This window comes from Nocardia araoensis NBRC 100135 (genome assembly GCF_000308435.1).
In the GTDB taxonomy this organism is placed as follows: domain Bacteria; phylum Actinomycetota; class Actinomycetes; order Mycobacteriales; family Mycobacteriaceae; genus Nocardia; species Nocardia araoensis.
The window spans coordinates 1-51,306 of the sequence record NZ_BAFR01000126.1; the positions used below are offsets into that span (position 1 = coordinate 1).

Sequence of the window (51,306 nt, forward strand, 5' to 3'; positions counted from 1 at the left end):
GCAGGAAGACCTCGGTGCCGTCGGTCGAACAGGTCACCAGTGGAAGGGCCGGGTCGTCGTTGCCCGCGAGCGGATCGGCCTTCCCGCAGTCCATGGCGGCCAGCGCGGCCTGCTGCACGGACGGATCGGTGCTCTGGCGCAGTGCCTTGGCCGCCTGGATCTCCTTGCTCGCCTCTTCGGTGGGCTCGCGGCCGGGTTCCGCGGGTGGCTGTGTCGGCTGCTGAGCGGGGAACACGCGCTGCTGGGGAGCGGGCTGGGTGGTCTCCGGCGCGGCGGGCTGCGTCGTCTCCGGCGTCGTCGGCTGCGCGGCCGGCGCGGGCTGGGCGCCCGGCGTCGTCGCACCGCGCCCCGCCGCGGGCACGGCCTGCAGCACGGGACGGATGTAGAGCTTGGCGGTGGTCGCCAGCGCGCGCGCCTGCTGCCCGTCGTCGCCCGGGACGGTGATCACGATGTTGTCGCCGTCGATGACGACCTCGGATCCGCCGACGCCGAGCCCGTTGACCCGGTTCTCGATGATGTCCTGCGCCTTCTTCAGGCTGTCCTGGCTGGGCTTGCTGCCGTCCGGCGTGCGCGCGGAGAGCGTGACGCGGGTGCCGCCCTGCAGGTCGATACCGAGCTTGGGTGTCGGGGACTTGTCACCGGTGAAGAACACCAGCGCATAGATCACGGCCAGCAGCGCGGCATAGACACCGAGCAGCCGCAGCGGGTGCGCCGATCCCTGGGAAGGTGGCACAGTACGTCATCTCCTAGGCGGGAAGTCGAGGATGGAACATGCGGACGTGCACCAGCGACGCCGGGTGCGCGGACGGACGGCCGCGGCGACATCCGGCGAGCCGGGGCACAACCGGAACGATCAGTCCTTGGTCAGGCGGGTCTCGGTCTGCTCGGCGGATTCCTCGACGGCCTCGGTGGTGTCCGAGCCGGTGGCCTCCGAGCCGGTCTCCTCGGTGCTCACCTGGTCGTCGGTGCGCACCTCACGGACGGCCTGGCGCAGCCACGTGGTGACCACGTCCTCGGCGATCTCGAGGTCGACCGTGGTGTCGTCGAGTTCGACCACGGTGCCGTACAGACCCGACGTGGTGACGACCTGATCGCCGATCTTCAGGCTGTCCTGCATCTGGGCGACCTTCTCGGCTTCCCGCTTCTGACGGCGGACACCGAGGAACATCGGCACGAGCAGGGCTACCAGTAGCAGCGGAAACAGCAGTTCCATCGTCGAAGTCAGTCCCTAGTGTCGTGGGTGGGATGGGCAAGTACCCACACAGTCTGCCAGTTCGCTGCGCGGGTGCCACACCCGCACGCCCGCTGGGCAGCTACAACGGCCCACATCGACACCGGCTCGCCCGCCGGGACACGCTCCGGCGGGCGAGCCGCGGCACCGGCGTCAGGCCGTCTTGCCGTAGACGTAATCCTCCAGCGGGAAGCTCACCGCTTCGCGATGCGCGTTGAGCGTGCTGGTCGGCCGCAGCAGGGCGGCCTCCCCGTGCTGGTTGAAGTAGTAGCTGCGCGCGGTGGCGCAGTCGCCGCCGTAGAACACCGAGGAGCCCAGCTTGTCGGTCACCCGGTCCAGGAACGCCGCGTTGGCCTGCTCGCTGACCTCGAAGGTGGTCTCGCCCCGGCGGCGCAATTCGCCGAACAACCTGCCCATGTGCTTCATCTGCGCCTCGATGGTGGTGAAGTAGGACAGGCCGCTGTAAGAGTAGGGACTGTTGAGGCTGAGGAAATTGGGGAACTTCGGCACCGTGATGCCCTCGTAGGCTTGGAAACGGTTGTCGCGCCAGAACTTTCCGAGGTTCACCCCGTCCCGGCCGATGATCTCGATGGCCGGGAAGTTCACGTCCCACAGATTGAAGCCGGTGGCCAGGATCAGGGTGTCGATCTCGGTCTTGTGCCCGTCGGCGGTGACGATGCCGTCCGGCTCGATGTGGTCGATGGAATTCGTCTCCAGGCGCACGTGCGGCTGGTTGAACGTGGTGAAGTAGTGGTTGGAGAAGGTCGGCCGCTTGCACCCGAAGTCGTAGTGCGGGGTCAGCTGCCTGCGCGTTCGCTTGTCGCGCACGGACGCTCGCAGGTGCGCCTTGGCCAGCGCTCCCGCTCCCTTGTTCACCAGCCCGGCCTGCTTGAAATGCAGCACCCCGACCACCATCAGCGCCTCGAGCAGGCTGGTGTTGACCAGTCGCGCGGCCTTCTGGGTGACGGGAACCCGTTCGAACAGCTTGCGCACCGGCGCGGGAATCGTGGTGTCGATCTTCGGGACCACCCAGATCGGGGTGCGCTGGAACACGGTGAGCGCCCGCGCCTTCTTGGCGACCTCGGGCACCAGCTGCACAGCGGTGGCGCCGGTGCCGATGATCGCGGCCCTGCGGCCGGTGAGGTCGAAGTCGTCCTCCCATGCGGTGGTGTGGATGATCTTGCCTGCGAACGAGTCGATCCCCGGGAACGGCGGGGTGTAGGGCTGGGACAGGAAGCCCGTCGCGGTGAGCAGGTACCGGCCGGTGACGGTTTCTCCGCCCGCGATCGAGACCACCCAGTGCTGCTGCTCTTCGTCCCAGCGCGCGCCGTCGACGACGGTGCCGAAGCGCATGCGACGACGCAGGCCGTACTTGTCGGCGACGTGGGCGGCGTACTTCTTCAGCTCCTCCCCCGGCGCGAACAGCCGCGACCAGTGCGGGTTCGGTTCGAACGAGTAGGAGTAGGTGACCGAGGCGATGTCGACCGCGAGACCCGGGTAATGGTTGACGTGCCAGGTGCCGCCGAGATCGTCCTCGCGTTCGAGGATGACGTAATTGCTCAGGCCGAGCCGATCGAGCTGAATGCCCGCTCCCATGCCCCCGAACCCCGCACCGACCACGACCGCGTCGTATTGAGGCGCCACACCGAACCTCCTGCTAGCTGAACCACATATCACGGAATGACACATCATTCCGTTTGTGATGACTGTATCATCGGGGAGGTGACGAAGCCATCCACGCGTGCCGAGCGACGCAAAGCCGAACTGCGCCAAGAGATCATCGACACCGCGTTCGCCTGTTTCGCGGAGAAGGGCTATCACGCCACCGGCATCGCCGACATCGCGGGACAGCTCGGCATCGGTCACGGCACCTTCTACCGCTACTTCAGCAACAAGCGCGACATCATCGACCACGTCATCGACGACTTGGCGGCGCGCATCATCGCCGCCCTGGGTACCGAGAACGCCCCGGACGCCGCCGCCACCCTCGACGAATACCGCGCCCAGATCGACCGTATCGGGGTGGCCCTCACCGAGATCCTGCTGACCGATCGCCGGGTCGCCCAGTTGCTGCTCTTCCACGCCACCGGCATCGATGACGAACTCACCCAGCGGCTCTACGGACTGCTCGACACCGCCGACGCGCTGACCGCCGGCTATCTCGAGCACGGCGTCGAGCAGGGCTACCTGCGCGCCGACCTGGACACGTCGAACACCGCGCGCGCGGTGACCGGCATGCTGATCGGCGGCATCGTCTACTCGCTGCGCGAACCCGACGAGGCCGCTATCGCCGGGCTGAACGAGGCGATCCGCCGCCTGCTCGTGGATGGCGTGCGCAAGGACTGAGCACCTCGGCAATCCCCCTGACACCGCCACCGGCGCTAGGGTGAGGCGCACTGATCCGACGCTTCCGCCAAGGGGACGGCCCTTGTTCGCAAAAGGCCAGGGAAACGCGAAGTTTCCCTTCCGATCGGCCCGGCACACCGAGCCTGACAGAATGTCGCCCGTGACTCCGGAGGACGTGCGCCGCACCCGTTTCGCGACCCCGACGCTCGGGCATCGCGGCTACCACGCGGACGAGGTGGATGCCTTCCTCGAACTCGTCGCGGCGACGCTGGCGGGGCAAGGCGTGCTCGCCGCCGACGATCTGCGACATGTCGGTTTCGGCGCGCCCCGGCTCGGTCAGCGTGGTTACCGCGCCGACCAGGTCGACGAGTATCTCGATCAGTTGCGCGCCGAGCTGGAGTTCCGGCAGCGCGGCGTCCGGCCGGTGCCCGCAGCGAACGGCAACGGCCACGCCATGCTCACGTTCGACGACGTGCAGCGCATGCGGTTCAGCCAGGCCCCGGTGGGCAGGCGCGGATACAACGAGGAAGAGGTCGGCGCGTTCCTCGATCTGGTCGCCGCGACTCTCGCGCACGGCGGACCGGGCAGCCTCACCCTCGCCGATGTCGAGGCCGTCCGCTTCACCGAGGCCCGCCTCGGCACTCGCGGGTATCAGCGCGACGAGGTCGACGCCTTCCGCGACTTGGTCGCCGCCGCCCTGCGCCGTCGCCGCTGACCTGCCGCCGCGGCTGCGTTCACCCGGTTCATTCGAAGAGGTCGAGCGTGGGGTGCGGCTCGCGACCGCGCACTTCGATGGAACCGAACACCAGGTCGGGCGGCGGGACGAGACCGAGGTGCTCCCAGGCGGCGGCGGTGGCGACCCGGCCGCGAGGTGTTCGCGCGACCATGCCCGCGCGAACCAGGAACGGTTCGCAGACCTCCTCCACCGTCGCGGCCTCCTCCCCGACCGCAACGGCCAAAGTGGACACCCCGACCGGGCCACCGCCGAAGCTGCGGACGAGCGCTCCGAGCACCGCGCGGTCGAGCCGGTCGAGGCCGAGCACGTCCACGTCGTAGACCTCGAGCGCGGCCTGGGCGATCGGGCGGGTGATCCGGCCGTCGGCGCGGACCTCCGCGTAGTCGCGGACGCGGCGCAGCAGGCGATTGGCGATACGGGGCGTGCCGCGCGAGCGGCCCGCGATCTCGGCCGCCGCCTCCTGCTCGATGACGACCCCGAGGATGTGCGCCGACCGTTGCAGGATGCGCAGCAGCTCGCCGGGCTCGTAGAAGTCCATGTGCCCGGTGAAACCGAAACGGTCGCGCAGCGGGCCGGTCAGCGCTCCGGATCTGGTGGTGGCTCCGACCAGCGTGAACGGTGCGATATCCAGAGGAATGGACGTGGCTCCCGGCCCCTTGCCGACGACCACGTCCACCCGGAAGTCCTCCATCGCCAGGTAGAGCATCTCCTCGGCGGGGCGCGCCATCCGGTGGATCTCGTCGATGAACAGCACGTCGCCCTCGACCAGGTTGCTGAGCATGGCGGCGAGATCCCCGGCCCGCTCCAGCGCGGGACCCGACGTGATCCGTAAGGCGGTGCCGAGTTCCGCCGCGATGATCATCGCCATGCTCGTCTTGCCGAGACCGGGCGGGCCCGACAGCAGGACATGATCCGGTGTGCCGCCGCGTTGTTTGGCACCGCGCAGCACCAGCGCGAGCTGCTCGCGGACCCGGGGCTGACCGATGAAGTCGTCCAGCGACTTCGGTCGCAGACTCGCCTCGATCTCGCCGTCGGACTTCAGATAGTTTGCGCTGACCTGCGATTCGGCGAATTCCTCTGGATGGTCCATGACGCCTTACCGATTCTTGCCGAGCATACCGAGCGCGGCCCGGAGGGCGGCGGAGGTGTCGGCGTCGGGCTGTTCGGCCAGCACCGCATCGATCGCCTGTTCGGCTTGTCTGGCGGCGAAACCGAGGCCGACGAGCGCCTCGGTGACCTGCTCGCGCACCGGCGTGACCACCGCGGCGGGCGCGGATCCGGGCGGACCGGCGGGCACGGGAACGAGATTCACCTTGTCGCGCAGTTCCACCACCATGCGCTCGGCGCCGCGCTTGCCGATGCCGGGGACCCGGGTGAGCGCCGCCACGTTGCTCTCGGCCAGCGCTTTGCGCAGCGCCTCGGGCTCGAGCACGGCCAGCACCGCCATGGCCAGGCGGGGTCCGACCCCCGAAACGGTCTGCAACAGGCCGAACAGGTCGCGGGCCTCGGTGTCGGCGAAACCGTAGAGGGTCATCGAGTCCTCGCGGACGATCATCGCGGTGTAGAGCCGGGTCTCCTCGCCTCGGGTCAGCCCGGCCAGAGTGGCGGGAGTCGCGTTGAGCCGGTAGCCGACGCCAGCGGCCTCGATCACCGCGTGATCGAGGGCGATTTCCAGCACTTCACCGCGTACCGACGCGATCACCCGTGCACCGCCTTCCGTTGTTCGGCCAGCCGTTCCCTGTATCGGCGCTGCGCCGCGGCCGCCTTGGCCTCCGCCGCCGCCATCCGCTCCAGCAGCGGCGCCCGCCAACAATGGCAGATCGCCAGCGCCAGCGCATCCGCCGCGTCCGCGGGCTTCGGCGCGGACGGCAGGCCGAGGATACGGGTGACCATCGCGGTCACCTGCTTCTTGTCGGCGGTGCCGTTGCCGGTGACCGCGGCCTTCACCTCGCTGGGTGTGTGGAACGCGACCGGAATCCCCCGGCGCGCTGCGGCCAGCGCGATCACGCCGCCCGCCTGCGCGGTGCCCATCGCGGTACGGACATTGTGCTGGGCGAAGACGCGTTCGATGGCGACGGCCCCCGGCTTGTGGGTGTCCATCCAGCGTTCGGCGGCGTCGGCGACCGCGAGCAGGCGCTGCGCGAGATCCATATCGCCGGGAGTGCGGACCACGTCGACGTCCACGGCGGTGACCTTCCGTCCCGATCCGCCCTCGACGATGCTGAGGCCGCATCGGGTGAGGCCGGGGTCGACGCCCATCACCCGCACGACAATCCCTCTCGCAGACACGAACAATTGTTCGAGAGTCTAGCGGAGGCTTCGGCTTTCACCGCCGAGCGACACAGCCCGGCTATTCGCCGACAACCGCCGCGCCCGGCAACCCCAGCAACGCCGGCCGGCTCGCGCGTGCCGCCCATTGCCGCGCGGGATCGGCGATCAGACGCCGCGCCGTCAGATCGAGCAGGCCACTGACATTGGTCACCGTCGCGGCGACCACGCCGTCGGCGCGGGTCAGGACGTGCTCGACCCGGTAGGTCTTGCCGTCTCCCCACTGCCACTCGCACGACACGTCCACGGTGTCGCCGCCACGGAGCTCACGCTGGAAGCGGAGCACGGTTTCCAAGTTGACCGGCCCGAGACCGGACGCGATCAACTCGTCCACCGACACGCCCGCCGCCTGAACACAGGCGAAACGCGCGTGATCGGCGAATTGGTGATAGGCGGCGCCGGTGACGTGCAACTGCGGATCCAGGTCGGACACCCGGACTTCGATGCGAGTACTGAACGACACGCGCCGACTATGCCAGTGCCGACCGACAAGTTCGGCGACTCCAACCGGTGCACAGGGGACGTGGTGGGAGTCCGGTGGATCAGATCCCGGAGACCTGCCGCGCGAAAGCACCGTGTGCCCGCTCGTCGAACAGGACGAATCGCGCCTCGGAGACCGCCGTCTCGGTCGCACGGACCGTGTCGACAGCGATCCGCGCCCCGTCGTCCATCGGCCAGCCGAAGATTCCGGTCGAGATCGCGGGGAAGGCGACCGATCGCGCGCCCAATTCGTCCGCCACGCGCAACGACTCGCGATAACACGAGGCCAGCAGAGCGGAGCGGTCCTCGACGTCCGACCACACCGGACCCACGGTGTGGATCACCCACCGCGCGGGAAGCCTGCCCGCCGTGGTGGCCACCGCCGCTCCGGTGGGAAGACCCCTGCCGTAGCGGGAGGCCCGCAATCGGCGGCATTCCGCCAGGATTTCCGGTCCGCCGCGCCGGTGGATCGCCCCGTCGACGCCCCCGCCGCCGAGCAGCGACGAGTTGGCCGCGTTGACCACCGCGTCGACCTGCTGTTCGGTGATGTCGCCGCGCACCAGCACCAGTTCGACCATGCTCGCATTCTGCCGCGCGCACCGCCCCAAGGAGAGCCGAAGCCGATTCACAGCGTGCCTCGAGGAACGGCCTGGACAATGCCGGACGTGCCGATACTCGCTGCTCCCCCGTCTCCGGCGCCACCGCAGGTTCCGCCGGCGAGCCCGGCATCGAACCAGCAGCACGCCTTCCACCACGGGGTCTCCTTGCTGCACGGCTGGTTACCGGTGACCGTCGCACTCCTCGCCGCGGTGGTCGTGCTGGTCGCCGTCGCTCGGCGCGACCGGTGGTGGTGGCTGATCCAGCTGCCGGTCTGCGTGGCGGTCGGCGTCGGGGGAGCGCTGGCGGCCGCGTGGTACGTGGCCGACGAAGGGTTGGCCTCCGACCCCGCGCCCATTCGGTTGTGGGCGTGGGTCGGCGCGGCCGCCGCGGCCGTGGCCATCGCCGTCGTCGGCTGGCCGGGCGCACGCTGGTGGCGGCGCGGGATCGCGGTACTCGCCATCCCGCTGACCCTGGTGAGCGCCGGCATCGTGCTGAACCAGTGGGTCGGCTACTACCCCACCGTGCAAGCCGCGTGGGGTGCGGTCACCGCGGACCCGCTCCCGCACCAGACCGACCTCTCGGCGCTGCCCGCCCTCCGGAACACCACCGTCACCGACGGCAAGCTGGTGCCGGTGCGAATTCCCGACGCGAGCAGCGGTTTCCCGCACCGCACCGAATACGTCTACCTGCCGCCCGCATGGTTCGCCGGGCCGACCCCGCCCGCCCTGCCGGTGGTGATGATGATCGGCGGCGAGTTCAACACGCCTGCGGACTGGATCCGCAGCGGCCAGATCATGCCCGCCCTGGACAGCTTCACCGCAGCCAACGGCGGCCGCGCGCCGATCCTCGTCTTCGTCGACGCCAGCGGCAGTTTCAACAACGACACCGAATGCGTCGACGGGCCCCGCGGCGACGCCGCCGGCCATCTGACCGAGGACGTGCCCGCCTACCTCGAATCGCGGTTCGGCACCTCGGCCGATCCGGCGAACTGGGCGGTGGTGGGCTGGTCCATGGGCGGAACCTGCGCGGTGGACCTGGCGGTCATGCATCCCGAACTGGTCCACACCTTCCTCGACATCGCAGGTGATCTCGGGCCGTCGTCGGGCACCAAGGAGCAGACCATCACCAGGCTCTTCGGCGGTGACGCCGCCGCCTGGGCCGCGTTCGACCCGCTGACCGTCATGGCCGCGCACGGTCCCTACAGCGGCGTCGCCGGCCTGTTCGACGACCTCGTCCCCGCACAGCGCTCCGGCGGTGGGATCACGCACGCGCCCGCTCCCGACGACGAGCGCGCCGGGCTCGGCGGCCGGGACGGGATGCCCGACGCCGGTGAGGTCGGCGCCGCCGACAAACTCTGCGCCGCAGGACGCGCGGTTGACATCGAGTGCACCGTCTACACCACCCGGGGCGGGCACACCTGGCAGTTCGCGTCGGCCGCGTTCACCTCGTCTCTGCCGTGGATCGCCGGACGCGTGGGTCTACCCGTTCCGGCCACCACCTGAACCGCCGGACCGACGCGCGCATTCAGGTCGCCGCGACAGCCGCTCGCGCTCGAAACGTGCGCCGATAGGCCTGCGGGGACACGCCGATCGCGTCGGTCAGGTGCTGACGCAACGAGGTCCCGGTGGCGAAACCGACCTCGCTCGCGATGCGGTCGACGGTCAAGTCGGTGGTTTCCAGCAGATGCCTGGCGCGGAAGACGCGCTGCTGGATCAGCCAGCGCCCCGGGCTCATGCCGACCTCGTCGCGGAAGCGCCTGGCGAAGGTGCGCTTGCTCATCCGAGCCCGGACGGCCAGTTCGTCGACGGTCAGCGAATGGCGCAGGTTCTCCAGGGCCCATTGCCGGGCGGCTGCGGTCCCCGCCGACGTCTCGGGCGGCACCGGTTGCTCGATGTACTGCGCTTGGCCGCCGTCGCGCCACGGCGGGACGACACAGCGGCGCGCGACCGCGTTCGCGACGGCACTGCCGTGATCGCGCCGCACCAGGTGCAGGCACACGTCCACCCCCGCCGCCGCGCCCGCCGAGGTGAGGACGTCCCCGTCGTCGACGTAGAGCACGTCGGGGTCCAGGCGGACCCGGGGGAAGGCGCGCCGGAACAGACCGGCCTGATTCCAATGCGTGGTGGCCGGTCGCCCGTCGAGCAGTCCCGCGGCAGCGGCGATGAAGGCGCCGGTGCAGATCGCGACGATTCTGGCCGCCGCCGGAATCCGCGCGAACGCGTCGAGCACCGGCTGCGGCAGCGTGCCGGTGACAGCCGCCGTGATGTCGCAGGCGGGCAGCACCACGGTGTCGGCATTGCGCAAAGCGCTGCTGTCGTGGGCCACCGCGATGTCGAAATCGGCGGCGGTCCGCACCGGGCGACCGTCGACCGAGCAGGTGATCACCTCGTATCTACCTGCGGCACTGCCGAACACCCGATTCGGGATACCGAGTTCGAAGGGGTAGACCCCCGCCAGCGCCAGCACCACCACGCGATGGGGTGCAGTCGAGTTCATGGCACGATCATATCGAAGAATGGCAATCGTGCCATTTTCTTCGCCGTCGGATCCCGGCAGGCTGACAGCCGTGACCGAAAACGACAGCACCGCGACCATGCGTGCGATCAGCCAGCAGACCCTCGGCGGACCCGAGGTGCTCACCGAAGTGAAGCTTCCGCAGCCGGTTCCCGGACCCGGCCAGATCCTGGTCCGGGTCCGCGCCGCCGGACTCAACCCGACCGATTGGCGCCACCGCGCGACCGCGGGACTGTTCCTCCCGGAACCGCCGTTCGTCCTCGGCTGGGACGTCTCCGGCGAGGTCGCGGCCACCGGCATCGGCGTCACCCTGTTCCGCCCCGGCGACGAGGTGTTCGGCATGCTCCCGTATCCGTACGGCCACGGCTCCTGCGCCGAATACGTCGTCGGCCCGGCCCGCGCCTTCGCCCCCAAGCCTGCCGCGCTCGATCACACGCAGGCGGCGGCGATCCCGCTGGCCGCTCTCACCGCCTGGCAGGCGCTGGTCGACACCGCCGGACTCGCCGCCGGACAACGCGTCCTGATCCACGCGGCAGCGGGCGGCGTCGGCCACTTCGCGGTCCAGATCGCCAAAGCGCGCGGGGCCTACGTCATCGGCACGGCCAGCGCACCGAACCACGCGTTCTTGCGCGGAATCGGCGCCGACGAGGTGATCGACTACCGCGACACCGATGTCGCCGAAGCGGTCCGCGACGTCGACGTGGTACTTGACTCCATCGATGACGACAACAGCATCCGGTCGCTGCGCACCCTGCGCCCCGGCGGTCTGCTGGTGACGCTACGGGCCTTCGGCGCGATCGACTTGGCCGGTGCGGCACAGGCGCTGGGCGTGCGCGCGATCCGGATGTTGGTGGAGCACGATCACGCGGGCATGCTCGCCCTCGCCGAACTCGTCGAATCCGGTGCGCTGCGCCCGACGATCGCCCGGTCGTTCCCGCTGTCCGCGGCGGCCGAGGCGCACGCGCTGGGCGACACCGGGCGAACCGTCGGCAAATTGGTACTCACCGTGCCATGAAATGTGCCACGATCAGCGCGTCCACGCTTCTACCATCCGAGGATGAGCAAAGGCGCAAAAGCAGTCCTCGAAGGCGGGCCGCAAGATCTGCCCGCGCGCATCGTCCCGATCACCCCGCCCGGCGTGGAATTGAAGGTGCCGTTCCGCGGCGGATACGAGCATTTCAAGGTCACCCAGCGGGAACAGGACACGCCCGAAGGTCGACTGCGCGTGTACGAGTGGTGTGACCGCACCAAGATCGCGGAGTGATTCCGGCCATCCCTTCCCGGCGGCACTGAAGCACCGACCGGCCGCACGATTCCGCCTGGATCTCGCCGTACCGTCGACAAAAGCGTAACCTATCGGTTACGCTTTTGTCGTGGACGAGGTGGCGGGCGCGATCGCCGATCCGGTACGCAGGCAGATCATGGAACTGCTCGTCGGAACCCGGCGCACCGCCGGGGAGATCGCCGGGCACTTCACGATCAGCCGCCCCGCCGTCAGCCGGCATCTACGGGTGCTACGGCAGAGCGGCCTGGTGCGCGACGAACTCGTCGGCAGGGAGCGTTACTACGTGCTCGACACCGGTCCATTGTCGGCGCTCACCGAATGGCTCGCCCGCTTCCGGCAACCGGCCGCCTGGGCCCAGCATCTCGACGCACTCGAAACCGAGGTCTATCGGACCAGGCGCGAGCGCCGTTCCGGTGACCACGACACCTCCCGGGAGCACACCGCATGAGCCGGGCAGGCTCCGAGGAGGCAGCACAGCGTGACCGCACTCCTGGAAAGGCACACCCCATGACCGAGCGACCCACGGGACGACTGCTCCCGGCCGATACGGGCAAAGATCTGGTGCTGACCCGCGCCTACCGCGCCCCGATCGAGGACGTCTGGGCGAGTATCACCGAATCCGACCGCACGGCCCGCTGGTTCGGACCATGGGAAGGCGAGGCGGGACCGGGACGAACGGTCAAGGTGTGCATGGTTTTCGAGGAGGGGCAGCCATGGATGGAGCTGCGCATCGACACCTGCGAACCGCCACGCCGCCTCGCCGTCTCGGCCATCGACGACCACGGGTCGTGGCGGCTGGAGCTGGCTCTGAGCGAGACGGCGGGGACCACCGAACTACGTTTCACCCACCGTCTGGGCACCGATACCGAGATCGCCCAGCTGCCGCAGGTCGGCCCCGGCTGGGAGTATTACCTGGACATGCTCGGGGCGGCCCGTGCGCAGACCGGCCGCCCCGATTTCGCGCACTACTATCCCGCCATGCGGGAGTACTACGCGGGATTGATCGACTAGTCCTCGAGCTCGGCGAGCACGTCGTCCGGGATGTCGACGTTGGTGTAGACGTTCTGCACGTCGTCGCTGTCCTCGAGGGCGTCGACGAGCTTGATCACCTTGCGGGCGCCGTCGACGTCCACCGCGACCGACACCGACGGCTGGAACCCGGACTCGGCGGAGTCGTAGTCGATGCCGGCGCTCTGCAGCGCGGAGCGGACCGCGATCAGATCGCCCGGCTCGCTGATGATCTCGAACGAGTCGCCGAGATCGTTGACCTCCTCGGCGCCCGCGTCGAGCACGGCCAGCAACACGTCGTCCTCGGACAGGCCGTTCTTCTCCAGCGTGACGATGCCCTTGCGATGGAACAGGTAGGCCACCGAGCCCGGATCGGCCATGTTCCCGCCGTTGCGCGTCATCGCGACCCGGACCTCACCCGCGGCCCGGTTGCGATTGTCGGTGAGGCACTCGATCAGCACGGCGACGCCGTTGGGACCGTAACCCTCGTACATGATCGTCTGCCAGTCGGCGCCGCCGGCTTCCTCGCCGCCGCCGCGCTTGCGGGCGCGCTCGATGTTGTCGTTGGGGACCGACGACTTCTTCGCCTTCTGGATGGCGTCGTACAACGTCGGGTTGCCATCCGGGTCACCGCCACCGGTCCGGGCCGCCACCTCGATGTTCTTGATCAACTTCGCGAACAGCTTGCCGCGCTTCGCGTCGATCGCAGCCTTCTTGTGCTTGGTGGTGGCCCATTTGGAGTGGCCGCTCATTCCCTACTTCCTTCAGGTCGGTGGCACGTCTGGTCGTGTGTACGGTACCGGCACGGCCGGGCGGACAACTTCTCCAGCCTACTCGGGCCCCTGCCACGGCCGTGCAGAGCGGCCCCGATCACACGGTGGCCGAGCGGACCATCTCCACGAACATGCGGTGCACCCGCAGATCGCCGGTGACCTCGGGATGGAACGACGTCGCCAGAACGTTGCCCTGCCGCACCGCGACGATCCGGCCCGCGGCGGGACCGGCCGGCACCGTGGCCAGGACGTCGACCCCCTCGCCCGCCCGCTCCACCCAGGGCGCCCGGATGAACACCGCTCGCACCGGGCCGTCGGTCAGGCCGGAGAACGCGAGGTCGGTTTCGAACGAGTCGACCTGACGGCCGAACGCGTTGCGCCGCACCGTCATATCGATGCCGGACAGATGCTCGGCGTCCGGGCGGGTGTCGAGCACCTCCGAGGCGAGCAGGATCATGCCCGCGCAGGAACCGAACGCGGGCATGCCGTCGCGCAGCCGCGCGCGCAGTGGCTCCAGCAGTTCGAAGACTTGCAGCAGCTTGCTGATCGCGGTCGATTCGCCGCCGGGCAGCACGAGCGCGTCCACGGCCGCGAGCTCCGCCTCGCGCCGGACCAGCACGGGCTCGGCGCCGCAGTGCGCGAGCGCGGCGACGTGCTCCCGGACGTCGCCTTGCAACGCGAGCACGCCGATCGTGGGACGGGACTGTGCCTGTCCGGCGTCGGCGGCGGGTGCGGTGACCGAGGTAGCGTTCACGCCGGAAAGCTTACGAGCCGTACCGATGTGGGCCCGCTCACGGTCGGCCGCCGCGGGCGCATCGCGATGGGGGCCGGTTCAGTCCTCCCGCAACGTGCGGATGAGGCCTTCCTGCACCACGGCCGCGACCAGCGTGCCCTCTCGGGTGAAGATCTTGCCGCCGGTCAGTCCACGACCGAAACCGGCGGACGGCGACGACTGGTCGTAGAGCAGCCATTCGTCGGCGCGGAAGGGGCGCAGGAACCACATCGCGTGGTCGAGCGAGGCGTTCTGGGTCGGCTCGTCGGGATGGATGACCTTGGAGGATCCCAGCAGCGTCATATCGCTCATGTAGGCGAGGGTGCACACGTGCACCAGTGGATCGTCGGGCAGCAGGTGCCGGTAGCGGAACCACACCTGCTGCTGGGAGACCACGCCGTCGCGGCGCGACACGTTCTCCTGTGGGACCATGCGGATGTCCCAGTGCTCCCACTCTCGCATCGCCCACAGCCGTTCGGGCGTCATCGTGGTGCTGGCGTCGGGCAGATCCTCCGGCATCGGGACAGCGGGCATGACGTCCTGATGTTCGGGCCCCTCGTCGCCGATGTGGAACGACGCCGACATGGTGAAGATCGCGGCGCCGTCCTGGATGCCGGTCACTCGCCGGGTACAGAACGACCGCCCGTCCCGGATGCGTTCGACCTGGTAGACCGTGGGCTCCTGCGGATTGCCCGGGCGCAGGAAGTAGCCGTGCAGCGAGTGCACCTGGAACCGCGGTTCCACCGTCCGGACCGCGGACACGAGCGCCTGGCCGGCAACCTGGCCGCCGAATGTGCGCGGAAGCTGGGTCTTGGTGGACGCCCCACGGAAGATGTCCCGCTCCAGCCGCTCTATCTCCAGCGCCTCTTCGATTGTCGCCATGCGCTGAGATTATCCCGGCCGCTCACGGCGTCGCCGCTCGGCCGCCGGTGAACGCGCGGCAACGCCCACGCCCCCACCGGCCGTCGCCCTTTTGCTGAGATGGACGGGTGCCGCGCTTCCTGCCCATCACGCCCGAGGCCCTCCTCGCGCAGGTGATCCAACCCGTGCTGACCGCGACCTCGCACACGGTGATCGCCGTCGACGGCGCGGACGCCGCCGAGCCGGTGGCATTCGCCGAGCGGATCGCCGAGTCGTTGCGCGATGCGGGCCGGTCGGCCGGGGTGGTCTCCTTGCACGACTACGTGCGCCCCGCCTCGCTGCGGATGGAGTTCGGCCGCACCGACGAGATGTCCTATCGCACCGCCTGGTTCGACTACGCCGCGCTGCGCCGCGAAGTGGTGAACGCGCTGCGCGAGCACGGCCGGTGGCTGCCCGCGTTGTGGGACGAAGCCGCCGACCGCTCCGCGCGCGCCGCGATCCGCACCGCGCCGTGCGCGACCAGCCTCGTCATCGCGGGCCCGATGCTCGCCGGCCGCGGGCTCGATGCCGACCTCAGCCTCCGGCTGGACCTGTCCGAGGCCGCGCTCCGCCGCCGCACCCCGCCCGACGCACAGTGGACCATTCCCGCCCTGCTCCGGCATGATGCCGAGAACCCATACATGCCAACGTTCTTCGTGCGCTGGGACCACCCTGATCGTCCGGCGCTTCGAGTCGGCGCGGACCGGGACGATTGAGTTCCCGGTCCTCCCGATTTCTCCTCGATGACTACCAGGCTCGGGCGTTCTCATGGTTGGATGCGCATATCCGAGTATCGAGATGGATACTCGCACGCCCACCGCTTTGCCCAGCTCAGACCAGACGATGTCCGCCGTCCACGTGCAGAACCGTGCCGGTGATGAAGGGATTACGCATCACGCCCAGCATCGCCTGCGCGATGTCGGAAGGGCGGCCGATGCGGCCGACGGGCAGTCGCGCGGCGAGCTGCTGGTGACGTTCGGTTTTCGCGGGCCCCGCGATGGTGTCCCAGATCGGCGTGTCGACCCACCCCGGCGAGACCACGTTGACGCGAATCGGGCCGAGTTCGAGGGCCAGCGCGTAGGCCAGCGAGGCGAGAGCGCCGTTGACCGCCGCCACCATGGCACCGCCCGGCGCGGGCCGATAAGCCGCGACGCCGGAGGTGAACGTCAGCGAGCCACCGGGGACCATCCGGGCGTGCTTGGCGAGCAGCATGGGGCCGATCAACTTGGCCGCGACCAGGTTTCGGGCCAGGTCGGCGTCGAACCGGTCCAGCTGTTGATAGGCGCCGGTGACGTCGGCGGCGGTGGTGACGACGTGATCGACCGGCTCCGATTCGGCGAACAGACGCTCGAGGTCGGCTTCCCGGGTGATGTCCGCGACGACCGAGCGCACCGTGCCCGGCCCCTCGGACAACGCGCGCTCCGCCTCCGCGAGCCGTTCGGCGGAACGACCCGCGATGGTGACCTGCGCGCCCGCACCGATCAGCGACGCCGCCAGCGCCAGTCCCATGCCGGAGCTGCCGCCGACGATGACGACACGTTCGGGTGTTGTGCTGCTTGTTGTCATGACTCCACCCGACCATCGCCATGGTCGAGTGTCCATGTCGCGCTGCCGAATACGCCTTGGGCGCAGGCTAACACCGCAGGTAGCGGGCCGATTCGACGCAGGGACCGCGGCGGGCGGAGCCGACGCCGGTCACGACGAGGCGAACTTCATCGCCCGCGCGCCCGGGCCGGCTCCGGCCGTCAGGCGGTGCAGGCCGGGGATTGCTGGTTCAGGTTGGCCAGCGCCTGGCAGGCCCAGGCCTTCTGCACCTTCCACTTGCCGTCTTCGAGGACGAACGGAACGTCGACCTGGTTCGCCTGCCCGTTGATGGTGAACGTGGCCTGGGCGGTGACAGTGTCACCGAAGGCGGTCACGCCCGTGACCACTGCCGTGGCGTTGGCCTGCTGAAACGCCTGGGCCAAGCGGTTGGGCAGGCCCGGATCGGCCTCGATGCCCTGCACGAGGTCGAGCTTCTCCTCGTTCGGCACCGCGGGGTCGAGCGCACGCTGCAGGTTGGCGTTCAGTTCCTCTTTGGTGGGCGGGGCGGGTACGTTCGCGGTCGCCGAGGCGGCTGCGGTGGTGGTGTGGGTGGTGTGCGAATCGCTCTTGTCGTCGCTGCCGCAGGCGGCCAGGCTCAGGGCGGCCACTAGGGCCACGCCTGCTGCTGCGATGCGTCCGGTCTTGAGAAGCTTCAACTGTTCGTCCTTTGCGCTCGGATCGATCCGACGGTGATAGGGCGCGATATGGCCGGGATGGCCATCGAATGGCGAAGCTACTGAGCGTGATTGTGAGAACCATGAGGCGACCTTCTGGCCGCCGTAAGAAGTGAACCTAGCATCGGAAGCGGTCCCGGCGGGCTCATTCCGGCGACAGTTCGGCCGCCAGTGCCGCCAGCAGCGCCGCGACGGCCGGATCACGCACCGCCGCGCGCCAGGCGAGCGCGTACGTCACCAGCAACGGCGTGCCGCGTAGCGGCCGCCAAACCAGACCAGGCAGTCCGTTCACGCGTGACGAGCTGAGCCCGATCATGTCGGGACGCGACGGCAGCACGGCCAGCATCTGCGCATGCCCCATCGCGCTGTCGCTCAGCCGCACGGCGGCGCCGTGGCCCGCGAGCGTGCGCAACAGCAAGTCGTGCAGGCCGGTAGCCGATTCGCGGGCGAACAAGATCAGCTCGTGTCCGCTGAGCTCGGCCGGGTCCAGCGGCGCCGCACCGGCGAGCGGATGCCGCTCGGACATCACGACACCCAGTTCCTCGCGGGCCACCGGACGTTGCGCGAAGCGTTCGGGCAGATCCACCGGGGCACGGACCAACGCGAGATCCACTTCGTCGTCATCGAGAAACCGCACCTGATCGGCGGTCGTCCCGCCGGTGAGCACCATCCTGGCACCGGGCAGCGCGGTGGTGAGCAGGCTGCCGATGCGGGCGGGCAGCCAGGGCGGGACACCGTTCAGCAGCCCGAGACGCAGCACCGGCGCACCGGCGGCGGCAGCGCGCCTGGTCTCGCGCATCGCCTCGTCCATCGCGCGCAGGACGGTCCTGCCGGAGCGCAGCAGCACCGCGCCCGCGGCCGTCAGCTCCACCCGGGGCTCCCGCACCAGCAGTGGACCGCCCAGCTCCCGTTCCAGCACCTTGATCTGCTGGCTGAGCGTCGGCGTCGAGATGAACAATCGCTCCGCGGCCCGGCGGAAGTGCAATTCCTCCGCCAGCACCACGAAGTACCGCAGCTGCCGCAACTCCACGCGGCAGACGCTACCGGCCGGGAATCACCAGCCGCGCTCGGCCAGGCGGTGCGGCTGGGCGATCTCTTCGACGTTGATGCCGACCATGGCCTCGCCGAGCCCACGCGACACCTTGGCCAGCACGTCCGGGTCGTCGTAGAAGGTGGTGGCCTTGACGATGGCGGCGGCGCGCTGTGCCGGGTTGCCGGACTTGAAGATGCCCGAACCCACGAACACGCCCTCGGCGCCGAGCTGCATCATCATCGCGGCGTCGGCGGGAGTCGCGATCCCGCCCGCGGTGAACAGCACGACCGGCAGCTTGCCCGTCTCGGCGATCTCACGGACCAGCTCGTAGGGCGCCTGCAGCTCCTTGGCCGCGACGAACAGCTCGTCCTCGGGCAGCGACGACAGCCTGCGGATCTCCTGGCGGATCTTGCGCATGTGGGTGGTCGCGTTGGACACGTCACCGGTGCCCGCCTCGCCCTTGGAGCGAATCATGGCCGCGCCCTCGGTGATTCGGCGCAGCGCCTCGCCGAGGTTGGTCGCGCCGCAGACGAACGGCACGGTGAAGTTCCACTTGTCGATGTGGTTGGCGTAATCGGCGGGGGTGAGCACCTCGGACTCATCGATGTAGTCCACGCCGAGGCTCTGCAGGATCTGCGCCTCGACGAAGTGGCCGATGCGGGCCTTCGCCATGACCGGAATGGAGACGGCGTTGATGATGCCGTCGATCATGTCCGGATCGCTCATCCGGGAGACCCCGCCCTGGGCGCGGATATCGGCGGGGACGCGCTCCAGCGCCATCACCGCGACCGCACCGGCGTCCTCGGCGATCTTGGCCTGCTCCGGCGTGACGACATCCATGATCACCCCGCCCTTGAGCATCTCGGCCATGCCGCGCTTCACGCGGGCGGTACCGACGGTCTGGGTGGACTCGGGGGTGGTCACGGCAAACTCCTCCAGGCATGTGCGCCAAATCGATCACTCGCAGTCGAACGCCACGATTCTAGGTGGCCACAAAAGGCCACTTGATAGCCAGTTGGAGGGCACTGGCCTGGTGTGATCTCGGTTATGGCGCCTTACGCCGAGAAGGCTCTGTCGTCCTGCCGTCCCGGCGCCGCACTGGCCTGCCCGGTCCGCGCCGGGCGCCCGGTCACAGCGGGCCGACCACCAGCAACTGCGCCCAGTACTCCGCGGCCGCGGGACCGAGCAGCGGCAACAGGAAATCGAACAGCAGGTACGACATGAATCAACTACCTCCACAACCGAACAGGAACAGCTCCGCCGTCAGCGGGCCCACGACACCGAAATCACATGCGTCCCCGACATCAGTACCCTCCGGCGCCCTGGATCATCGCGACGCTATCACGATCGTGAAACACATCACACTCGTTCCGCGGCCGGTCAGCGGATGGAGCGGACCTCCGGATCGCCGGTACCCGATGCCGCCTCGGCCGCTTCGGCCAGCAGTTCGTCCAGGTGATACGGGTAGACGGTTTCGCCGGAGCGGTCCAGCGCGACGATGTCGGCGGCGGTGCACCATCGGTGTCCGGTGATGGAGCGACGTTCGATCACGGTCAGGTTCGCCGGTTGCGGATCGAAACCACGCACTCGCAGAGCGAAGAACAGCTCCTCCGACCGGATCAACTCGCCGTTGAAGGGGAATACCGCTACCCGCCGCCAGATCGGACCGCGCAGCGCGGCAGGATCTCCGCGATATCCGGTCTCCTCGTACAGCTCCCGTACCGCCGCCTCGCGCAGGCTCTCCCCCGGCTCCACGCCGCCGCCGACGGTGAACCAGAACGACACCTCCGGCGTCTTCGGATCGTTGCCGCGCATCAGCAGGGTCCGATTGTTCTCATCGAACAGCACGATCCGCGCGGTGGTGCGGATGGTGTCCACCGCGAGGCCGGTGGACGCGGCGGGGGTGGCGCGCTCGGTGATCTCGAAGTAGGTCGGCAAGGGCGCCGTGCCCCCGAGGTGCAGGATGCGGACCGGGCGGCGGGTGCGCAGCGCCAGCGTGTCGCGCACGGCGTCGTTGTGGAAGCGGCGTGCGATCAGCACCCGGGCCTCCGCGTCGGCCAGCTCGGCGACCAGTTGCGGGCGCAGCGTGCCGATATCGACCGCCGACAGTGCGCTGGACAACCGGTTCTCCACGGTCTCCCGATCGGCGCGCCCGGCGCGCTCGGCCCGGTCCGCCAGCACGGTCAGTTGCCTGGCCTGCTCCGACAGGGCCGGATCGGACACCGGACCCGCGATCGCCATGGCGACCGACCTGGCCACCACCGCCCGCCGGGCCAGCGCCGCGTCGAGCGCCTGCCAGGACTGGTCGGAGCGCACGTGCAGCCGGTCGAGCCGGTTGGCGGTGGAGTACGCCCACAGGCCGATCGCGACGACGACCGCGGCGATCAGCGCGAGGACGAGGACGGTCGTCGCGGAGAAGGTGATCATCCGGCGGCCCGCACTCTCGTGTCGCCGACGGTCACCGTCTCGTAGACGCGCAGGATCTGTTCGGCCACCACCGGCCAGTCGTATTCACCGACGACCTGGGTCGCGGTGTGCACGAGCGCCTCTCTGCGCACCTCGTCGGTGAGCACGGTGTGCAGCGCGCCTGCCAGCGCCGCGGAGTCGCCGACCGGGACCAGCATGCCCGCCGAACCGTCCCGCAACACCCGGCGGAAGGCGTCCAGTTCACTGGCCACGACGGCGGTGCCCGCCGCCATCGCCTCGATCAGGATGATGCCGAAACTCTCGCCGCCCAGGTTCGGCGCGACATACACATCCGCGCTCCGCATCGCGGAGGCTTTCTCCTCGTCGGACACCTGACCGAGGAAGCGCAGATGACCGGACAGCCGGCCGGCTTCGCGGCGCAACCGGTCCTCGTCGCCGCGGCCGACGATCAGGATCTGGATGTCGGGATGCTTGCGCACCAGCTCGGGCAGCGCGCCGAGCAGCACTTCCATGCCCTTGCGCGGCTCGTCGTAGCGGCCGAGGAACAGCACCGTCCCGCCGGGCCGCGGATAGCCCGGCAGCATCGGCGCGCGGGCGAACGCCGGGACGTCGACGCCGTTGGGGATCTCCACCGCGTCCGAGCCGAGCGCCTCCACCTGCCAGCGGCGCGCGAGTTCGGAGACCGCGATACGACCGGAGATCTTCTCGTGATACGGCCGCAGCACACCCTGAAAAGTGCTGAGCACCAGCGATTTCGTCGTGGAGGTGTGGAAGGTCGCCACGATCGGGCCCTCGGCGATCTTCAGCGCGAGCATCGACAGGCTCGGCGCGTTCGGCTCGTGGATGTGCAGGACGTCGAAATCGTTGCCTTCGATCCAGCGTCGAATCCTGGTGTAGGCCATGGGCCCGAACGACAGCCGCGCCACCGACCCGTTGTACGGGATGGCCACGGCGCGTCCCGCCGACACTGCGAATTCCGGCAGCGGGGTGCCCTCGGACGCGGGCGCCAGGACGCTCACCTTGTGCCCGCGTTCGATGAACACCCGCGCCAGTTCGACCACATGCGCCTGCACCCCGCCGGGGACGTCGAACGAATAGGGGCAGACCATGCCGATCTTCATGGCGATACGTCTCCCTGTTCGGCCTCGATGCTCGCCTGCGCGGTGTCGATCCTGGCACGCCGCTGGGGCGAGAGATCGCTCTCCCACAATGGTTGCAGCATGTGCCAATCCGCCGGATACTCGGCGATGTTCGCTGCGAAGCGGTCCGCCAACGCCTGGGTCGCCGCGGCCACTCCCACGGAAACGTCAATGGGCTCTTCGACTTTCAGCCCCCAGTTCTCGCGGCCTTCGGCGTCGGCCTCGAACCACGCGTGCACCGGCAGCAACGCCGCCCCGGTGTCGACGGCCAGTTTCGCCGCGCCCGCGGGCATCCAGGTGCGCTCACCGAAGAACTGCACGGGTACACCTTTGCCGGTGAGGTCGCGTTCGCCCATCAGGCACACGATCTTGTTCTGCCGCAGGCGCGCCGCCAGCAGGCCGAAGGGCGGCTGCTCACCGCCGGTCAGCGGGAACACCTCGAAGCCCAGGCTCTCCCGGTACGCGACGAACCGCTCGAACAGCGATTCCGGCTTCAGCCGCTCGGCCACGGTGGTGAGGCCACCGTAGTGCTGTACCAGCCAGACGCCCGCCATGTCCCAGTTGCCGGAGTGCGGCAGCACGAAGATCACGCCCCGGCCCTCCGCCAGCGCGGCATCCAGATGCTCCAGCCCACCGACGTAGTAGTCGATCGCGGCGTGGTCCATCGTGGGCAGCCGGAACGCCTCCCGCCAATATCGCGCGTACGAGCGCATGCTGGCGCCGATCAGTTCGTCCGGCACGTCGGCGGGAAGCACGCCCAGCACGCGCGCCAGATTGCGCCGCAATTGGTTCGGCGCGCCGCCCGCGTGGAATTTCCGATTGGCGCGACGGGCGACCCGGTCGGCCCCCCACTCGAACACTCGCCGTGCCGTCGGCTCCGGCAGCGCGCGCACCAGTCGCCAGCCCGCCACGTATCCGGCGGCGCCGAGCTGTTCCCCGATAGTCATCCGCGCCTCCGCGCCATCGATCCGCGATCCGCCGTCAGCGATACCCGGACGCCACCGTCGATCGGTCCGCGCCCGGTATCAGGTGAGATCACGACGGAAGTCCAGAGGTGTCGGCGGTTCCCCCGCCGGGACGCTGTGACTGCCCGGCCGGGATCACGGTGCGCGCCCCCGGCGAGTTGCGCACGGCCAGCACCCGCTGCACGACGGTGACGATGCTGAGCACGGCGAGGATCCACATGGCCACGTGCACGGCGTAGGTGAGCCACTCGATCCCCCAGTAGCCGCCGATTCCGGTGAAGCCCGCGCCCACCAGCACGATGATCAGCCGGTCCGGCCGCTCGATGATGCCGCCGTCCGCGGACAGGCCACTGGCCTCGGCGCGGGCCTTGGCATAGGAGATCACCTGAGAGGTCACCAGGACGACGAGCGTCGCGGCGAACAACGGCTTGTGCTGCTCGTGGTAGACCGCCCACCAGGCCAGTCCGCCGAAGATCGCGCCGTCGGCCAGCCGGTCACAGGTGGCGTCCAGCACCGCGCCGTATTTCGTGCCGCCGCCGCGCGCCCGCGCCATCGCCCCGTCGAGCATGTCGAACATGACGAACAACCAGATCACCATGGTTCCCCAGAACAGGTGTCCGGTCGGGAAGAGCGTGACCGCGGCGACGATGGAGGCGGTGGTGCCGATCAGCGTCATGGCATCCGGCGTCAGGCCGGTGCCGACCAGCGCCCGGCCCAGCGGAGCCGTCGCCTTGGCGAACGTCTCGCGGCCGAAGAAACTCAGCACGGCAGATCCGCCCGGTCGCTCATCTACGCCTCCTTCCAGGCCGCCGACAGCAGCGCCCTGGTCTCCCGCAGCAGTTGCGGCATCACCTTCGCCCCGCCGATGACCGTGATGAAGTTCGCGTCGCCGCCCCAGCGCGGGACGATGTGCTGGTGCAGGTGGTCGGCCAGCGACCCGCCGGCCACTCCCCCGAGATTCAGCCCCACGTTGAAGCCGTGCGGCCGGGACACCTTCTTCATCACCCGGATGGCCTGCTGGGTGAAGGCCATCAACTCGGCGCTCTCCGCGTCGGTGAGATCCTCCAGGTTGGCCACCTTGCGGTACGGCACCACCATCATGTGTCCCGGGTTGTACGGGTACAGGTTGAGCACTGCGTACACCAGCTCGCCCCGGGCGACGACCAAGCCGTCCTCGTCGGACATCTTGGGGATATCGGTGAACGGGTGGCCGGTCGCATCCTTGGCGCTGGTTGCCGCCTCCGCGATGTAGGACATGCGATACGGCGTCCACAGGCGCTGCAGCCGGTCCTGTTCCCCGGCGCCGGTGTCCACGATGCGGCCCGGTTCGGCCGACACCGCGGTCCCGTCCAGATCCGCGAGCCCCTCCGGCACCGTCCGCTCGGTCATGCCCCACCCTTGTTCGCTGCTCGGATCTCGAAGCCCTCGGCCGTCGGCGACGCGTTCTCCCGCTGGGCGATCCACGCGACGATGGTGGCCACCGCGTCGTCGACCGGCACGCCGTTGACCTGGGTGCCGTCGCGGAAGCGGAAGCTCACGGCGTTCGCGTTCACGTCGCGCTCACCGGCGAGCAGCATGAACGGCACCTTCTGGGCGGTGTTGTTGAAGATCTTCTTCTGCATCCGGTCGTCGCTGCGATCCACCTGCGCGCGGATGCCCTCGTCCTGCAACCGTTCGATCACCCGATCCAGATGCGGGGCAAAGGCTTCCGCGACCGGGATGCCGACGACCTGCACCGGCGACAGCCAGGCGGGGAAGGCGCCCGCGTAGTGCTCGGTGAGCACACCGAAGAAGCGTTCGATCGAGCCGAACAGCGCGCGGTGGATCATGACCGGCCGCTGCTTGGTGCCGTCCGACGCGGTGTACTCGAGGTCGAAGCGCTCGGGGAGGTTGAAGTCCAGCTGGATGGTCGACATCTGCCAGGTGCGACCCAGCGCGTCCTTGGCCTGCACGGAGATCTTCGGGCCGTAGAAGGCGGCGCCGCCGGGATCGGGCACCAGCTCCAGCCCGGAGGCCGAGGCGACCTTGGACAAAGTCTCGGTGGCCTCCTCCCAGATCTCGTCGGAACCGACGAACTTCTTCGGGTCCTTGGTGGACAGCTCGAGGTAGAAGTCGTCGAGGCCGTAGTCCTTCAGCAGGTCCAGCACGAACCGCAAGGTGTCGGTCAGTTCGCCGTGCATCTGCTCTTTGGTGCAGTAGATGTGCGCATCGTCCTGCGTCATGCCGCGCACCCGGGTCAGGCCGTGCACCACGCCGGACTTCTCGTACCGGTAGACCGATCCGAACTCGAACAGCCGCAGCGGCAGCTCCCGGTACGACCGGCCGCGGGCACGGAAGATCAGGTTGTGCATCGGGCAGTTCATCGGCTTGACGTAGTAGTCCTGGCCGGGCTTGCGAACGGTGCCGTCCTCGTTGAGTTCGGCGTCCAGGTGCATCGCGGGGAACATGCCGTCGCGGTACCAGTCCAGGTGGCCGGAGACCTCGAACAGATGGCCCTTGGTGATGTGCGGGGTGTTGACGAACTCGTAGCCCGCCGCGACGTGCCTGCGGCGCGAGTACTCCTCCAGCTCTTTACGGATGATGCCGCCCTTGGGGTGGAACACCGGAAGACCGGATCCGAGTTCGTCGGGGAAGCTGAACAGGTCCAGTTCCAGGCCGAGCTTGCGGTGGTCGCGGCGCTCCGCCTCGGCGAGCAGGTGCAGGTGCTCGTCGAGCGCCTCCTGGGACTCCCACGCGGTGCCGTAGATGCGCTGCAGGTCCTCCCGGCTCTGGTCGCCGCGCCAGTAGGCGGCCGAGCTGCGGGTCAGTTTGAAGGCCGGGATGAACTTGGTGGTCGGAATGTGCGGACCGCGACACAGGTCGCCCCAGATCTTCTCGCCGGTGCGCGGGTCCAGGTTGTCGTAGATGGTCAGCTCTTTGCCGCCGACCTCCATGACCTCCGGGTCGTCGATGCCGGACTTGTCGCTGATCAGCTCCAGCTTGAACGGCTCACCGGCCAGCTCGACCCTGGCCTCGTCGACCTCGACCACCCTGCGGGAGAACCTCTGGGCGCCCTTGACGATCTTCTTCATCCGGGATTCCAGCTTGGCCAGGTCCTCCGGGGTGAACGGCCGCTCGACGCGGAAGTCGTAGTAGAACCCGTCCTTGATGAAGGGGCCGATGCCGAGCTTGGCCTCGGGGAATTCCTGCTGCACCGCCTGGGCGAGCACGTGGGCGGCGGAGTGCCGGATGACGTTGCGGCCGTCGGGGGTGTTCGCCGCGACCGGTTCCACGTCGACGTCCTCGTCCGGGGTCCACGACAGGTCCTTGAGCTCGCCGTCCGCCCGGACGACTACGACGGTGTCCGGCCCCTTGGTGGGCAGGCCCGCCTCGCGCACCGCGGCGCCCGCCGTCGTCCCGGCCGGCACCCGGACGAGGGCGACTGGGCTGATGGCGGCTGAGGTGGTCACGGCTGCGCTCTCCTTGACGTTTCTCGGGTGCGGGCTGGGTCCCGCGGGATGGTGGCCGATCGCATGTTCGCCCGGCGCGACCATGCTACTGTCCCGCCGCTTCGGCCCGCCCCTCCGGGTTTTGGGCGGTTGCGGTCGGATGGCGCGAGGTTTGCGTTCGAGTCATCCTTCGGGCGCCGCCCACGTTCCCGGCGTACCCGTCGAGTTGTCGCGCGCCGGATGGTCAGCCCTCGGCGGCCAGGTCCGCGAGCAGTGCGATGCGTTCGGCCGCGGGGCGTTTCGGACAGCTGGTGCACATGTCGCAGCCGGGCACCTCGAACACCAGGCAGCAGGAGATGCGCCGCACGAAGGTGCGTCCGCCGATCTCGACGAAACGCGGAACCGGGAGTTTGCCGCCGATCTCGGCGGCCAGTCGCGCGCCCGCGTCCGGCGACCCGGCGTCCAGCGCGCGGTTGCCGATCGCGTCGGCCACGATCGCCCACAACGCGGGTACGCCCGCGCTCGACACCCGGGCGACCGGCGGGATGACGCTCGCCAGCGTCTCGTGCAGCGCCGCCGCGCTACCGGAGGCCCGGCCGCCGTCGGCCGGGATTCGTACCCGTTCGATACCGCCGTCAGGTCGAACTTCGCACTCGAGCCGGTCCAGCGCGGCTTCGGGGCCGTCCTCGTCGTGCGCGTACGCCCGCGCGATCTGCTCCACCAGCGCGGACGCCACCATGCACCACCACAGCGTGCCCGCGATACGCAACGAGGTGGTCCCCCAGGAATGGCCCATCTCCGCGATGCGCGCCGCCAGCCATTCCGGGTGGGTGAGCATGCGCCCCGGAACGGTGGTGACCGTTACAGGGGGCTGCGCAGCCATTCCCATTCGACTCCGATCCAACTACCCACAAGCTCGAAGGTTCCCAATACCCACAGCGTCGCGACGACCAGCGCGGCGGTGCCGACCGCGCCGGCCACCTGCACGGCCAGGCCTTGCCGGGAGTACCAGTCCATCAACTGCCGGTACCGGTCCCGCAGCCAGGCCAAGACCTTACGCGCCCAAGCGAATTCGGTGGCGAGGATGCCGAGCCCGGCGAACACGATCGCCCAGCCGGGACCGGGATACGGAATCGCGAGCACACCGGCCGCGAGCACGGCGACACCGACCACCGCGACCGCGATCCGGTAGCCGAAGTACAGCGTAGGTCGTCGTTCGAGCCCGGCACGGAAGGCGCGCCAGCGGGTCGGCCGATCGGCCGAGCTGGTTTCGAGGTCTGTGGGCACGTTCCCCAGGGTACGAGGGTCCGCGCATCCGAAGCCCGCTCCCACGTGCCCGAAAACGGTGATCCCGCCCGGGCAGGCCGCCCGAGCGGGATCACCCATCCCCGTCGATCAGACGAGCTGCGGAGCGGACTGCTGGCCCGCGTCATCGATGTGCGCGATGCCGTTCTCGGTCACCTCGACCACCCGAGCGCTGGCGATGTCGAAGAACAGGCCCGACACCTTGACGCCGCGCTCGGCGACCGCCTTGCGCACCGCCGGGTGCTGATGCAGCAACTCGAGCTGCACCGCGACGTTCACCATGGCCAGCTGATCCACCTCGCCGAAACCGGCCTCCCGCGCCGCGCCCGCCACCGGATGGCCCGCGTGGAACCGCTCCACGCTCGGTCGCGCGTGCGCGAGCCAGGCGTCCACGCCGGGAACCCGGGCGCCCGCGTGCAACGCCTTCATGGCACCGCAGGAAGAATGCCCGCAGACCACGATCGAGCGGACGTTCAGCTGCTCCAGCGCGAAGACCAGCGCGGCCTCCACCGACGCGTCGCCTTCGGCGGGCGCGAGGTTGCCCACGTTGCGCACCGTGAACAGATCGCCCGGCCCGCTGTTGGTGATGATGTTCGGCACGATCCGCGAGTCCGAGCAGGTCAGGAAGAACGAATCCGGGTCCTGCTGATCGCGCAGCTCGTCCAGGTGCGGCCGGACGACGTGCGCGTGACTGCGGTGGTAGGCCGCGACGCCCGCGGCGACCGGGTTCTCGTGCCGCTCGTCGCGCCGCCACGGGCCGAGGATGTCGTCCCAGACCGAGCGCGCGAAGCTCCGCGCGGGCGGCTGTGCCGCGGCGTGCGCCATCCTCGCGCCGCCGATCTCGACGAAATCGACGGTCCCGCCGTTGTTCACCTGCTGGCGGGCGAATTCCTCGATGGCCTCGAAAGCCGCGTGATCGAGGAAGTCGACGGTCATCTCCACCGTGACGTCGGCTCCCGGGGGGATCTTCGCGAACTGCGCCGACAGCTTCGGCAATGCCAGGAAGGTGGCCGAGCCGTCGATGGTGACCAGCCAGCGCTGCGTGCCGGGGACCTGTTCGGCCTTGATCGCCACGCGGACCACCCGCCACAGCAGCAGGCCGAAGGCCAGAGCGAGGCCGATCAGCACGCCCTCCAGCAGGTTCGCGAACACCACACCGAGCACCGTCACGACGTAGACCAGCAGGTCGCCGGTGCGCCGGGCCAACTTGATGTGGGCCAGCTTGACCAATTGGATGCCGATCACGATGAGCAGACCGGCCAGCGCGGCCTTCGGGATCTGCTCCACCACGGAGACCAGCGCCACCGAGAACACCAGCACCCAGACACCGTGCAGCACCGCGGAGGCGCGGCTGTGCGCGCCCGCCTGCACATTGGTGGCGCTGCGCACGATCACGCCGGTGACCGGCAGGCCGCCGAGCAGGCCGGACAGCACGTTCGCCGAGCCCTGGCCGATCAGCTCCCGGTCGAAGTCGGTGCGCTTGCGCGAATGCATCTTGTCCACGGCCACCGCGGACAGCAAGCTCTCCACGCTGGCGATCAACGCGATGGTGAGGATGGCCAGTACCAGACCCGACCAGTCGCCGCGCGGCAACGCGGGCAGGCCGATGGCGTCGAACAGCGAGCCGTTGAGCACGATGCGCACCGCGTCGAGCGGCAGCACCAGCGACAACACCGTACCCACGAGCACCGCGACCAGCGGACCCGGCACGACGCGGACCCTGGCGGGCAGATACTTCCAGCCGAGCATGATCGCGATGACGACCGTGCCGATCAGCGTGCCGCCGCCGTGCAGGGACAGCAACTGCCCGGGCAGCTCGACGATGTTGCGCCAGGCCGAACTGTGCGAGGAACCGCCGAGCAGCACGTGGATCTGCTGCAGCGCGATCGTGATGCCGATACCGGCGAGCATCGCGTGCACCACCACCGGCGCCACGGCCAGCGCCGCTCTGGCCACGCGGCTGAGGCCGAGCAGGATTTGCAGCACGCCGGCCGCAAAGACGATGAAACACGTAGTGCGCCAACCGAATTGATTGATCGTCTCGGCGACGACGACAGTGAGGCCCGCGGCGGGGCCGCTCACCTGGAGGACCGAACCACCGAGCGTTCCGGCGACGATACCGCCGATCACGGCGGCGATGAGCCCGGCGGCGACGGGGGCTCCGGAAGCGATCGCGATGCCGAGCGAAAGGGGCAGTGCGACAAGGAAAACCACGATCGAGGCGGGTACGTCGTGGCGGAGGATATCGGTGAAGCGGTCGGACAGCGGTCCGGAACTGCGGCCCGAGCCCGCCGGGGCGGGCGTTGACGGTGGCGGGGCCAAATCTTGATCGATAGCCATGACTCTCCTTCGCCGACTCGGCTGTCTCGCCGAGGTCGGTTGACGATCAACATGTCCAGCAGGGCACAAGACCGCGAACCGGCATCTCGCGGTGAAGCAGTCCCGACACAGCGATGAGTCGAGATGTAAACGAGCGCAAGTGTATTGGTAAAGACTTAGCAAAGCCTGAGAAGTTCGCCGATTGTGTGTGATTCCCCACTGGCCTGTCGTCGTTGATCATCGTGATCCACCGCACAAGGCTGGTCAGACGGGTTCCGCCGCGATCGGCCGCCGCTCGTCGCCGAACTCCGCGATTCCGTCGACCATGATCTCGATCACCCGGGCCGTGGCGAGGTCGAAGAACAATCCCGATACCGCCACACCCCGTTCCTCGATTCCCCTACGGACGACCGGGTGCGCATACAGCGTCTCCAGTTGCACCGCGACGTTCACCATGCCCAGCTGGTCCACCGGGCCGAACCCCGCGACGGCCGCCGCGGCGGCGACCGGATGCCCCAGCCGATAACGCTCCAGGCTCGGCCGCGCGTGCACCAGCCAGTCACCGAGCCCGGCCCCGGGGCGAACCTCGCGATGCAACGCCTCCATCGCACCGCAGCCGGAGTGACCGCACACCACGACCGCGCGCACGTTCAGCCGCTCCAGCGCGTAGCTCAGCGCCGCCTCCACCGAGACGTCCCCACCGCGCGTAGGCACCAGGTTGCCCACGTTGCGCACGGTGAACAGGTCGCCGGGACCGCTGTTGGTGATGACGTTCGGCACGATCCGGGCGTCCGCGCAGGTGAGGAAGAACGAGTCGGCGTCGTGCCGATGGCGCAGCTTGTCCAGGTGCGGGCGCAGCAGGTGGGCATGGCCGCGGTGGTAGGCGGCGATGCCCGCCGCGATACGGTCCTCCCGGTCGCCCGTGCGCCGCCACGGTCCGATGACCTGGTCGACCACCTGCCTGAAGTGCCCGCGCTCGGGCGGTCCGGCCAAGGCGGCGGCCATCCGCGCGCTGCCGAGTTCGGCGAATTCCACCGTGCCGCCGCGGGTTTCGCGCTCGCGAGCCCATTCGGTGAGGAATTCGTGGGTGGCGTGGTCCAGGAAGTCGACCGCCATCTCGACGGTCACGTCGGCGTCGGCCGGGACCTTCGCCAGTTCCGCGGTGAGCTTCGGCAAGGCAAGGAACGTACACGTGCCGTCGATGGCGACCACCCATCGGCGCGAGCCCGCCACCGGCGCCGCGACGATCATCACGCGCACCACCCGCCACAGCAGCAGCGCGAACGCCAGCGCCAGCCCGATCAGCATGCCCTGCAGGAGATTCAGGAACACGACACCCAGCACCGTCGCCAGGTAGACGTACATCTCACCGGCCCGCCTGGCCAGCCGGATGTGCGCCAGTTTGATCAGCTGCACGCCGACGAAGATGAGCAGTCCGGCCAGCGCGGCGGTCGGGATCTGCCGCACGAGCCCGGCCAGCGCCACCGCGAACAGCAGGATCCATACCCCGTGCAGCACGGTCGCCGCCCGGCTGCGGGCCCCGGCGTTCGCATTGGTGATGCTGCGCACGATGACCGCCGCGATCGGCAGGCCGCCGAGCAGGCCGGAGACGACGTTGGCCGAACCCTGCCCGATCAGCTCCCGATCGAAGTCGGTGCGGTGACCCGGCCGCATCTTGTCCACCGCGACGGCCGACAAAAGGCTTTCGACACTGGCGATGAGGGCGATCGTGACCATGGTCGAGGCGACGGCCGTCAGGCTGCCGGAGGGTACTGCGGGCAGACCCAAGGAATCGAGCAACGAGCCGCTCAATCCGATGCGCTCGACGTGTGTCGGCAGGGCGAGCGCCAAGAGCGTGGCGGTGACCACCGCGACGAGCGGCCCGGGAATCACGCGCACCCGCCGTGGCGCGAAGCGCCAAGCGACCAGGATGACGATGACGACCAGGCCGACGCACAGGTCACCGGTGCGCACCGACAGCAGCTGCTGCGGTAGACCGACCAGCGCGGCGAACGACGAACTCAGCGACCTGCCGCCGAGCAGAACGTGCACCTGTTGCAGCGCGATCACCACGCCGATGCCGGCCAGCATGCCGTGCACGACCACCGGGGCGATGGCCAACGCGGCGCGCGCGACCCGACTGAGCCCGAAGAGGATCTGCAGCACACCCGCACCGACGGTGATGAAGCACGTTGCCGCCCAACCGAATTGGTGCACACTCTCGGCTACGACGACGGTGAGGCTCGCGGTGGGCCCGCTGACCTGGATCGCGGAACCACCGAGCAATCCGGCCACCACACCACCCACCACGGCCGCGATCAGGCCCGCGGCCACCGGAGCGCCGGAGGCCACCGCCACGCCGAGCGAAAGGGGAAGCGCGACCAGGAAGACCACTATCGAGGCGGGTAGATCGGCACGGCCGATGCTGGTCAGGCGACCGGCAAGATTCGCGTGCGGCAACGTCCGTGGTGCGGAATCGGTGTCGGTGGACATATTTTCTCCTTCGCCGGGGTGGCCCCGGTTCATCGGTCAAACATGTTCTTGGCATCGAAAGCGAGCGGCGGGCGAAGCTCGGCCGTCCCTCCGGTCGACGGGGGTGCGGCCCCTGACGCAGCGGTCGAGACGATAGTAAAGAGTTCGCAAAGCGTATGAAAAGGTTTCCGGTCCCGCTGGCAGCAACCGCTACCATAATGTGACTCAGGTCACAATGCAACAAAGGGCCGAGGGACAGCCGCCCGATCACCGGCGCACGACGTCGAAGACGATTCCCTCGATCGTGATTCCCGGCGCGAACGAGAACGCGACGCCCGTCGAGATCGGCTTGTTCGCATCTACTTCGCCGGCGATCCGTTCGAGCACGAAGATCAGTGAGACGCTCGACATGTTTCCGTATTCGCCGAGGACCGCCCAACTCGTCGACGAGGCTTCCGGCGGGAGGCCGAGCGACCGCGCGGATTCGAGCAAGATCTTCGGCCCGCCAGGGTGAATCGCCCACACATCGATGTCCGTCTGCCGCAATCCATTGCGGCGCAAGACATCTCCGATCACAGGAGCAACACCGTTGTTGATGTACCGAGGTACGTTCTCCGACAGCTCGCATGTGATGCCGTCGTGGTTGACGCCGACCGCGATGCCGTCTTCGGTGGCCTCGAACAGGTGGGTGAATTGGTCCCGGATGACGATCGTCCCGGCTTCCGCCGGTCGCGCCCCCCGGTTCCCCCCGACGACGACCGCGCCGCAGCCGTCTCCGAACAGGCTCCGAGTCACCGCGTCGTTGATGTCTTGGACGGGGAGGGCATGCACGGAGTTGAGCTCGATACACAAGACCATCGCCTTCTTGTCCGGGTTGGCCCGGACGAAGTCGGAGGCGGTGCGAATTCCGTTCATCGCTGCCGCGCAGCCCATGAAGTTCACGACCAGGCGAGCGACCGACCTAGGCAGTCCGAGGGTTTCGACGACCGCGACATCGACGCCGGGCGCGAGGACGCCGGTGCTCGTGGCGAACACCAGAAGTCCGAGGTCGGCCGGGTCGACACCGTCGAGCGCGCGCCGCGCCACATCGACCGCCAGTGGAACGGCGTGGCGGTGGAACAGGCGCATGCGATCCTGGATCGTCGCGGGTTTGCCGCCGGGCGCATGAAGTCGAGCATCCAGCGGGTCGACCGCGAACCGCCGGGTGTCGATCATGGTCTTGCGGAAGATGCGTCTGATCCGGTTCCGCTGCTCCGGATCGGTGAATTGCCCGGCCATCCAGTCCGCCGCGACGGATTGGTCGAGCACCAGGCTGGGCGCACCGGTCGCAATTGCTTCGATGATGGGGACGACGTTCGTCGGCGGCGCCGAGGGGATCGTGTGCTCTTGCACAGCAGCGCAGGTGCGAAATGCCTGGTCGAGAACGATTGACATAGAGCCGTTCTTCCTGACTCGAGCGATTCGGAATGCGTACTCCAATCGTCGAATAGCTGAAGCCCGGCAACCAGGTACCCCAGGGGTTGGGATCCTCACCCTGAGCCGCAAAGTGCGTCGCCCACGTCCATCGCGAGCACGCCTGATCAAGCTCAGTCAAGTGCAGTGCACCGCCGGTCAGGTGATAGGCCGGCTGGTCGTCAACTCCCGGCGTGCACGCCTCCGCGCACCAGGGCCGTTCCGCGATAAGCAGGCTGCCGAACTACGACGGGCGGCCGAGTACGCAAAATCCCCTCGACCTGCTGATATGCCGAGGGGATGAAGTGGTCCCAGCTGGGATCGAACCAGCGACCTTCCGCGTGTGAGGCGGACGCTCTCCCGCTGAGCTATGAGACCTGGCGGGTTTTCCGGCGGCTCGCGAGCCTCTCCGGACGAGACGAAACATTAGCACGCGCTACCGCCGGTTCACCAAATCGCCATCCGGACAGGGGCTGTTTCGCGTGGAGCCACCGCCCGCGAGCAGTCCATCCGAGCCCGGCGCACAGGGTCCGACGACGGGCGCGTGCCGCTCATGACCGGCACCCGGTTCGCTCGCCGGTTCGACGCGCCAGCCCAGGGATGACAACCCGATCGCCTCTAGCCCCCCATGCACCACATGGGTCACGGGCGTCACAGTGCGCCACCTTTCGGATTTCCACCGTTCTACCAGCGGATTTGTACCTTTCACCGAGCGTCCGCTAATGTTCTGTCTCGCACCACGGAGGCCGGAAACGAGCCCCGGGGAGGCAGAATGCGGATGTAGCGCAGCTGGTAGCGCATCACCTTGCCAAGGTGAGGGTCGCGGGTTCGAATCCCGTCATCCGCTCGAGAGGTAGGGCCAGGCAACATACGCCGTCCCCCTTTGCGCGGTGGAGTGGCCGAGTGGTGAGGCAACGGCCTGCAAAGCCGTGCACACGGGTTCGATTCCCGTCTCCACCTCGCGCGATTAGCTCAGCGGGAGAGCGCTTCCCTGACACGGAAGAGGTCACTGGTTCAATCCCAGTATCGCGCACCACCGTCTCACGAGGTCAGACCCGGTTTTTCACCGGGTCTGATTTTGTTTGTGCCCGACTCGTGCTCATGGGACCCGCGCGTAACGCGTTGCCGAGGCGCGGCGCGTACCACGAACAGTGCCGACCTGTCGCCGGTTGCATGCCTCCATCCGACGCAAGAACAGGTAGTCGGCTACCCGTGAGCAACCCGAGGCCTTCTGGCAGCGTTCTCCCTGATCATGAGTAGTCGAATCAGGAGTTCCGATGCGATCTCCAATCAACCCGCGCTCGAGAGCTACGAAAGCCGCTCGGTTCGCCGCGACGGTCGCGGCGCTCGGATGCTCGGCGGTCGTCTTCGTTGCTTGCGAAGGCGACAGTGACCCCGCCCCGCCCGAGCCGGCCTCACCCGCAGTGACGCCTACGTCGAACCCGCGACAGCCCGGGACGACGGTTTCGCCTGTGGATTCGGTTTCCGCTTCTCCCCCACCGCCCGCCGAAGCGCCGGTACCCGACGGCCATTCGTTCCCCACGGCGGAACCGTTCGGCACCCGCGTACCGGGTGCTCGCCCCTCCGGTCCGGAGGGCAACGTCCGACCTTCCGTGCCGCAGTCGGCGCCCTCACGACCGGGGCCGATCGACACGGGTACTCCACCTTCGCAGGAGACACCGGGTGGGCAGCTGCCCGTCCCCAACGGAACGCCTCCAGGCCGGTGAGATGGCCGATCATCCGTCCGCGCAGGGTTCCCCGGCGATGCTCCAACGATGGGTCGGCTTCGTCGGGGCCGTCGTCGCTCCGACCACGATCATCACGGCGCTGTGCTACTACTTCGGCTACGTCTACACCCGTAAGAAACTCGCCTATTTCGGTGTCGACTGCGACGCCCTCGGCTTCGCCTCCAGCGACTATGTGGTGGGGAGTGTGAGCGTGCTGTACGTACCGCTCCTGCTACTGCTGGTCGGATGGTTCTCGGCTACCTGGGTAGGCACCTACGCACGGCGCTTCGTCCGGAGCGGACGGCGACCACGCCTGGTTCGCAATATCGGCAGAGTCGTCCTCACGATCGGCGCCATCTTCATCACTACCGGTATCACGGGAATATTGGTCCCCTGGCTCACCCCCAAGGCCCCTGTCCTTTCTTGGATGTTCTCACCCGCCACGCTCGGAGCGGGTGGCCTGCTCATCGTGGTCGGCTACTGGGTCATGTCCGCGTCGATGAGTGAGCCCAGCGCAGGGGAACCGACCTCGACCACGCGGATCAATCAGACCATCGCGATCGCGGTCAGCCTTCTAGCCCTCTTCGCCGTGATGAACTCCTTCGCCACCCGGCTCGGCGACAACGCCGCCCGATCCGCCGCCCACGACCTGTGGACGCGGGAGTCCGTCGTCTCCGTCGTGACGGACCAACGCTTGGACGTGCCGAGGAACCTCGTCGCGGAGACATTGGTCGAGGCCCCGTCGCCACAGCCTGCACGATTCCGCTACCAGTGTTTCCGCGTCCTGGTAGCACGAGACGACCTGTGGGTACTCGTCCCGGCCAAATGGTCCCAGGACAACGGATTCGCGGTCATCGTTCCTGCCCACGGCTCCATCGTCAGCGTCTCACGATCGAGCGCCTTCAAGGACGTCGCCGAAGACAATCCACGACCCGAAGCCGTGCGGTGGCCGTGCCCCGAACGCGCACCGAATCCCCCTGACTCTCCGCATGGATAACACGTCATAGCTGCCATGTGCCGTCGCACCACACCAGTTCCAGCGCGGCGATTGCCAGGGAACCATCGTGGCCGGCGTGGGGTCCGGTGTCGGTGGGTGGGGATACGCTGTGGCGCACAGTGCCGGAGCCGAGTCAGGGGGTTGTCGCGTGACGATCAGTGCGGAGGTCGCGCAGGGCGCGGCGCCGGATGGCGACGATCCCGACTCGCTCGATCTGCGCGACGACATCTCGTTCGAACTCGAAGAGGTCAACGAGGTGCTCGGGGAGTTGATCGCGATGCGCGCCGACCAGAAGGCCAAGGACGGCGACCTGCTGCGGGCTCGCCTCGGGGTCGGTGGAGACAAGCCCGAGACGCTGGCCCGGATCGGCGCCCGTTACGACCTTTCCCGCGACCGGGTGCGGCAACTGCACACCAAAGCGGTAGGGCAGATGATCCGGATGGCGCAGCTGTCCGGGCATCGCGCCGCCGCCGTCCTGTCCGCGCGCTATCCACTCGACGCCAGGGATCGGCAACTCACGCGGGCCCTACTGGTGGAGACGTACGCGACCGACACCGATATCGCCGCGACCGAGCTGTCGTACCTGAAGCTACGGCTGGCCGGGCACGCGGCCGAGGACGCCAAGCGGATCGCCGGATTCGTCACCCAGCGCATCGCGGCCTGGCAGAAGAAGACCAACCGGCGCTTGGCGAAACTGCACGACGCCGAGCCGCGCGCGACCAGTCAGCTGAACCCGTGGTTGGGGCAGGTCGATTGGCCCCGCGCCCGCGCGGCGGCCGCGATCCCGACCGCATCCGCGCGCACCGTGGACAGCGACGACGACGGCCGCGGACGCTTCTACCTGGACAAGGTCGGTCGCGACGTGCCGTTCGACTCCGGTTTGGAGGCCAGGCTGCTGTGGATTCTCAACGCCAGCGATCTGGTCGAGACCTTCCTCGAACAGCCCGCGGCGGTCGTCTACGAGCTCGACGGCACCGAGCGGGTGCACTATCCGAGCATCGTCGCGCGGCTCACCGACGGACGCACGGTGTTGATCGACGTCGCGCCGCTGGGCCATGTCGGCTTCCACGTGAACGTCGTCAAATCCGCCGCCGCGCGGGCACACGCGCACGCCAACGGCTGGGGCTGGCTGGTGTGGACCGGCAGCCGCATCGGCGTCCCGGATCTGCGCGCCCGCCCCGTCGACGCCGCCGGTGAGCTGATGCTGCGCGAACTCGTCGAGCGCGGCCCCGTGCACTGGGCCGCGCTGCGTGAGGTACGCGCGAAGACCGGCCTGGAGCTGCTGGACTTCCTCGCGCTGGTGCTGCGCCACGAATGGCGGTGGGACCGGGCGCCGTTCCGGCTCAGCGCACCACCATCGCCGCCGCCAGGAACGTGACGATCAGCAGCATCGCGCAGATGGTGATCAACTGCCAGCGGCCGATGGCCACCTCGAGATTGGCGATCGTGTTGCGCAGGGCTTTGTCGAGCCGGTCGTGATCGGCGATCGTGCGCTGGGCGACGGCGAGCGCGTCGGCCCGTTCCTGCGCCGCCTGCTCCGCGCGCTCCAGTCGCGTGGTCATCTTCAGCAGGTGTTTCTGCTTGTCGCGCAAGGCTTTCCGAGCCACAGCCAGCGACGTGCGCTGGTTCACCAACTCCTGGCGCTGCCGGGCGATCACCGTGGCCTGCGTCTTCGTGTGGTACTCCCAGTCGGTCACGGTGGCCCAGCCTCCTGTCCTCTCGTCCCGATAGCCCCAGACGTACTCGCCGCGCACCCAGCCTGCGATGAACTCGCGCAGCTCGACCGGCTCCCGCCGCGGCGCCGCCATCGCGTGCTCGGTGTCCAGCACGCCGGTGACCGCGCGGTAATCACACGCGGCGGGCGCGAAATCCGCGATGCCGAGAGCATGCAGGTACGGCACCCAGTAACCGGGCGGACACAGCCACAACACGTCCGTACAGCCCTCGGCGCGCAGCCGCTCGGTGTGCTCCTGAGCGAGTCCACGCTCCAAGGGCCCGCTGCGCACCTCGATCGCGTATACCCGGTCACCCTTGCGCCAGTACACGTCCACCGGCAATGTCCCGATGCGCCGATCCACTTCGGCCTCGTCGGCTCCGTAGGCGAGCAACCTGCCGCACAACCAGTATTTGAGCCGCCGCATATCCCACTGGGCGGCGGAACATTCCGGGCACCCGCATGCGTACCCGGTCGTCGACCCGCGGCTACGGCCGGAAGCCTCTCCGATACCCAGCTCGGCGAGCATCGCTCGGCGCCCGCAGGCGATCTCCGCCCGCTGCTTCGTTCTCACGCGACCACTCCCCTGCACAAACCACCGCAGGCCCGGCGACCTACGCCATAGATCAAGAGTGCGTCAGACTCGGCTACCTCGCCAGCCCCGTTCACCCCGCGCTCGGGTGTGCCACACGCGTGGTCGATCGGCGGAATCGGCGTTGTACTCTGCGGCACAAGGACTTTCATCATGCCACGGAGCGGCGGCGGGTACTGCGGGAACGGCGCATTGACTGTTGCCGCCATCCCGCGACGCGCCCGGGGTCTCGGGCGGCTCGGCGACGCCGGGCCCCACGGAGCGCGGAGTCGCGGCGAACCCGATTCACGCGGATAATGACCGATCAGATGCGTCGGCCGGTTTCCGGACAAACCGGGTCGCCGCGTAATCCGCCTGCAGGGGGCCGAATCCGGAGGCCTAGGCTGCTTCGGTCAGGTCATCGATCGATGCACCGCCGAATCTTCGCGAACCGCGGATGTCCAACTGGACGGATAGAATCGTCCGGCCGAGTGCGAGCTGGGCCGATACGGGGAAGTGGGTATTGGATGGAGCACGGTCAGCAGACCGGCGAGTCGATCGGCGCGATGTTGGCGAGTGTCGCGTCGGCGCTCCGAGAGGTCAGCGAGAAGCTCGACGCGGTGGCGGCGCGGATCGATGGTGCGCAGGCCGTGGTGAGCGAACCGAGCGTCGAGGGGCGGTTGGCCAAGCTCGAGGCGTGGGCTTTCCGTGCCGGACAGGACATCTCGGGTCTCGATGCCAGAGTGGAGCGCCTGGAATCAGGTGACGACCCGGCGCAGGAGGACCGGCAAACGGCGGCGCAACGCCCGCTACCCCGGGCCGCCGCGGGGCGATCGAACGCGCGCAGACCGGAGCACGGCGGCGCCGAAACCGCGGCGCGGAAGAGCGACTCCCGCGAACCGGCCGGTGCCAGGAACGGCGCGCAACCGCAGAGCACACCGCGAGAGCCGGTGCACGCGGCCGCGGAACCGAGTGCCGCTGCGCAGTTCACCCCGCAGGCCGAGGCCGCGCTCAGCGCGCTCGATCCGAACGCCACCTCCGGGCCGGGCTTCACCGCGCCCCGCGACCCGGCGTCGACCTTCACCGCCCCGCCCCCGCGTGAGCCGGCTTTCACCACTCCGGTCCAGCGGGAGCCGGTATCCCCCTTCACCGCGCCGACCCCGCGCGACCCGGGCACTGGACGACAGGAGACGTTCACCGGCTCGCGCGAACCCGCCACCTCGTACTCCTCCGGTGAGAGCGCCGCGTACGAGAGCATCGTCGCGTCCACCTCGAGCACAACCCACGGCGGCGCGGAGAACGGGACGCCCCCCGAGACCGCGAGCGTCGGCCTCACCGGCGCGCACCGCGCCGGCGACGACGACCGGACGCCGGTCGAGAACACGCACGTGGACAAGCTGCAAGCCATGCTGGACGAACTCAAGCGCACGGCGGCGGCTCCACTGGGCCGCTCCGACCTCTTCGGGTCCGCACCGGGCGAGTCGACCACGAACGGATATCAGTCCGAGCGCACCGAGTCGCAGCGTCGACCGGCCGACTACCGGCTGTCCAGCCCGCCCCCGGTGTCCTGAAGGACCCTGGCGCGTCGCCGCTTCGGCGGACGCGCCGCCGCGGACGAACGCAGCAGGATCTGCTGAACGAGATCGCGCAGCCAGCGATGGCCCCCATCAGCGGTGTTGCGCGGATGCCACGCCATCCCGATGGCGACCTCGGGCAACGGCAGCGGTATCTCGAACGCGCTCAATCCGATCGCGGGCAGCGTGGCGGCGCTCAGCAGCGCGGGCGCGGAGCAGACCAGGTCGCTGCCGCGCACGGCGAACAGCGCGCTGGTCAGCGTCGGCACCGTCGCGACCACTCGCCGGGTGCGACCGTGCAGGGCGAGGCGGTCGTCGATCGGGCCGTGCGATCGGCCGGTGCGCGAAATGCTCAGGTGTGGCGCGGCGGCGTACGCGGCGACGGTGACGCGATCGGTGACCAGCGGATGGTCGGCGGCAGCGACTCCGATCAGGCGGTCGGTGATCACTCTGCGGACGGTGGTCTCCGGGTCGGTGTGGTCGATCACACCGACCTCCAGGTCGACGCGTCCGTCGCGCAACGCGGCGGTGCCCTCCAGAATGTCCGGCAGGAAGCGCAACGTCACGCCCGGCGCTTGGGCCCGCACCGCGGACAGCAGGGGCCCGGCCAGCTCGGTGAGCACCATATCGCCCGCCTGTACCGCGAACGTCCGGCGCAGTGCCGCGGGGTCGAGGTCGTCGCGGGGCGTCAGCAGCGCGCGTCCCTGCTCGACCAGGGTGCTGACCTCGTAACGCAATTCCAGTGCGCGCGGCGTCGGCACCAGGTTGCGACCGGCGCGCACGAGCAGCGGGTCGCCGAGCACGTCACGCAATCTGGCCAGCGTCCGGCTCATCGCGGGTGGCGAGGTGTGTAGGCGCTCCGCGGCCAGGGTGACGCTGTTGGTGTCCAGCAATGCGTCGAGGGCCACGAGGAGATTCATGTCCAGCGCTTCCACCCTTGGATTATCGCCAACGCAAACCGCGCCCCTCGGTATTGCGCGCGCGATAACCGGGGCGAGTCCTACCCGAGCGCCGCCGCCGGAGAATCGTCGACGAAACCGAGGAGCGGTCGAGGAAGTCATCGCTGCGGACACGGTGGCGTCGCGAGCGTCCGACCTGGCGATATGCCCTGCCACGTCGGCCGCGCAGCCGCGTACAGTTCTCGCCGAGCACGCTGGAGACCGCGAAGCCGGGTTGGTCACCGCACCGCCCGGCACGATTCGCTGGGCGCCACCCGCCGATTTCGGCAGTCGCTGCAAGTGTGCGCAGGCGGTCACCCAGCCGCGGCCACGTCCGGCACCGCGGATGGAGAGCTCCCTACCCGCCGGGTGAGCGGACCGCCATCGTCCGGAAAGGACCGGGACGCCTAATGGCTGACCCGGCCGCTCTCACCCTCGTACGGAAGCAGCTCCGCCTCGATCGGCGCGGCCGGATGTGCCACCGGCCCCGGCTTGTGGCGGCCCGCCAGTCCCCGGTACGACTCCGGCTTGATCCGGCGGAACACCTGTGCCACGCGGGTGTGCAGCGGCAGGCGGAACTTCAGGTCGGCGAGCATCTCATCGATGTTCTGGATGGAGAACGGGACGACCGCCGTGCCGTGCGCGTGGCGGCCGTGCGTGCGTTCCTCCATCCAGCGCAGGCGGGCGTCGATTTCCTCGTCGAGTTCGTCGGTGGGCGGCAGAACGAGCCTGCCGGTGAGCAGCGCGGCGGTCCAGTGCGCGGAAACTTCGGCGTTCAGCGTGCTGATCACCGAGGAGTTGTAGCCGGCGAAGGTGAGATTGGGGACCTCCAACGGCAGGATCTGGCGGTGCAGGCGGAAGTTGCCGTGCTCGTCGGTCAGCCTGCGCTGGACGTACGGCGTGAGGAAGGGCACGCGCTGCTGGAAACCGGTCGCGCAGATCACGACGTCGGCCTGCAACACCTGCCCGCTCGACAGCCGGATTCCCGGCGCCGCCTTCGGGCCGCCGCCCATCTCGGTGATCGTGGTGTCCCGGTGCACCGTGATACGTCCGTTGGCGACCTGCTCGTAGAAGCCTTCGCTCACGAGGCTGACGGTGCTCTCGGCGATCTCCTCGAACCGCCCGCCGGGCACCAGACCGAGTTCGCGCAGGTTCGAGTGCTTGGTGACGAGCTCCTGGATCAGGTCGAAGTTGCTGATCCGCACCGATTCGCCGGGGCCGTCCAGGAACCGGTCCATCCAGCGGGGCCGCAGGTAGTGGAAGTGCGCCTCGCCGAAGCGGGTGAGCATCAGCCGCTCGTAGTCGATCACCCGCGCCAGCTTGCGCGGCATCTTCCAGAACAGCCGCCGAGCCACCACCGAGGTGGACGCCGCGACCTCGCTCACCGCGGTGGCGATGTCACAGGCGGACTTGCCGTAGCCGACCACGACGACCGACTTGCCGCGCACCGATTCCAGATCGGTGAACTCCGAGGAGTGGCACAAGCGCCCGCCCGCCGCGCGGAACCAGTCGGCGCCGCGGTACTCCGGCATCGCGGGTTCGCTGAAAACGCCGTTGGCGATCACCAGGTGGTCGCACGAGGCCCGATGGATTCCGCTCTCATCGCGAATCTCCAGCAACCAGCCGCTGTCCACCGGGTCGGCGGCGACCACCTCGGTGCCCAACCGCAGGTGCTCGGTCACCCCGAAGTGCTCGGCGTAGGCGGCCAGATAGGCCTGCATGTGCTGCCCGTCGAGGACGCGCGGGTAGTCGCCGGGCATCGGGAAGTCGGAGAAGTGATATGTGTCCTTGGAGTTCTGCGTCTGCAGTCCCGGGTATCGCCGGGTCGCGCTCCACACACCACCGACATCGGGTGCACGGTCGAAAACCTCGACCGGAAAACCCGCCTGTTTCAGCACTTTCGCGCAGGCGAGACCTGCGATACCCGCACCGACGATCCCGATGCGGCTTCCGCTTGTCATGCGCGAGAGATTACGTCGCCAGCGGCGCACAGCAAAGTCGGTCGACCGAATCCGCTCTTCAGCGCACTGCCGGCGTACCCACCGGAACGACGGGAATCTCGAGCAGCCCACGGATCAGGATGCTCTCCCGCCACCGCAGGTCCGCGTCGTCGACGGCGGGCCGCAGCAGCCGATAGCGCCGCACCAGCCGGGTCAGCGCGATGCGGGCCTCCAGCCTGGCCAGTGCCGCCCCGAGGCAGTAGTGGATGCCGTGGCCGAAGGCCAGGTGGCCGTTCGCGCCGCGGGCCGGGTCGAACGCCGCGGGCGCGGCGAAGTGCCGCTCGTCGCGGTTGGCCGACGCCACCGAGACCAGCACCAGCTCCCCCGCCGGGATGACGCCGTCGGCAAGGTGGACCGGCGCGGCGGTGTACCGCAAGGTCGCCACGTTGACCGGACCGTTGTAGCGCAGCGTCTCCTCCACCAGCGGTGTGACGCCCGCCGGATCGTCGCGCAGGGCCAGGTAACGGGCGGGATCGGCGAGCAGTTCCAGCACGGCGTTGCCGATCAGGTTCACCGTGGTCTCGTGGCCCGCGACCAGGATCAGGAAGGCCATGGAGATCAGTTCGTCGTGGCTGAGCCGGTCCCCCTCCTCGGTGGCGAGGAGCAACTGCGAGATGAGATCCTCGCCCGGCCCCTCCGCGCGCCGCCGGGCGACCAATTCGTCGAAGTAGTCGACGATGGCGTCGGTCGCGGTGCGCATGGCCTCCGGCGTGGACATCGGTGTGTCGACCACGGCCGCGGACCACTCGCGGAAGCGGGCGCGGTCTTCGACCGGCACACCGAGCAGTTCGCAGATCACCGTGATCGGCAGCGGGAACGCGTACTCCGCGAGCAGGTCGACCGGCCCGGCGCCCGCCGTCCGATCGATCGCGTCGAGCAGATCGTCCGCGATCGCCACGATCCGTGGTGCGAGCGCCTCCATCCGCGCGGGTGCGAACGCCGGGGTGACGAGCTTGCGCAACCGTGCGTGCCGCGGCGGGTCGGAGTTGAGCAGATGGTGGCTCAGGCGCTGGTTGACCGCCGTGAGGCCGCTGCCGCCCGCGGCCGCTCGCCGCGCGTGCGCGCCTGCCGGATCGTGTGGGTCCTTGCGGACGTCGGGATGACGCAGCACCTGTTTGGCGGCGTCGTAGTCGACTACGAGCCAGGCGCGCACACCGGTGCGCAACCGGATCCGATGCACCGGCCCCTCGGCGCGCAACTGCTGGTAGAAGGCATGCGGCGTGCGAAAGAAATCCGCGGGCAGCTCTCTCATCGGTTCCCCCTCTGTTCACGAGTGTCGTTGCGGCCCTTCGATGGTGACACCGATCACGGATCACGGCCAGGCCGCGGCACAGGACCATCCCGTGCGATCGGCGTTGTCCATCGTCGCGTCCCGGCCCGGCGCGCATCGTCGTCCGGGTCCGGCTACCCTGCGCCAATGAGTTCGATCGCGCCCGTCCTGCGGCGCGCCCGGATCGCGAACTCGTTCGCGTTCGGCGCACAGGGCTTCTTCCTCGCCGTCGTGCTGACCGAATTGCCGCAGCAAAAGGAGCGTTTCGGGCTGTCGGACGGGGTGATCGCCGTCTCGGTGGTGCTGATCTCGTTGCTGGCGGGCGGCGGCAGCGTCCTGGCGGAGCGGCTGGCGCTGCGCTGGTCCAGCCGTGCGGCGGTGCGGATCGGGCTGCTGCTCGTGGCCGTCACCGGCTCGGCGGCGGCCTTCGCGCCGAACACGCCGCTGCTGGTGGCCGCGCTCGGTTGCTACGGGATCGCGGTCGGCATCGTCGACGCGAGCACCAACATGCAGGCGGTGTTCGTCCAGCACGGGTACGGGACGTTCATCCTGTCGTCGTTCTACGCCGCGTGGAGCGCCGGAACGATCGCCGGGGCACTGTTCGTCTCGGGGTGCGAGGCGCTGGAGGTGACGCTGCGCGAATCGCTGCTCGCGGCCGCGGCGATCGTTCTGCTGCTCGGCTGGGCGCTCGGACGAGGACTGCTCGGCGCGCGGGATGCGGAGACGAGTCCGGCCGAGGCCGCCGCGCCCGGCTCCTCCGTCGCGCTGCGCGCGTACCTGGGATTCGGGATCGCGATGGCATTCGTCTTCGCCGTCGACCTGGCGGTGGGCAACTGGTCGGCCTTGTACCTCACCGACGACCTACTCGCGGGCTCGGCGACCGCGGCGCTCGCCTTCGCCGCGTATCAGGGGACGTCGCTGGTCGCCCGGATCGCCGGCGATTCGCTGGTGCGCCGTTTCGGTGCCCGCCCTGTGGTGCGGGCCGCCGCGGGCACGGGATTCCTCGGTCTGACACTCGTGGTGGCCGCGCCGAGTCCGGCGGTCGCGATCGCGGGCTTCCTCGTCGCGGGCGCGGGACTGCCCGTGATCGCACCGCTGTGTTTCAGCGCGGCCGGGCAGCTCGCGGCCGGACGGGAACTCGACGCACTGATCGCGCGTCTCAACCTGTTCAACTACGCGGGGACCTTGCTCGGCGGCGGCGTGGTCGGCGCGGTCGCGGCAGGCGCAGGACACCGCGCGGGCTTCGTGATCCCGCTGCTGTTCGCGCTGGCCCTGATCGCGCTCTCGCGCGTCTTCCGCTCTCATCGGGTCGCGAGCGCGGCCTCTCCGCAACAAAGGCTGGATCAGCCCACGGAGCTCGGTCCTACCGCGGGATGAGTCGCGGCGGGCGGTAGGACGATCAGCGGTGCGGCGGACCTTCCAGCGGATGCGCCCGGAAGAAGTCCCACATGATCCGGTCGGCACTGATCGACGTGGTGGTGGCACCGACAAGAGGCACGGGCGACACCACGGAAGGGTTGCCGGGCCAGGTGTGACCGCCCTCGATGATCGAGTAGAGTTCGACCGAACCCGCCGCCGGGCACGGATAGCTCGACAGCGTCACGTCGGGAGCGATCTGCCGCTGCACCGGCTCGGCTCCGCACCCGTTCCGGCGCGCCCATGCCGCGGTTTGCGCCGGAATGCTCTCCGGGCCCGGCCCTTCGATCACCGGGCGGCCCGTCCCGGCGTCCGGTTGCACGACCGAACCCGAGCCGTCCGGAGACGGCAGGAACCGGGCGTTCGGCCCCGTGCCTCCGGTGTAGGCGATGATCGGGTCAGCGGTGCCGTGAAACGCGACCACGGGTACCGGACGTTCGGTGCGGCACCATGCGAAATCCTGCAGACCCGCCACCGGAGCGATCGCCGCGATCCGTCCCGACAGCTGACATGCCAGCGACGAGGTGGTGAAGGCGCCCATCGACAGGCCGGTGACATAGATCCGGCGCTGGTCGACGCACAGCGACGACTCGACGTGGGACATCAGGTCGGACAGGAAGGCGATGTCGCCGCTGCCCTCGCCGAAGTCCCATCGCGGTAGGCCTGGTTGCTCGAGCTGCGGGGTGATCGTCACGAAGCGCTCTACGGCCCCCAGCAGACTGATTCCGCTGCCGACGTGTTCGAGTTCCGCGGGCTCGAGGTAACCGTGCAGATCGAAAACGACCGGTGTGGGCCGCCCCGCCTCGGTGACGGGGACGTCCTGGATGTAGGTGCCCGCCTCGTCCCCGGCGGCGAAGCGCAGCGTCGATCGTCCCGGCGCGGCGGCGGGCGCGGCGCACCCGGCGGAGGCGACGGGAGCGGGCGATGTCTCCTGTTCGTCTGCCCCTGCCGTGCCCGCGCTCGATGTGAGCGCGCAAGCCGCCACGACGGCGGTTACGACAGCGCCCGCTACGCCGCGCGCGCCGATCTTCCGCCGAGGCACACCGGGAACGCGACCCGAACGTGCGCGTTCGACGAAGTTGGAAACCATGTTCTGAAGCATGAGAAGAATGTCGCATCCGAACGAGAGTTGCCGTAGGCCTTTCCCGTCGATCCGTCGGCGCGGGAACCGGGCCTGATCTGCACACCACCGGTGGCGACGCCGTTCGTATGCTCTGATGGAGCCATGAGCAACATCCCAGTCATCGTCGACCGGGCCGGGCTGTGGGACGCGGAAGCGCTGAGTGACGTTGCCGCGGCGACTTTTCCGCTCGCGTGCCCGCCGGACGCGACAGCCGACGACATCGAGGTCTTCGTCGGCGAGGTCCTGTCGGGCGAACGATTCGGCGAATATCTGAGCGATCCGGCGCGGATCGTGCTCAAGGCCGTCGCGGACGAGGACATCGTCGGTTACGCGATGTTGATCACGGATGGCCGGGCGGACCCGGCGGTGGCCGAGCCGGCCGGGCCGCACCCGATGGTGGAGATCAGCAAGATGTACGTGCTGCCCGGCCATCACGGCACCGGGGTATCCACCGCGCTGATGAACGCCGCGCTGGATTGGGCGCGCGCCGAGGGATATCCGGGCGTCTGGCTCGGCGTCAACCAGGAGAACGTTCGCGCGCAGCGCTTCTACGCCAAACACGGTTTCACCGAGGTCGGCACCAGGACGTTCACCGTGGGCAACCAGGTGCATCACGACTACGTGCTGCGGCTGGACTTCTAGCCCCGTCTCAGCGCAGGAAATCGACGAGCGCCGTGTGGAACGCTGGGTTCGGCACCGCCATCAGGTGATCGCCGGGCACCACGGCGAGTTCACCGTTCGGCAGGGCGGCGGCGAGTCGCTCCGGTTCGGCGGCGAACGGATCGTCTTCGCCCGCCAGCACCAGTGCGGGCACGGTGATGTCCGCCAGCGTCTCGATGGGACGATCGTCCAGACCCGTCGCGACCGCGCGGATGGCTTCCACATCGGCCTGTACCGCGTCGGCGAGCACGCGGAACATCTTCGCGGTCGGCGACGCGCCCGCGCCGTCTCCGGTCATCGCGGCCTGCAGATCGGGCAGGTCGATCACCCGGCGATCGACGCCGCCGCAGTCCAGCACGCCCGACCCGATACCGCCGACGGCCAGCCGCCGCACCCGCCGGTCGGTCGCGGCCACCATCAGCGAGATCACCCCGCCCATCGAGTACCCGACCTGCACGACTTCGTCGAATTCCAACTCGTCGTAGAGGGCGCGAACGTCACGCGCCATGGCCTGCCACGAGTAGCGCGTCGCGTCGTGCGGCTTGCCGGAACGACCGTGACCGCGCGCGTCCAGCGAGACCACGGTGTGCCCGGCGGATTGCAAGGCGGCGACCACACCGGTGCTCATCCAGTTCGCGTTGGTATCCGCGACCACTCCGTGCTGCAGCACGACCGGGACGCCCTCGCCCTCCCATACCCGGTAATTGAGTTCCAGGCCGTCCCATGTCTCAAACTTCGCCATGCCGGGATCGTAGTGCACGACCGCCGAGGGCGCCGCTCGATCGGGACGCCCGTGCTCAGCCCAGCAGACGGGTCCGCAGGGCCGCGATATCGCCGTCGCTGAGTCGCAGGCCGTCACGGACGTAGGCGTCGAAACTGCCGTAGGTCCGGCTCACCTGGTCGAAGGCGGCGTCGAGCCAGGATTCCTGGACGCCGTTGAGCGGGTCGCCCTCGCTCGCGTTGCGGAATCGGTTGGACAGCAGGTAGTCCTCGGTGACCGTGGTGCGATCGACGCCGAGCAGCGTGAGCAGCACCGCCGCGGTCCAGCCGGTGCGGTCCTTGCCCGCGGTGCAGTGGAACAGCACCGCGCCGTCGGCGCCGATGATGTCGCGCAGCACCGATGCGAACGCCTCGTTCGCGCCGGGCGCGGTGACGAACGCCCGATAGAGCCCGTCGCCTCCGGTGAGCGTGGTGGCGATGACCTCCGGCGAAGCCTGGCCGATCACGTCGGCCCAGTGGGCCGTCGCGCCCGCGGGCAGCCGGTCCGGCCCGAGCGCGCGCTCGAAGACCGTGCGCAGGTCGTGGACCGAGCGCACGCGGCGATCGGTCAGCGCGGCCAGATCCTCCGGCGTGGCGTTGTTCAACTGCCCGGTCCGATACACCAGACCGGTGCGCACGATCCTGCCGTCGGTCGTGCGATACCCGCCGATGTCCCTGGCGTTCTGCACCCCCTGCAGGTGCAGGGACGGATCGGCGACGACGGCCGCGGGCGGGTCGGCCTGCGCGATGGCGGCTACCGGTCCGAAGGCGACCGCCAGACCGGTCGCCATCGCGACCGGGGCGCGGAAACGAGTGGCCATTCGGCTGCTCCAATCATCAGGTCTGCGGGGCTCGCCCACGTCTTCTCGCCGACCGACCAGGCCGGACCGGCATCGCTAGGCCGCGACCTCGAACCGCGACAGCGCGAGCAGGCGCGAGATGGCGCGCAGGTATTTCTTGCGGTAGCCGCCCTCGAGCATCTCGGCCGAGAAGATCTCGTCGAGTTTCGCGCCGGACACCGTCACCGGGACGCTCGCGTCGTAGAGCCGGTCGGCCAGTACCACGATGCGCAGCGCCACGGCCTGATCGGTGACCGGGTGCACGCCCGAGACGAACACCGACGACACCCCGGAGATCAGGGCGCCGTACTTCGACGGATGCAGCGTGCTGAGGTGTTTCAGCAGCGCGTCGAACTCGTCGAGGGTGGAACCCGGGGTGTTCGCCGCCCGTTCGGCCAGGATCTCCGGCGCCGTGGGTTCCGGCGCGGGGGGCAGGTCGCGGTGGCGGTAGTCCGGCCCGTCCACGCGCACCGCCTCGAAGATGGCGCCCAGCTTCTTGATCTCGCGCATGAAATCCTGTGCGGCGAAACGTCCTTCGCCGAGCTGACCCGGCAAGGTGTTCGATGTGGCCGCGATCGAGACACCGGCCGCGGACAGTTCGGTCAGCAGGCGCGAGACCAGCATGGTGTCGCCGGGATCGTCGAGCTCGAACTCGTCGATGCACAGCACGCTGTTGCCCGAGAGTCGCTCGAGGGCGTTGGCGAAACCGAGCGCGCCGACCAGATTGGTCAGCTCGCCGAACGTGCCGAAGGACTTCGGTGCGGGCGAGCTGTGGAAGATCGAGGCCAGCAGGTGCGTCTTGCCGACGCCGAATCCGCCGTCGAGATACAGCCCGGCACCGCTGACCTGCTTCTTCTTGCCGAAGATGCTCTTCTTGTGAGCGGCCCTGGTGATCTTGACGACCTGGTCGGCGAACCCCTCGGCCTTCTGCACGGCGGCCGCCTGGCTCGGCTCCTTCGGATCCGGGATGTAGGAGGCGAAGCTCACCTCGTCGAACATGGGCGGCGGCACCATCTGGGCGACGAGCTGATCGGCCGGGACCTCCGGGTGACGATCGACGAGGCGTTCTTGCATGGACGAAGCCTAAAGTCGTGGTGAGATCTGATTTCATGCAGCGTAGCCAGAATGCGATCCAGCTCACAGGGCTCGGCCCGGACGACCTCGCCCAGATGTACGCCTTCCCCGCCGCGCTCGACGCGCCTTGGGTCCGCGCCAATTTCGTCTCCAGCATCGACGGCGCCGCCACCAGCGGCAACCTGACCGAAGGACTGGGCACCCCGGCCGACCGGACGGTGTTCATGTTGCTGCGTGAGCTGGCGGAGGTGATCGTGGTCGGCGCGGGAACGGCGCGCGCGGAGAACTACGGCGGGGCGCGCACCGACCCGGCGCGCCGCCGCGCGTTCCACGAGCGCGGCATCGGCGGGCATCCCGACGGCGCGCCGCCGCCGATCGCGGTGGTCACGGCGAGCGCGGCGATCGACCCCGACGCGCGCCTGCTCACCGATACCCGGGTGCCGCCGCTGATCATCACGACGGCCACCGCTCCCGCCGACCGCAAGCGGCGGTTGGCGGACGCGGGCGCCGAGGTGATCGAAGCGGGTGACATCGCGGTGACGCCGGGCGGCCTGCTGCGGGTGCTCGCCGAGCGCGGCCTGCTGCGGGTGCTCACCGAGGGCGGCCCGCACCTGTTCGGCGAACTGCTGGAGGCCGACGTGGTCGACGAACTGTGCCTGACCACGGCGCCGCTGCTGGTCGGCGGGGCGGCGCGGCGAATCTCGCTGTCGGCGCACGAGTTCCGCGTCCGCATGACGCGCGCGCACGTGCTGCTGGACGACGACGGCACGATGCTCACGCGATGGGCCCGTCGATGAAAGAACCGCCCGAACCTGGCAGGCTGTAGCAATGCGCTGGACTCGGGCCGCCGTGCTTGCCGCCACCCTCTCGATC

The 51,306-nt window shown here is 69.1% G+C and carries 48 protein-coding genes, 4 tRNA genes and 1 pseudogene; 17 read left to right on the plus strand and 36 right to left on the minus strand.

Translation table 11 applies throughout. From position 1 onward, the window contains the following. The 3 genes and pseudogenes from ON21_RS16950 to ON21_RS16960 form a co-directional block, all read right to left on the minus strand. A pseudogene (locus tag ON21_RS16950) lies at positions 1–733 on the minus strand (protein translocase subunit SecD); the annotation flags it as partial. A 120-nt stretch (positions 734–853) separates the two neighbouring features. After that, a complete protein-coding gene (gene yajC, locus ON21_RS16955; protein WP_039799062.1) occupies positions 854–1,213 on the minus strand; it encodes a preprotein translocase subunit YajC in 360 nt (119 codons plus the stop codon). 171 nt (positions 1,214–1,384) lie between these two features. Continuing rightward, a complete protein-coding gene (locus ON21_RS16960; protein ID WP_039799063.1) occupies positions 1,385–2,875 on the minus strand; it encodes a flavin-containing monooxygenase in 1,491 nt (496 codons plus the stop codon). A gap of 36 nt (positions 2,876–2,911) precedes the next feature. Between ON21_RS16960 and ON21_RS16965 the strand changes: the two genes are divergently transcribed. Next, a complete protein-coding gene (locus ON21_RS16965; protein ID WP_051020890.1) occupies positions 2,912–3,577 on the plus strand; it encodes a TetR/AcrR family transcriptional regulator in 666 nt (221 codons plus the stop codon). A gap of 151 nt (positions 3,578–3,728) precedes the next feature. After that, positions 3,729–4,292 (plus strand): DivIVA domain-containing protein, encoded by a 564-nt coding sequence (locus tag ON21_RS40615; RefSeq protein ID WP_039799065.1) that lies wholly within the window; start codon positions 3,729–3,731, stop codon positions 4,290–4,292. A gap of 28 nt (positions 4,293–4,320) precedes the next feature. Here ON21_RS40615 and ruvB read toward each other — a convergent pair whose 3' ends face one another. From ruvB to ON21_RS16995, 5 genes are all read right to left on the minus strand, one after another. Next, a complete protein-coding gene (gene ruvB / locus ON21_RS16975) occupies positions 4,321–5,403 on the minus strand; it encodes a Holliday junction branch migration DNA helicase RuvB (protein ID WP_039799066.1) in 1,083 nt (360 codons plus the stop codon). A 6-nt stretch (positions 5,404–5,409) separates the two neighbouring features. Continuing rightward, on the minus strand, positions 5,410–6,015 hold the full coding sequence (gene ruvA / locus ON21_RS16980; RefSeq protein ID WP_039799068.1) for a Holliday junction branch migration protein RuvA: 606 nt from the start codon (positions 6,013–6,015) through the stop codon (positions 5,410–5,412). Next, positions 6,012–6,581 carry a crossover junction endodeoxyribonuclease RuvC gene (ruvC, locus tag ON21_RS16985; RefSeq protein ID WP_039799070.1) on the minus strand — a complete coding sequence of 190 codons (570 nt, stop codon included), beginning with the start codon at positions 6,579–6,581 and terminating at the stop codon, positions 6,012–6,014. Before ruvC ends, ruvA begins: the two co-directional genes overlap by 4 nt. An 82-nt stretch (positions 6,582–6,663) precedes the next feature. After that, on the minus strand, positions 6,664–7,104 hold the full coding sequence (locus tag ON21_RS16990; protein ID WP_039799072.1) for an acyl-CoA thioesterase: 441 nt from the start codon (positions 7,102–7,104) through the stop codon (positions 6,664–6,666). Between the two features lie 79 nt (positions 7,105–7,183). Then, positions 7,184–7,699: an O-acetyl-ADP-ribose deacetylase gene (locus ON21_RS16995; RefSeq protein ID WP_039799074.1), complete on the minus strand. Its 516-nt coding sequence runs from the start codon at positions 7,697–7,699 to the stop codon at positions 7,184–7,186. A 78-nt stretch (positions 7,700–7,777) separates the two neighbouring features. Between ON21_RS16995 and ON21_RS17000 the strand changes: the two genes are divergently transcribed. Next, positions 7,778–9,223 (plus strand): alpha/beta hydrolase, encoded by a 1,446-nt coding sequence (locus ON21_RS17000; RefSeq protein ID WP_083880678.1) that lies wholly within the window; start codon positions 7,778–7,780, stop codon positions 9,221–9,223. Between the two features lie 22 nt (positions 9,224–9,245). Here the strand turns inward: ON21_RS17000 and ON21_RS17005 are convergent, their stop codons facing one another. Further along, on the minus strand, positions 9,246–10,217 hold the full coding sequence (locus ON21_RS17005) for a GlxA family transcriptional regulator (RefSeq protein WP_039799076.1): 972 nt from the start codon (positions 10,215–10,217) through the stop codon (positions 9,246–9,248). A 97-nt stretch (positions 10,218–10,314) separates the two neighbouring features. On the opposite strand from ON21_RS17005, the gene ON21_RS17010 reads away from it, so the two are divergent. The 4 genes from ON21_RS17010 (at position 10,315) to ON21_RS17025 (ending at position 12,531) form a co-directional block, all read left to right on the plus strand. Beyond that, on the plus strand, positions 10,315–11,250 hold the full coding sequence (locus tag ON21_RS17010; protein ID WP_039799107.1) for an NADP-dependent oxidoreductase: 936 nt from the start codon (positions 10,315–10,317) through the stop codon (positions 11,248–11,250). A 42-nt stretch (positions 11,251–11,292) separates the two neighbouring features. Continuing rightward, complete coding sequence (locus ON21_RS17015) at positions 11,293–11,499, plus strand: DUF5988 family protein (protein ID WP_039799077.1); 207 nt, start codon at positions 11,293–11,295, stop codon at positions 11,497–11,499. 109 nt (positions 11,500–11,608) lie between these two features. Beyond that, on the plus strand, positions 11,609–11,968 hold the full coding sequence (locus ON21_RS17020) for a metalloregulator ArsR/SmtB family transcription factor (RefSeq protein ID WP_039799078.1): 360 nt from the start codon (positions 11,609–11,611) through the stop codon (positions 11,966–11,968). A gap of 59 nt (positions 11,969–12,027) precedes the next feature. Then, positions 12,028–12,531 carry an SRPBCC family protein gene (locus tag ON21_RS17025; RefSeq protein WP_039799079.1) on the plus strand — a complete coding sequence of 168 codons (504 nt, stop codon included), beginning with the start codon at positions 12,028–12,030 and terminating at the stop codon, positions 12,529–12,531. Here the strand turns inward: ON21_RS17025 and ON21_RS17030 are convergent. From ON21_RS17030 to ON21_RS17040, 3 genes are all read right to left on the minus strand, one after another. Then, positions 12,528–13,280 carry a YebC/PmpR family DNA-binding transcriptional regulator gene (locus tag ON21_RS17030; RefSeq protein ID WP_039799081.1) on the minus strand — a complete coding sequence of 251 codons (753 nt, stop codon included), beginning with the start codon at positions 13,278–13,280 and terminating at the stop codon, positions 12,528–12,530. The two genes, ON21_RS17025 and ON21_RS17030, sit on opposite strands and share 4 nt — an antisense overlap. 118 nt (positions 13,281–13,398) lie before the next feature. Further along, positions 13,399–14,055, minus strand: a complete 657-nt coding sequence (pdxT, locus tag ON21_RS17035) for a pyridoxal 5'-phosphate synthase glutaminase subunit PdxT (RefSeq protein ID WP_051020891.1) — start codon at positions 14,053–14,055, stop codon at positions 13,399–13,401. 78 nt (positions 14,056–14,133) lie between these two features. Further along, a complete protein-coding gene (locus ON21_RS17040; RefSeq protein ID WP_039799082.1) occupies positions 14,134–14,955 on the minus strand; it encodes an acyl-CoA thioesterase in 822 nt (273 codons plus the stop codon). A gap of 107 nt (positions 14,956–15,062) precedes the next feature. Between ON21_RS17040 and ON21_RS17045 the strand changes: the two genes are divergently transcribed. Then, complete coding sequence (locus ON21_RS17045; protein WP_039799083.1) at positions 15,063–15,689, plus strand: nucleoside/nucleotide kinase family protein; 627 nt, start codon at positions 15,063–15,065, stop codon at positions 15,687–15,689. Positions 15,690–15,804: 115 nt separating this feature from the next. On the opposite strand, the gene ON21_RS17050 is transcribed toward ON21_RS17045, so the two are convergent. The 16 genes from ON21_RS17050 to ON21_RS17125 all read right to left on the minus strand — a co-directional run bounded on the left by ON21_RS17050 (position 15,805) and on the right by ON21_RS17125 (position 34,149). After that, a complete protein-coding gene (locus ON21_RS17050; protein ID WP_039799084.1) occupies positions 15,805–16,539 on the minus strand; it encodes an SDR family oxidoreductase in 735 nt (244 codons plus the stop codon). A 179-nt stretch (positions 16,540–16,718) separates the two neighbouring features. Then, complete coding sequence (locus ON21_RS17055; RefSeq protein WP_039799085.1) at positions 16,719–17,213, minus strand: WKL family lipoprotein; 495 nt, start codon at positions 17,211–17,213, stop codon at positions 16,719–16,721. Positions 17,214–17,376: 163 nt separating this feature from the next. Further along, positions 17,377–18,261, minus strand: a complete 885-nt coding sequence (locus ON21_RS17060) for a LysR family transcriptional regulator (RefSeq protein WP_051020892.1) — start codon at positions 18,259–18,261, stop codon at positions 17,377–17,379. A 24-nt stretch (positions 18,262–18,285) separates the two neighbouring features. Then, the gene (gene pdxS / locus ON21_RS17065) at positions 18,286–19,188 is read right to left on the minus strand and encodes a pyridoxal 5'-phosphate synthase lyase subunit PdxS (protein ID WP_039799086.1); all 903 of its coding nucleotides are present in this window, start codon (positions 19,186–19,188) and stop codon (positions 18,286–18,288) included. A gap of 456 nt (positions 19,189–19,644) precedes the next feature. Further along, on the minus strand, positions 19,645–20,688 hold the full coding sequence (locus ON21_RS17070) for an NUDIX hydrolase (protein ID WP_039799110.1): 1,044 nt from the start codon (positions 20,686–20,688) through the stop codon (positions 19,645–19,647). Beyond that, positions 20,688–21,812 carry a glycosyltransferase family 4 protein gene (locus ON21_RS17075; protein WP_039799087.1) on the minus strand — a complete coding sequence of 375 codons (1,125 nt, stop codon included), beginning with the start codon at positions 21,810–21,812 and terminating at the stop codon, positions 20,688–20,690. Before ON21_RS17075 ends, ON21_RS17070 begins: the two co-directional genes overlap by 1 nt. Beyond that, the gene (locus ON21_RS17080; RefSeq protein ID WP_039799088.1) at positions 21,809–22,777 is read right to left on the minus strand and encodes a phosphatidylinositol mannoside acyltransferase; all 969 of its coding nucleotides are present in this window, start codon (positions 22,775–22,777) and stop codon (positions 21,809–21,811) included. The genes ON21_RS17075 and ON21_RS17080 overlap by 4 nt, the downstream gene beginning before the upstream one ends. Before the next feature lie 88 nt (positions 22,778–22,865). Next, positions 22,866–23,561 (minus strand): phosphatidylinositol phosphate synthase, encoded by a 696-nt coding sequence (pgsA, locus tag ON21_RS17085; protein ID WP_039799089.1) that lies wholly within the window; start codon positions 23,559–23,561, stop codon positions 22,866–22,868. A gap of 23 nt (positions 23,562–23,584) precedes the next feature. After that, on the minus strand, positions 23,585–24,184 hold the full coding sequence (locus ON21_RS17090; protein WP_039799090.1) for an ATP adenylyltransferase: 600 nt from the start codon (positions 24,182–24,184) through the stop codon (positions 23,585–23,587). Beyond that, positions 24,181–26,244: a threonine--tRNA ligase gene (thrS, locus tag ON21_RS17095; protein WP_039799111.1), complete on the minus strand. Its 2,064-nt coding sequence runs from the start codon at positions 26,242–26,244 to the stop codon at positions 24,181–24,183. The genes ON21_RS17090 and thrS overlap by 4 nt, the downstream gene beginning before the upstream one ends. A 223-nt stretch (positions 26,245–26,467) precedes the next feature. Next, positions 26,468–27,106 carry a (2Fe-2S)-binding protein gene (locus tag ON21_RS17100; protein WP_245562634.1) on the minus strand — a complete coding sequence of 213 codons (639 nt, stop codon included), beginning with the start codon at positions 27,104–27,106 and terminating at the stop codon, positions 26,468–26,470. Next, complete coding sequence (locus tag ON21_RS17105) at positions 27,085–27,510, minus strand: TIGR02611 family protein (protein ID WP_039799112.1); 426 nt, start codon at positions 27,508–27,510, stop codon at positions 27,085–27,087. The genes ON21_RS17100 and ON21_RS17105 overlap by 22 nt, the downstream gene beginning before the upstream one ends. Positions 27,511–27,618: 108 nt before the next feature. Next, positions 27,619–29,868 (minus strand): solute carrier family 23 protein, encoded by a 2,250-nt coding sequence (locus tag ON21_RS17110; protein WP_039799092.1) that lies wholly within the window; start codon positions 29,866–29,868, stop codon positions 27,619–27,621. 243 nt (positions 29,869–30,111) lie between these two features. Further along, positions 30,112–32,340, minus strand: coding sequence for a SulP family inorganic anion transporter (locus tag ON21_RS17115; protein ID WP_039799093.1), 2,229 nt, complete (start codon positions 32,338–32,340; stop codon positions 30,112–30,114). 246 nt (positions 32,341–32,586) lie between these two features. Then, a complete protein-coding gene (locus ON21_RS17120) occupies positions 32,587–33,753 on the minus strand; it encodes a type III polyketide synthase (RefSeq protein ID WP_083880682.1) in 1,167 nt (388 codons plus the stop codon). A gap of 324 nt (positions 33,754–34,077) precedes the next feature. After that, positions 34,078–34,149 (minus strand) — tRNA-Val (locus ON21_RS17125). A 396-nt stretch (positions 34,150–34,545) separates the two neighbouring features. Between ON21_RS17125 and ON21_RS17130 the strand changes: the two genes are divergently transcribed. From ON21_RS17130 to ON21_RS17150, 5 genes are all read left to right on the plus strand, one after another. Further along, positions 34,546–34,618 (plus strand) — tRNA-Gly (locus ON21_RS17130). Between the two features lie 42 nt (positions 34,619–34,660). Beyond that, a tRNA-Cys gene (locus ON21_RS17135) sits at positions 34,661–34,731 on the plus strand. A gap of 1 nt (position 34,732) precedes the next feature. Then, positions 34,733–34,807: transfer RNA gene (locus ON21_RS17140), tRNA-Val, on the plus strand. Positions 34,808–35,535: 728 nt separating this feature from the next. Further along, complete coding sequence (locus ON21_RS17145) at positions 35,536–36,495, plus strand: hypothetical protein (protein WP_157170864.1); 960 nt, start codon at positions 35,536–35,538, stop codon at positions 36,493–36,495. Between the two features lie 148 nt (positions 36,496–36,643). Then, on the plus strand, positions 36,644–37,873 hold the full coding sequence (locus tag ON21_RS17150; protein WP_039799095.1) for a sigma factor-like helix-turn-helix DNA-binding protein: 1,230 nt from the start codon (positions 36,644–36,646) through the stop codon (positions 37,871–37,873). On the opposite strand, the gene ON21_RS17155 is transcribed toward ON21_RS17150, so the two are convergent. Continuing rightward, entirely contained in the window at positions 37,839–38,783 is a 945-nt protein-coding gene (locus tag ON21_RS17155) for a hypothetical protein (protein WP_245562635.1), read from the minus strand. The genes ON21_RS17150 and ON21_RS17155 overlap by 35 nt on opposite strands. 524 nt (positions 38,784–39,307) lie before the next feature. On the opposite strand from ON21_RS17155, the gene ON21_RS17160 reads away from it, so the two are divergent. Further along, a complete protein-coding gene (locus ON21_RS17160) occupies positions 39,308–40,351 on the plus strand; it encodes a hypothetical protein (RefSeq protein ID WP_039799098.1) in 1,044 nt (347 codons plus the stop codon). Here ON21_RS17160 and ON21_RS17165 read toward each other — a convergent pair. The 3 genes from ON21_RS17165 to ON21_RS17175 all read right to left on the minus strand — a co-directional run bounded on the left by ON21_RS17165 (position 40,318) and on the right by ON21_RS17175 (position 44,544). Continuing rightward, the gene (locus tag ON21_RS17165; RefSeq protein ID WP_086006433.1) at positions 40,318–41,289 is read right to left on the minus strand and encodes a LysR family transcriptional regulator; all 972 of its coding nucleotides are present in this window, start codon (positions 41,287–41,289) and stop codon (positions 40,318–40,320) included. The two genes, ON21_RS17160 and ON21_RS17165, sit on opposite strands and share 34 nt — an antisense overlap. Before the next feature lie 410 nt (positions 41,290–41,699). Beyond that, the gene (locus ON21_RS17170; RefSeq protein WP_083880683.1) at positions 41,700–43,253 is read right to left on the minus strand and encodes a flavin-containing monooxygenase; all 1,554 of its coding nucleotides are present in this window, start codon (positions 43,251–43,253) and stop codon (positions 41,700–41,702) included. Positions 43,254–43,311: 58 nt separating this feature from the next. Then, complete coding sequence (locus tag ON21_RS17175; protein WP_039799099.1) at positions 43,312–44,544, minus strand: cytochrome P450 family protein; 1,233 nt, start codon at positions 44,542–44,544, stop codon at positions 43,312–43,314. Positions 44,545–44,709: 165 nt separating this feature from the next. On the opposite strand from ON21_RS17175, the gene ON21_RS17180 reads away from it, so the two are divergent. Further along, on the plus strand, positions 44,710–45,939 hold the full coding sequence (locus ON21_RS17180; RefSeq protein ID WP_039799100.1) for an MFS transporter: 1,230 nt from the start codon (positions 44,710–44,712) through the stop codon (positions 45,937–45,939). A gap of 22 nt (positions 45,940–45,961) precedes the next feature. On the opposite strand, the gene ON21_RS35885 is transcribed toward ON21_RS17180, so the two are convergent. Next, the gene (locus ON21_RS35885; RefSeq protein WP_157170865.1) at positions 45,962–47,068 is read right to left on the minus strand and encodes a CE1 family esterase; all 1,107 of its coding nucleotides are present in this window, start codon (positions 47,066–47,068) and stop codon (positions 45,962–45,964) included. A 135-nt stretch (positions 47,069–47,203) separates the two neighbouring features. Between ON21_RS35885 and ON21_RS17190 the strand changes: the two genes are divergently transcribed. Further along, complete coding sequence (locus tag ON21_RS17190) at positions 47,204–47,743, plus strand: GNAT family N-acetyltransferase (RefSeq protein WP_174372177.1); 540 nt, start codon at positions 47,204–47,206, stop codon at positions 47,741–47,743. Between the two features lie 7 nt (positions 47,744–47,750). On the opposite strand, the gene ON21_RS17195 is transcribed toward ON21_RS17190, so the two are convergent. The 3 genes from ON21_RS17195 to zapE all read right to left on the minus strand — a co-directional run bounded on the left by ON21_RS17195 (position 47,751) and on the right by zapE (position 50,433). Further along, the gene (locus tag ON21_RS17195; RefSeq protein WP_039799118.1) at positions 47,751–48,503 is read right to left on the minus strand and encodes an alpha/beta fold hydrolase; all 753 of its coding nucleotides are present in this window, start codon (positions 48,501–48,503) and stop codon (positions 47,751–47,753) included. Positions 48,504–48,558: 55 nt separating this feature from the next. Beyond that, complete coding sequence (locus ON21_RS17200) at positions 48,559–49,341, minus strand: tyrosine-protein phosphatase (protein WP_039799101.1); 783 nt, start codon at positions 49,339–49,341, stop codon at positions 48,559–48,561. Between the two features lie 75 nt (positions 49,342–49,416). Further along, the gene (gene zapE / locus ON21_RS17205; protein WP_039799102.1) at positions 49,417–50,433 is read right to left on the minus strand and encodes a cell division protein ZapE; all 1,017 of its coding nucleotides are present in this window, start codon (positions 50,431–50,433) and stop codon (positions 49,417–49,419) included. 35 nt (positions 50,434–50,468) lie between these two features. On the opposite strand from zapE, the gene ON21_RS17210 reads away from it, so the two are divergent. Beyond that, positions 50,469–51,230, plus strand: coding sequence for a pyrimidine reductase family protein (locus ON21_RS17210; protein WP_039799120.1), 762 nt, complete (start codon positions 50,469–50,471; stop codon positions 51,228–51,230). The last annotated feature ends 76 nt before the right edge of the window (positions 51,231–51,306 follow it).

Coding starts and splice junctions, on each gene's coding strand:
- ON21_RS17175 (WP_039799099.1), bottom strand. CDS start 44,544: ATGAGAGAGCTGCCCGCGGATTTCTTTCGCACGCCGCATGCCTTCTAC.
- ON21_RS16995 (WP_039799074.1), bottom strand. CDS start 7,699: ATGGTCGAACTGGTGCTGGTGCGCGGCGACATCACCGAACAGCAGGTC.
- ON21_RS17120 (WP_083880682.1), bottom strand. CDS start 33,753: ATGTCAATCGTTCTCGACCAGGCATTTCGCACCTGCGCTGCTGTGCAA.
- zapE (WP_039799102.1), bottom strand. CDS start 50,433: ATGCAAGAACGCCTCGTCGATCGTCACCCGGAGGTCCCGGCCGATCAG.
- ON21_RS17050 (WP_039799084.1), bottom strand. CDS start 16,539: ATGACAACAAGCAGCACAACACCCGAACGTGTCGTCATCGTCGGCGGC.
- ON21_RS17170 (WP_083880683.1), bottom strand. CDS start 43,253: ATGACAAGCGGAAGCCGCATCGGGATCGTCGGTGCGGGTATCGCAGGT.
- ON21_RS17090 (WP_039799090.1), bottom strand. CDS start 24,184: ATGACCGAGCGGACGGTGCCGGAGGGGCTCGCGGATCTGGACGGGACC.
- ON21_RS17005 (WP_039799076.1), bottom strand. CDS start 10,217: ATGAACTCGACTGCACCCCATCGCGTGGTGGTGCTGGCGCTGGCGGGG.
- ON21_RS17195 (WP_039799118.1), bottom strand. CDS start 48,503: ATGGCGAAGTTTGAGACATGGGACGGCCTGGAACTCAATTACCGGGTA.
- ON21_RS17200 (WP_039799101.1), bottom strand. CDS start 49,341: ATGGCCACTCGTTTCCGCGCCCCGGTCGCGATGGCGACCGGTCTGGCG.
- ON21_RS17000 (WP_083880678.1), top strand. CDS start 7,778: ATGCCGGACGTGCCGATACTCGCTGCTCCCCCGTCTCCGGCGCCACCG.
- ON21_RS17010 (WP_039799107.1), top strand. CDS start 10,315: ATGCGTGCGATCAGCCAGCAGACCCTCGGCGGACCCGAGGTGCTCACC.
- ON21_RS17180 (WP_039799100.1), top strand. CDS start 44,710: ATGAGTTCGATCGCGCCCGTCCTGCGGCGCGCCCGGATCGCGAACTCG.
- ON21_RS17040 (WP_039799082.1), bottom strand. CDS start 14,955: ATGGCGACAATCGAAGAGGCGCTGGAGATAGAGCGGCTGGAGCGGGAC.
- ON21_RS40615 (WP_039799065.1), top strand. CDS start 3,729: ATGTCGCCCGTGACTCCGGAGGACGTGCGCCGCACCCGTTTCGCGACC.
- ON21_RS17210 (WP_039799120.1), top strand. CDS start 50,469: ATGCAGCGTAGCCAGAATGCGATCCAGCTCACAGGGCTCGGCCCGGAC.
- ON21_RS17100 (WP_245562634.1), bottom strand. CDS start 27,106: ATGGCTGCGCAGCCCCCTGTAACGGTCACCACCGTTCCGGGGCGCATG.
- ON21_RS17160 (WP_039799098.1), top strand. CDS start 39,308: ATGGAGCACGGTCAGCAGACCGGCGAGTCGATCGGCGCGATGTTGGCG.
- ON21_RS17025 (WP_039799079.1), top strand. CDS start 12,028: ATGACCGAGCGACCCACGGGACGACTGCTCCCGGCCGATACGGGCAAA.
- yajC (WP_039799062.1), bottom strand. CDS start 1,213: ATGGAACTGCTGTTTCCGCTGCTACTGGTAGCCCTGCTCGTGCCGATG.
- ON21_RS17190 (WP_174372177.1), top strand. CDS start 47,204: ATGAGCAACATCCCAGTCATCGTCGACCGGGCCGGGCTGTGGGACGCG.
- ON21_RS17030 (WP_039799081.1), bottom strand. CDS start 13,280: ATGAGCGGCCACTCCAAATGGGCCACCACCAAGCACAAGAAGGCTGCG.
- ON21_RS16965 (WP_051020890.1), top strand. CDS start 2,912: ATGACACATCATTCCGTTTGTGATGACTGTATCATCGGGGAGGTGACG.
- ON21_RS17075 (WP_039799087.1), bottom strand. CDS start 21,812: ATGAAGATCGGCATGGTCTGCCCCTATTCGTTCGACGTCCCCGGCGGG.
- ON21_RS17110 (WP_039799092.1), bottom strand. CDS start 29,868: ATGGCTATCGATCAAGATTTGGCCCCGCCACCGTCAACGCCCGCCCCG.
- ON21_RS35885 (WP_157170865.1), bottom strand. CDS start 47,068: ATGGTTTCCAACTTCGTCGAACGCGCACGTTCGGGTCGCGTTCCCGGT.
- ruvB (WP_039799066.1), bottom strand. CDS start 5,403: ATGGACCATCCAGAGGAATTCGCCGAATCGCAGGTCAGCGCAAACTAT.
- ON21_RS17145 (WP_157170864.1), top strand. CDS start 35,536: ATGCTCCAACGATGGGTCGGCTTCGTCGGGGCCGTCGTCGCTCCGACC.
- ON21_RS17080 (WP_039799088.1), bottom strand. CDS start 22,777: ATGACTATCGGGGAACAGCTCGGCGCCGCCGGATACGTGGCGGGCTGG.
- ON21_RS17115 (WP_039799093.1), bottom strand. CDS start 32,340: ATGTCCACCGACACCGATTCCGCACCACGGACGTTGCCGCACGCGAAT.
- ON21_RS17015 (WP_039799077.1), top strand. CDS start 11,293: ATGAGCAAAGGCGCAAAAGCAGTCCTCGAAGGCGGGCCGCAAGATCTG.